The organism is Plantactinospora sp. B24E8, assembly GCF_039871735.1.
Classification (GTDB): domain Bacteria; phylum Actinomycetota; class Actinomycetes; order Mycobacteriales; family Micromonosporaceae; genus Plantactinospora.
In genome coordinates this window covers 1-51,546 of sequence record NZ_JBDPMH010000046.1, presented here as the reverse complement: position 1 = coordinate 51,546, position 51,546 = coordinate 1, and the positions used below count along the sequence as shown (strand labels likewise).

42 protein-coding genes, 1 tRNA gene, 1 rRNA gene and 2 pseudogenes are annotated in these 51,546 nt (G+C 70.9%); 8 read left to right on the top strand and 38 right to left on the bottom strand.

All coding sequences use genetic code 11. The features are described from left to right. Nucleotides 1-78: 78 nt before the first annotated feature. On the bottom strand, nt 79-738 hold the full coding sequence (locus tag ABGB21_RS34395; RefSeq protein ID WP_347658479.1) for a recombinase family protein: 660 nt from the start codon (nt 736-738) through the stop codon (nt 79-81). 147 nt (nt 739-885) lie between these two features. On the opposite strand from ABGB21_RS34395, the gene ABGB21_RS34390 reads away from it, so the two are divergent. Continuing rightward, entirely contained in the window at nt 886-2,895 is a 2,010-nt protein-coding gene (locus ABGB21_RS34390) for a hypothetical protein (protein WP_347658482.1), read from the top strand. A gap of 32 nt (nt 2,896-2,927) precedes the next feature. Beyond that, nucleotides 2,928-3,323 (top strand): hypothetical protein, encoded by a 396-nt coding sequence (locus ABGB21_RS34385; RefSeq protein ID WP_347681332.1) that lies wholly within the window; start codon nt 2,928-2,930, stop codon nt 3,321-3,323. A 332-nt stretch (nt 3,324-3,655) separates the two neighbouring features. Here the strand turns inward: ABGB21_RS34385 and ABGB21_RS34380 are convergent, their stop codons facing one another. The 11 genes from ABGB21_RS34380 to ABGB21_RS34330 all read right to left on the bottom strand — a co-directional run bounded on the left by ABGB21_RS34380 (nt 3,656) and on the right by ABGB21_RS34330 (nt 17,019). Further along, a complete protein-coding gene (locus tag ABGB21_RS34380) occupies nt 3,656-3,901 on the bottom strand; it encodes a hypothetical protein (protein WP_347658477.1) in 246 nt (81 codons plus the stop codon). Between the two features lie 286 nt (nt 3,902-4,187). Beyond that, a complete protein-coding gene (locus ABGB21_RS34375) occupies nt 4,188-4,904 on the bottom strand; it encodes a hypothetical protein (RefSeq protein WP_347658476.1) in 717 nt (238 codons plus the stop codon). Between the two features lie 387 nt (nt 4,905-5,291). Further along, complete coding sequence (locus ABGB21_RS34370) at nt 5,292-6,182, bottom strand: hypothetical protein (protein WP_347658475.1); 891 nt, start codon at nt 6,180-6,182, stop codon at nt 5,292-5,294. A gap of 22 nt (nt 6,183-6,204) precedes the next feature. Continuing rightward, nucleotides 6,205-7,431, bottom strand: coding sequence for a hypothetical protein (locus ABGB21_RS34365; RefSeq protein ID WP_347658473.1), 1,227 nt, complete (start codon nt 7,429-7,431; stop codon nt 6,205-6,207). Nucleotides 7,432-8,206: 775 nt separating this feature from the next. Further along, nucleotides 8,207-9,415, bottom strand: a complete 1,209-nt coding sequence (locus ABGB21_RS34360) for an iron-containing alcohol dehydrogenase (RefSeq protein ID WP_347658472.1) — start codon at nt 9,413-9,415, stop codon at nt 8,207-8,209. A 486-nt stretch (nt 9,416-9,901) separates the two neighbouring features. Beyond that, complete coding sequence (locus ABGB21_RS34355) at nt 9,902-11,362, bottom strand: NAD-dependent succinate-semialdehyde dehydrogenase (RefSeq protein ID WP_347681330.1); 1,461 nt, start codon at nt 11,360-11,362, stop codon at nt 9,902-9,904. A gap of 276 nt (nt 11,363-11,638) precedes the next feature. Next, nucleotides 11,639-12,715: an ABC transporter ATP-binding protein gene (locus tag ABGB21_RS34350; protein WP_347681328.1), complete on the bottom strand. Its 1,077-nt coding sequence runs from the start codon at nt 12,713-12,715 to the stop codon at nt 11,639-11,641. Next, entirely contained in the window at nt 12,715-13,782 is a 1,068-nt protein-coding gene (locus ABGB21_RS34345) for an ABC transporter ATP-binding protein (protein WP_347658469.1), read from the bottom strand. Before ABGB21_RS34345 ends, ABGB21_RS34350 begins: the two co-directional genes overlap by 1 nt. Next, on the bottom strand, nt 13,782-14,693 hold the full coding sequence (locus ABGB21_RS34340; RefSeq protein ID WP_347658468.1) for a carbohydrate ABC transporter permease: 912 nt from the start codon (nt 14,691-14,693) through the stop codon (nt 13,782-13,784). The genes ABGB21_RS34345 and ABGB21_RS34340 overlap by 1 nt, the downstream gene beginning before the upstream one ends. Continuing rightward, nucleotides 14,693-15,637 (bottom strand): sugar ABC transporter permease, encoded by a 945-nt coding sequence (locus ABGB21_RS34335; RefSeq protein WP_347658467.1) that lies wholly within the window; start codon nt 15,635-15,637, stop codon nt 14,693-14,695. The genes ABGB21_RS34340 and ABGB21_RS34335 overlap by 1 nt, the downstream gene beginning before the upstream one ends. Beyond that, nucleotides 15,634-17,019 carry an extracellular solute-binding protein gene (locus ABGB21_RS34330; protein WP_347658466.1) on the bottom strand — a complete coding sequence of 462 codons (1,386 nt, stop codon included), beginning with the start codon at nt 17,017-17,019 and terminating at the stop codon, nt 15,634-15,636. Before ABGB21_RS34330 ends, ABGB21_RS34335 begins: the two co-directional genes overlap by 4 nt. A 439-nt stretch (nt 17,020-17,458) precedes the next feature. On the opposite strand from ABGB21_RS34330, the gene ABGB21_RS34325 reads away from it, so the two are divergent. The 5 genes from ABGB21_RS34325 to ABGB21_RS34305 all read left to right on the top strand — a co-directional run bounded on the left by ABGB21_RS34325 (nt 17,459) and on the right by ABGB21_RS34305 (nt 22,235). After that, nucleotides 17,459-18,202, top strand: a complete 744-nt coding sequence (locus ABGB21_RS34325) for a GntR family transcriptional regulator (RefSeq protein WP_347658465.1) — start codon at nt 17,459-17,461, stop codon at nt 18,200-18,202. Between the two features lie 90 nt (nt 18,203-18,292). Then, nucleotides 18,293-18,862 (top strand): DJ-1/PfpI family protein, encoded by a 570-nt coding sequence (locus tag ABGB21_RS34320; protein ID WP_347658464.1) that lies wholly within the window; start codon nt 18,293-18,295, stop codon nt 18,860-18,862. Between the two features lie 97 nt (nt 18,863-18,959). Further along, nucleotides 18,960-19,703, top strand: a complete 744-nt coding sequence (locus ABGB21_RS34315) for an alpha/beta hydrolase (protein WP_347658481.1) — start codon at nt 18,960-18,962, stop codon at nt 19,701-19,703. Between the two features lie 1,043 nt (nt 19,704-20,746). Then, entirely contained in the window at nt 20,747-21,199 is a 453-nt protein-coding gene (locus ABGB21_RS34310) for a hypothetical protein (protein ID WP_347658284.1), read from the top strand. Nucleotides 21,200-21,257: 58 nt separating this feature from the next. After that, the gene (locus ABGB21_RS34305; protein WP_347658283.1) at nt 21,258-22,235 is read left to right on the top strand and encodes a site-specific integrase; all 978 of its coding nucleotides are present in this window, start codon (nt 21,258-21,260) and stop codon (nt 22,233-22,235) included. A gap of 75 nt (nt 22,236-22,310) precedes the next feature. Here ABGB21_RS34305 and ABGB21_RS34300 read toward each other — a convergent pair. The 22 genes and pseudogenes from ABGB21_RS34300 to ABGB21_RS34195 all read right to left on the bottom strand — a co-directional run bounded on the left by ABGB21_RS34300 (nt 22,311) and on the right by ABGB21_RS34195 (nt 47,440). Next, nucleotides 22,311-22,384, bottom strand: a tRNA-Pro gene (locus ABGB21_RS34300). A gap of 202 nt (nt 22,385-22,586) precedes the next feature. Next, the gene (gene der, locus ABGB21_RS34295; protein WP_347658282.1) at nt 22,587-23,990 is read right to left on the bottom strand and encodes a ribosome biogenesis GTPase Der; all 1,404 of its coding nucleotides are present in this window, start codon (nt 23,988-23,990) and stop codon (nt 22,587-22,589) included. Nucleotides 23,991-24,138: 148 nt separating this feature from the next. Then, nucleotides 24,139-24,822, bottom strand: a complete 684-nt coding sequence (cmk, locus tag ABGB21_RS34290; RefSeq protein WP_347658281.1) for a (d)CMP kinase — start codon at nt 24,820-24,822, stop codon at nt 24,139-24,141. A 204-nt stretch (nt 24,823-25,026) separates the two neighbouring features. Next, nucleotides 25,027-25,779 (bottom strand): pseudouridine synthase, encoded by a 753-nt coding sequence (locus ABGB21_RS34285; RefSeq protein ID WP_347658280.1) that lies wholly within the window; start codon nt 25,777-25,779, stop codon nt 25,027-25,029. Beyond that, nucleotides 25,766-26,890 (bottom strand): SMC-Scp complex subunit ScpB, encoded by a 1,125-nt coding sequence (gene scpB, locus ABGB21_RS34280; RefSeq protein ID WP_347658279.1) that lies wholly within the window; start codon nt 26,888-26,890, stop codon nt 25,766-25,768. Before scpB ends, ABGB21_RS34285 begins: the two co-directional genes overlap by 14 nt. Next, a complete protein-coding gene (locus ABGB21_RS34275; RefSeq protein WP_347658278.1) occupies nt 26,887-28,113 on the bottom strand; it encodes a ScpA family protein in 1,227 nt (408 codons plus the stop codon). Before ABGB21_RS34275 ends, scpB begins: the two co-directional genes overlap by 4 nt. A gap of 129 nt (nt 28,114-28,242) precedes the next feature. Beyond that, nucleotides 28,243-29,172: an AAA family ATPase gene (locus ABGB21_RS34270; protein ID WP_347658277.1), complete on the bottom strand. Its 930-nt coding sequence runs from the start codon at nt 29,170-29,172 to the stop codon at nt 28,243-28,245. A 238-nt stretch (nt 29,173-29,410) separates the two neighbouring features. Further along, nucleotides 29,411-30,496, bottom strand: coding sequence for a site-specific tyrosine recombinase XerD (locus ABGB21_RS34265; protein WP_347681325.1), 1,086 nt, complete (start codon nt 30,494-30,496; stop codon nt 29,411-29,413). Then, nucleotides 30,493-31,608, bottom strand: coding sequence for an alanine dehydrogenase (ald, locus tag ABGB21_RS34260; protein WP_347658275.1), 1,116 nt, complete (start codon nt 31,606-31,608; stop codon nt 30,493-30,495). The genes ABGB21_RS34265 and ald overlap by 4 nt, the downstream gene beginning before the upstream one ends. 188 nt (nt 31,609-31,796) lie before the next feature. Beyond that, nucleotides 31,797-32,339: an NUDIX hydrolase gene (locus ABGB21_RS34255; RefSeq protein WP_347658286.1), complete on the bottom strand. Its 543-nt coding sequence runs from the start codon at nt 32,337-32,339 to the stop codon at nt 31,797-31,799. A 287-nt stretch (nt 32,340-32,626) separates the two neighbouring features. Continuing rightward, nucleotides 32,627-34,303, bottom strand: a pseudogene (locus ABGB21_RS34250) (CTP synthase); the annotation flags it as partial. 295 nt (nt 34,304-34,598) lie between these two features. Further along, a pseudogene (locus ABGB21_RS34245) lies at nt 34,599-36,689 on the bottom strand (hypothetical protein); the annotation flags it as partial. A 221-nt stretch (nt 36,690-36,910) separates the two neighbouring features. Further along, complete coding sequence (locus ABGB21_RS34240) at nt 36,911-38,086, bottom strand: glycosyltransferase family 4 protein (protein ID WP_347658274.1); 1,176 nt, start codon at nt 38,084-38,086, stop codon at nt 36,911-36,913. Next, entirely contained in the window at nt 38,083-39,765 is a 1,683-nt protein-coding gene (locus tag ABGB21_RS34235; RefSeq protein WP_347658273.1) for a lipid II flippase MurJ, read from the bottom strand. Before ABGB21_RS34235 ends, ABGB21_RS34240 begins: the two co-directional genes overlap by 4 nt. A gap of 1 nt (nt 39,766) precedes the next feature. After that, entirely contained in the window at nt 39,767-40,648 is an 882-nt protein-coding gene (locus ABGB21_RS34230) for a hypothetical protein (protein ID WP_347658272.1), read from the bottom strand. Between the two features lie 41 nt (nt 40,649-40,689). Then, the gene (locus tag ABGB21_RS34225) at nt 40,690-41,625 is read right to left on the bottom strand and encodes a copper transporter (RefSeq protein ID WP_347658271.1); all 936 of its coding nucleotides are present in this window, start codon (nt 41,623-41,625) and stop codon (nt 40,690-40,692) included. 48 nt (nt 41,626-41,673) lie between these two features. Then, on the bottom strand, nt 41,674-42,852 hold the full coding sequence (gene steA, locus ABGB21_RS34220; protein WP_347658270.1) for a putative cytokinetic ring protein SteA: 1,179 nt from the start codon (nt 42,850-42,852) through the stop codon (nt 41,674-41,676). A gap of 161 nt (nt 42,853-43,013) precedes the next feature. Beyond that, entirely contained in the window at nt 43,014-44,771 is a 1,758-nt protein-coding gene (recN, locus tag ABGB21_RS34215; protein ID WP_347658285.1) for a DNA repair protein RecN, read from the bottom strand. 91 nt (nt 44,772-44,862) lie between these two features. Continuing rightward, a complete protein-coding gene (locus ABGB21_RS34210; protein WP_347658269.1) occupies nt 44,863-45,747 on the bottom strand; it encodes an NAD kinase in 885 nt (294 codons plus the stop codon). After that, a complete protein-coding gene (locus ABGB21_RS34205; RefSeq protein WP_347658268.1) occupies nt 45,744-46,589 on the bottom strand; it encodes a TlyA family RNA methyltransferase in 846 nt (281 codons plus the stop codon). The genes ABGB21_RS34210 and ABGB21_RS34205 overlap by 4 nt, the downstream gene beginning before the upstream one ends. A 27-nt stretch (nt 46,590-46,616) precedes the next feature. Then, a complete protein-coding gene (locus ABGB21_RS34200) occupies nt 46,617-46,865 on the bottom strand; it encodes a hypothetical protein (protein ID WP_347658267.1) in 249 nt (82 codons plus the stop codon). Beyond that, on the bottom strand, nt 46,862-47,440 hold the full coding sequence (locus tag ABGB21_RS34195; protein ID WP_347658266.1) for a hypothetical protein: 579 nt from the start codon (nt 47,438-47,440) through the stop codon (nt 46,862-46,864). Before ABGB21_RS34195 ends, ABGB21_RS34200 begins: the two co-directional genes overlap by 4 nt. Nucleotides 47,441-47,558: 118 nt before the next feature. Between ABGB21_RS34195 and ABGB21_RS34190 the strand changes: the two genes are divergently transcribed. After that, a complete protein-coding gene (locus ABGB21_RS34190) occupies nt 47,559-47,897 on the top strand; it encodes an alkyl sulfatase C-terminal domain-containing protein (RefSeq protein WP_347658265.1) in 339 nt (112 codons plus the stop codon). A 53-nt stretch (nt 47,898-47,950) separates the two neighbouring features. Here the strand turns inward: ABGB21_RS34190 and ABGB21_RS34185 are convergent, their stop codons facing one another. The 4 genes from ABGB21_RS34185 to rrf all read right to left on the bottom strand — a co-directional run bounded on the left by ABGB21_RS34185 (nt 47,951) and on the right by rrf (nt 51,538). Then, nucleotides 47,951-49,009: an HAD-IIA family hydrolase gene (locus ABGB21_RS34185; RefSeq protein ID WP_347658264.1), complete on the bottom strand. Its 1,059-nt coding sequence runs from the start codon at nt 49,007-49,009 to the stop codon at nt 47,951-47,953. Then, nucleotides 49,006-49,911 (bottom strand): Replicase polyprotein 1ab, encoded by a 906-nt coding sequence (locus ABGB21_RS34180; protein WP_347681323.1) that lies wholly within the window; start codon nt 49,909-49,911, stop codon nt 49,006-49,008. The genes ABGB21_RS34185 and ABGB21_RS34180 overlap by 4 nt, the downstream gene beginning before the upstream one ends. Continuing rightward, the gene (locus tag ABGB21_RS34175) at nt 49,878-51,254 is read right to left on the bottom strand and encodes a hypothetical protein (RefSeq protein ID WP_347681321.1); all 1,377 of its coding nucleotides are present in this window, start codon (nt 51,252-51,254) and stop codon (nt 49,878-49,880) included. Before ABGB21_RS34175 ends, ABGB21_RS34180 begins: the two co-directional genes overlap by 34 nt. Before the next feature lie 167 nt (nt 51,255-51,421). Continuing rightward, nucleotides 51,422-51,538: ribosomal RNA gene (rrf, locus tag ABGB21_RS34170) — 5S ribosomal RNA — on the bottom strand. Nucleotides 51,539-51,546: the final 8 nt, after the last annotated feature.

Sequence of the window (51,546 nt, the reverse complement as noted above, 5' to 3'; positions counted from 1 at the left end):
TCCGCGCCCGCCCCGCCACCACCGCGTCCACCCGCCGGTCACCGACCAGACTGGACAGTTCAGCCCGCTGCTGCTGCGTCAACCCCACGAGCCAGAGTCAATCACCACGAAGTAACACCAAGCCACGTAAAAGATCTCAATTACGCGACAGTAGTGGCGGCGCGCCTTTCGTTGCTGGGTACCGGTGCGGCCTCGGCCGCTGGCCGCCATGATCGTCTGAACAAGCTCAAAGTCGTTGACGGTGACGAGCGGTGGATGCGCGATCGTGTCGGACCACACCCAGGAGTCCTTGTCGTTCCAGCGCATCCGGGTCTCGTAGCCGAGGGCGACGTCATTGACGTCAAGGAGTACCTCGTCTTTACGCTGCTTGTTCCATACCTGCCGGCCGGTGTAGCGGGGGTTGGACAGGATGTTCTTGACGGCGCTCTTGGCCCAGCCTTCGCCGGTGCGGTGGGGGTTGCGGGCGGGGTCGGCGGCGGATGGTGAGGGGACGCTGTCGCGGGTGAGCGCCTCGGCGATGGCGAAGTAGCCGTTGTTGGCGAGGTACATGGCGAAGATGCGCCGGACGACGGGGGCGGTGGTCGGGTCGGGTTCCAGCTTGTGTAGCCGGCGGCCGTCGGCGGCTTTGCCCGGGTTCGGGTGCGGTCCGGCGTCGGCGAGGCGGTACCCGTAGGACGGGCGTCCGCCGAGGAGGCGGCCTTCGATTTTTGGGCTCTCCCGGCATGAGTGTGGGGTCATCCTGGCCGAATCGCGGCTCTCTCGTAGGGCAGGGTGAGGGTGATCGGTCCGCAGGGGGCCCGTCCGTGACCGTGCGGACAGCCGGAAATGCGTTTCTCCGATTGCAGGCACTTCGTAGGATCTCCGGTGATCAAGGAGGATGACACAGTGGGCGATTTCCAGCAGTTCGTGACGGATGTGACTATACGTCTGTCCGCGATGTCCAAAGGCGAGTTGTACGTCGTCGGCGACGGTCTCGACCGGGACTCACTCTGGCTCACCTTTCTCGATTCCTTCCCCGCCGGCACCAATCTCCGGTTCCGCGAGCGGTCCGAGTACGACTGCTCGACCTGCCGCGGGTTCATCAAGAACTTCGGTAACGTCGTCGAGATCCACAACGGACAGGTCCGCTCCATCTGGTCCGGGGTATCTGCATCCGACCCGGTCTTTTCCGTCGTCGCCGCCGCAATGGACGAGTTCGTCGGTACGCTGCCGTTGTCCACCATTTTCCGGTCCACCGAGGCGCAGTACGGGACAAGGACGACCCGGACGCTGCGCGACGGCCAGGTCGAGGTGTGGCACCACCTGCACGGCCGGGTGGAGAAGCGGCATCGCATCAAAGACGTCGGCGCGGCACGGGGCACCTTCGACGCCGCGGTGCAGGTGTTCCAGCGTGGCCTGGCCGAGCTGACCCAGCACGCTCTGGACACCGTCGTCGACCTCATCGACGACAACGCCCTCTACCGCGGCACGGAGCATCGTCGGGCGGTGACCGAGTTCCGGTCACTGCAGAACCGGTGGACGAAGGCGACCAACGGACGGGCCTTCATTTTCGCCAACGCCATGAACCCGGCGGCCCGCTTCCGCAACACGGTGATCGGCACCCTCGTCCAGGATCTCTCTGCGGGCGTCGACCTGGAGCAGGCGGTCCGGTCGTTCGAGACGAAGGTGGCACCGCAGAATTACCAGCGCCCCACGGCGTTGATCACCCCGGCCATGGTCAAGGCTGCCATGAAGACCATCGACGAGTTGGGCATCGAGGAGTCGTTGCAGCGACGGTTCGCCCGGCTGTCCGACGTGTCGGTCACCAACGTGCTATGGGTCGACAACGACACACAGTCGCGGATGAAGGACGGCATCGAGGGGCTGCTCATGCAGGCGGCCACCATGAGGTCGGCAGGTGCGCGCCTTCGTGACGCGAAGCCGGAGGAGATTTCCGTGGTCACCTTCATGAAAGACATCCTGCCCGGCGCCGCGACCATCGACCTGTGGGTCGCCAACAGCCACGAACCGCACTTCGTCAGTCTCACCACCGGCCGGCACCCGGCCGCCCCGCGGCTGTTCACCTGGGACAACGATTTCGGCTGGTCCTACAACGGCAACGTCACCGACTCGATCAAGGACAAGGTCAAGCGGGCCGGCGGCAACGTCACCGGCAAGCTGCGGGTGAGCCTGTCCTGGTTTAACCACGACGACCTCGACCTGCACGTGTTCGAACCCAACGGCGACCACATCTGGTACAAGGACAAGCGCAACAAGCTGGACGTCGACATGAACGCGGGCGGGACGTTCTCGCGCGAGCCGGTGGAGAACGTCACCTGGACCGACAACGTCCCCGACGGCGAGTACCGGATCGAGGTGAACCAGTTCAACAAGCGGGAAAGCACCGAGGTCGGCTTCGTCATCGAGACCGAGAGCAACGGAAAAATCGAGCATTACAGTCACGAGCGGGCGGTCGGCCACAAGGAAACCGTCGACGTGGGCCGGATGACGGTCGCCGACGAGGTAATCACCGCTTTCCGGCCGGGTAAGGACATGCAGCCGGGCAGCGCAGGCAAGGACCTCTGGGGAATCACCACCGAACAGTTCGTGCCGGTGTCCACCATCATGTACTCGCCGAACTACTTCGACGACGGCGAGGTCGGCAACCGCCACTACTTCTTCATCCTCAAAGGATGCGTGAACGACCAGCCGACCCGGGGAATCTACAACGAGTTCCTCCGCGGCGACCTGCAACCGCACCGCAAGGTGTTCGAGGTACTCGGCGATCGCACCAAGTGCGAGCCGTCCCCGGATCAGCTGTCCGGCCTCGGCTTCAGCTCCACGGTCCGCAGCTCTGTGGTCGCCAAGGTGACCATGACGGACGGACGGCGCCACCTCATCAGTATCCAGTTCTGATTTCCTACCCAGAAAATCGAAGAGAGGCCATCGTGACCATTTTTGAAGAGGCCACGCGGGAAAAATTCCGCTACCCGTCGACCAAGGGACTGCTGACCACGGAACAGCTGTGGGAGCTTCCGCTGACCGCCAAGTCCGGCTTCAGCCTCGATGACGTGGCCAAGGCGGTCAACGCCGAACTCAAGGCCATCGACACCGAGTCGTTCGTGGCCACCGAGACCAATCCGGCCAAGGCAACCTTGGAGACCAAGTTGGAGGTCGTCAAGCACGTCATCGCCATCCGCCTCGCGGAGGACCAGGCGGCGAAGGCAGCGGCAGCCAAGAAACTGGAGAAGGAAAAGCTGCTGGCAGTCCTGGGCCGCAAGCAGGACGCGGCCCTGGAGAACCTGACCGAGGCAGAGCTGCTGGCCCGAATCAACGACCTGTAGCCCGCCGACAATCAGCGTCTGCCAGCAGGCCCGCACATCGCCGAGAAGTAAGGTCGGCAGGCAAGACTTGCGCGACCAAGCCGGCGCTCAACGGCCACTTCTCGGCGAACTCGCATCGGTACGACAGCGGGCGCGACGCCCTCTCATCGGCTATGAGCGCGCACCACATCGGGTCGTGGAGGCGCGTCCGGCTGAGGAGGCTCGCACGCAGAGACGGGTCCCGAACACCTGGCTCGGGACCCGTCAAGTTCTGCTGATCTTCAGCCAAGTGAGATAGCGCCGACAAGGTGTCCCACATTGGGCATCGGTTCGTGTCAATCTTGGACACATAATTACCCCACGAAGCTCATTCGCAGTTGCTGCGGATGAGCTTCTTCGGTTTCCAGCGCCTGCTCGTCGGCAGGTTCGATGTTCCAGCTGATGCCGTTGGTCGCAATCACGAGCCGGTCGTGACGACGGCGCCGGGCAAGGTCTTCCGGAGTCGAACCCCCACGGCCGAGGGCGGCCTGCGGATCGGTGAGTTTGGCGAGGGCGTGGTCTTCCCGGACGTAGAGGTTCTTGGGTCGGGCGGCGTCCACGCTTCGGGCGCTGCTGCGGCCCGTGCCGGCAGCGGTAGCCCGGCCGGTCGTGCACCCAATGCGCGTCCATGCGGCGACGGCAGACGTCGCAACGCAGGAGTCCGGCGAACAGATAGGTGCGGGTACTGCCGTCCTCGACGGGGCGGGCGGCGCGGATCGCTTGCACGGCGACGAGGTCCTGTTCGCTGACGAGCGCCTCGTGCACGACGTGTTCGGAGATCACCCAGTCCTGGGCGGGGTTCCAACGCAGGATCGCGGCTACAGACTGGACAGTCCAGGCGTCGCCCTAGCGGTGCCGGTTGCGTTCTCGGTCGGCGCCGGACGGGCAGGGTACGTGGCTGTCGTTGAGCTGTCGGGCGATCCCGGCAAGGCTCCGCCCAGCCAGGCGCTGGGCGGACATCCACCGCACGTGTGGCGCGGTGTCCGGTTCGGGCTCGAGCTTGTGCAGGCGACGGCCCCATTCGGCGTGTACGCCGTTGGGATGGGGGCCGGCATCGACGAGCCGATACTCGTACGGCGGGCGGCCACCCAGGTACCGGCCTTGCTGACCGGCTTGTGCACGCATCGCCGCAAGCAGCCGAAACCGGGCCCGCAGCACCTCACGCTTCGACTGCGCCCCGAGCAGTCGTATTGCCGCCAGGTGGGCCGGATCGTCGAAGTCGACCGGCCCGTCGAGCTCGGGCAGCCACAGTCGCACCCGGTGCCGCTGGAAGACGGGCATCATCTGGGTCAGCTGATCGGCGAAGAAGGCGCGCTCGTACTCGCCGACCGGTGACGCGAGGGAGGCCGCAACGGAGTCGGCCATTCCGATGAATGGGATGGCGAACGTGTCGAGGTCCTTGAGGTCGAGTGAGGTGAACGGCGATGCCCTGTCCAGATCCTGGTGCTTGCCGCGCAACTCCTCGACCCTCTTGTCCAGCGACCGCGATTGCATTGCGGGCAGGAAGACGGATCTGAACAAGCCTTCAAGCGCCTTGATGATGGTCTCGTCACCAACCTCCATGGCCAACTCCGCGCCGGGAGCGTTTTGATGTGCTGGCCGGCTCGCTTGACGACTGCTGAGACCTTTCTGCTGTACGTGCTTTCACGCCCTTCTGGATGTCCTGGATGGCCTGGCCGGAGATGAACGGCATCCACCCTGCGAACCAGCCGGACAGGGCGAGGGTGCCGAGGACGATCGCGAGGTTGCGCCTCTTGGCACGAGCACGCCGCCGGGAACCGGAAACTCGGGCAGCAGGTGCCGGCCGATCATCGAGGTGTGCGCGAGTGAGGCAGCGCCGTTATGAGTTTGCACAGTCCCGACTCCAGCGACCAACGGTTTCACCACCCTCGACGCGCGAGAGACGCCGGACCGTCCTGGACGGGTGTACGTCTTCGTAGCGCAGCGGGGCTACCAGCGGGCGGATGTGACCGTGCCCGCGTACTCGCCGAGCAGATCGGCGTACATACCAACGTCCATGGTGTCGTAGTGGCAGCGTTCGACGATTCGGTTCAGCCGCTCGGCGATCTCGTCCGGGTCAAGGTCGAGGCGTTCGCACAGGTCACGGTGTACGCCCACGAGCGGCTCAGTGATCTCCTCCGGTTCGGTACGGGTGATGTGGTAGGCGTCGCGGAGGTGTCCGGATAGTTCGTCCCAGACGAGGATGGCCTCCTCGACCAGTTCAAGCGCAGTAGAGGTCGCGGGGCGGGCGCACAGGATCTCGACCTCGGCAGCCAAGCGGTGACCAGCGGCCTCCACATCAGAAATCTGCCACCTGTTACCGGTGGTCGTCTTCGACGCGTCCCGGACAGCAGCGCGGAAGTCGGCGAGACCGGACTCGTCGGCGCCGTTGAGCATGCCGGCCTCGCCCAGCAACAGGGTGGCGAACAGGCGGTCCCGAACCGCGTGCCCCGCCACCAGGTCCGCCAACTGGCGGGGCGAGAGGCGCTGCACCGCCTCAAGGTACTGGGCGCGTTCGGGCTCCGCGGGGACGGCGCCGGGTGGGGTTGCGGCGCCGGAGAAGGCGACGCCCGCGGTGAACGCGGTCAACGCTGTCGCGACCGCGTGTGCGCAAAGTTCATCCCCGATGATCCCGCAGTCGCAATCGCCGGTAAACACCCCGTCAACGATGCCCACCCACGGCTGGAAGGCGGCGCTGCGGTCGCGTATCACCGCCTGAAAACCGCCACCGGCCGGCTCCAACTCACCAACGCTGTCGTCGGTCAGCAGCCGTGCCGCAGCCTCACCCACGGCCGTCGGGATCGAATCACGAAACGCCTCAACATCGATGCGGACCGCCACGGGCGTTACCCTACCGGTCCGGTTATAGCCGAGCGGCGTCGAGCTTGGCTAGGAACGTCGGGCGACGCTTGTGTTCTGCGCGTAACGCTCGCAGGTAGGCGTCGAACTGGGCGGCCCCGCTGGTGGCCGTGTACGCCTCGCGTAGGCTGCGCAGCAGCGTGATCGCCTTGTCGTAGCGGCGTTTGTCGTACGAGTCCCGCAGTTGGGCGTCGATGAGCGCCCGATAGGGTTCCCGCACCTCGGCCGGGTGGGTCCGTCGCCGTAACTCCAGCAGCTCGACGCGTTGCCGGGCGGGCAACTCGTCCAGGCGCGTCAGCCCGGTGTGCCACGCCTCGTCGTCACGACCGGCCAGCACCAGCGCGTCGATCAGATCGGGCAGGTAACCCTCCTGCCGTGCGGCGCGGTCACGTACCACCGCCAACGCCCACTCGGTGTGCGCGGCATCCCGGTCGGTCTCGGCCACCGTCGCCAGCAGCGACCGGAAGTTGTCGATCGCCGGCCGGCCATCGAACGCCGCCCGGCGTTCGGCCACCGCCGCCCCAGGTTCACCAGTCTCGATCAGCAGCCGTACCAGCAGGTCGCGTAGCTTCACCGACTGGTAGCCGGACGGATACTCAACAAGCCCGCGTCGGGCCCAGTTGATCGCCTCGGCGAGCCGGTGCGCCTGCGCCAGTACCCGTACGATCCGCCCGTACTGGTCGGCGCTGACCAGGTGCTCCGCCAGTACCCGCACGTGGCGGTCCACGTCGCCGGAGACCTCGGCCAACTGCTCCCGCAGGTACCGCACCGCCCACTGCTGATGCCAGTTGTCGGGGTCGGCCGCGGCGGCACGCTCGTCGACCAACCGTGTCATCTCGGTCAGGCCCTTCGCCCCCAACGCCGGTGCCCACTCGCGCAGCACCACGTCCGGCCAGCCGGGGCCATCGCACACCAGCTTCACCAGCCACCGTGCCAGCCCAGCGGGCCGAGGCGGTGCGGCCTGGCACGCCCGGGCGTACACCTCCATCAGGTTCGCCAGGTCGTTGCCGAGCACCCCGGAGGAACTGTCCATGTACATCAGGGCGCTCGTCATCCGGTCGACCGCCTTGCGCAGCACGGGCACCGCGACCGCCGCCTCACCCGCGTCGATCAGTCTCTGGCAGCGGTCCGCGACCTCACGGGCGGCCCGGGAGTAGGCATCCCGGCCCGCGTACGGGTCACGGCGACGATCCCGTCGCAACCGGTCCACCAGCACTGCCAGCTCGTTCATATCCTTCGCCCTCACCGCTACATCACAGCAGAACACGCACGACAACTCGGGCAAGCCAAGCGGCATGACGCGGGGCCGCGCTGCCACCGCGACGCACGCTCACCAACCCCTCCGCCGGCACCCGGCGAAGCCGGCGCGGGTCCGCGACTCCCCCGCCGGCCGCTTCAGCGTCGCCCTAACCGCTCGTTCCCGCACCCGCCTGTCGCCGTGCATGCTCGCCACCGCGACAGCGACCGGTCCGGCCGGTCCCGAGGCGAGCCGGGCGGCCAACCGCGTGAAACCCGGTGAGCCTCCCAACCGCCCCCAGTCGCCTCGTCCACCACCACAAGGGCAGCCAGCCGAGATTCCGGATACCCCCGGTCGCCCGCAGCCCCGACGGTCTCGGTTGAGCCACGTCACCCACATGAGTGCCCCCGCCCTCGATCACAGCGCAGCGCCATCATCATGGCGACATGGCTCCCGCCTGGTAGTCGCTTGCCACGAGATCCTCATGGCAAGCGACACCTGGTCGCTCCGGCCCCGGCGGCGTTGCCAGGACCTCGTGTCACCTCTGCATGCGATGATGCGACCACAATGGCCGAGGTAGGCTGGCCATCAGCCCAGCGGGATAGCGCCGGAAAGCCGTGGGCCCCCCCTTGGGAATCGGTTCGTGCCGATCTCGGACACAAACCGGATCCAACGATGCGTGGCAGGATCTACATCCACCCGCGCCGTTTTTGCGTACGGGTCACAGGTCAGACGCAGCCCGAGGCTGCGGTACACCTCCATCTTGTGTTCAGGTCCGGTCCCCGGTCCAGGCCGCTTCGAGGATCGCGGTCAGGCTGGCGGTGTCGGTCGGGCCTGGATGGTTCTGGATCAAGCGGGTGACGCCACTGGCCATCTCCGCGAAGCGCGGGAGGTCGGCGCGTGCCACGCCGATGTCCGCCAAGGTGGGAGGGATGCCGATGTCGGCAAGGAGCCCGTCGAGCCAGGTGAGGAACGTATCTGCGGCCTCGGCATCCGAGGCGTCGGTCACGTCGAGCCCGCACACCCTGGCGAGGATGGCCAACCGGTCGCCGATGGCATCCCTGGCCGCGTCCAGCGCGTAGGGCAGTAGCAGCCCGACGCCCAGGCCGTGCGGCGTGTGCGTGGCCGCGCCGATGGGGTACTGGAGAGCGTGCGGGGCCGCGTTGCCCGCGTGGGAGAATGCGAGCCCGGCGAGCATGGAGCCGTAGGACATGTCCGCGCGCGCGTCCGTGTCGCCTCCGTCCCTGACAGCACGACGCAGGCTACGGGCGATCCGCTCCGCGGCGAGCAGCGCGTAGTGGTCGGTGATCGGGTTGCGGCCGAGGAAGACCTGCTCCACCGGGTCGCGCGGTCCGTGGGGCCGGGGTCGCGCGGTGTAGCTCTCCACCGCGTGACAGAACGCGTCGATGCCGGAGTGGGCCGTGACGGTCGCAGGGCAGGTGTAGGTGAGCTCGGGGTCGACGATGGCGAAGTCGGGCACGATGTGGACGCTGGAGACCCCCACCTTCAGCTCGCGGTCCGGGTCGGTCAACACCGAGACGGGTGTGAGCTCGGAGCCGGTGCCTGACGTCGTCGGGACCGCGACGAGAGGAATCGTCGGCCCCGGCACCTTCGACTCGCCGTAGAAGTCGCGCGGCGTCCCACCGTGGCGCCGGATGACGCCGACGATCTTGGCGAGGTCGATCACCGAGCCGCCCCCGATGGCGAGGATCACGTTGGCGTCCACCTCGGCGGCGACCGAGACGGCCAGGGCGACATCGGCGAGTGGCACGTCCGGAGTCGCGCCGGAAAACACCTCGACGACCTCGACCTTTTCCCGCACGGCGGCCACGATCTCGGCCACGCCCGGCTGCCTGAGAAGGACCTGGTCGGTCACGATGAGGACTCGCGAGCCACTCTCGGCCACCACTCGTGGGATGTTCTGCGCGACCCCTTCGCCCACTATCAGCTGGCGTGGTCCGCGGACGGTCTCAAGCATGTCAGTGCCCTTCCGGAACGTCGGCGGCGATGTGCTGGGGGGAAGTCCAGGTCAGCTGCGAGACCGGAACGGCGTCGGCAAGGTTGGCCGCCCGGGTGGCGCAGGCGCGCGCCGGGCGCCAGGACCCGATCGCGCCCGGGCGCCCTCGGCTCCATCGCGATGAAGACATCGCCCGTGGTGGACGGATGGGTCGGGTCGAGGGCCCCGTGGACATCGTCGCCAAGGGCGGTACGAGTCCGGGTCGCGACCAGCGCCTCGACCATGAGCCCGAGGGCGCAGCCGTGGGGACCGGCGAGGGGGCTGATCGCCCCAAGCACCGCCGCGGCCGCGGCGCTCGTGCACACACCGGCGGAGTCGCCGGCGTCCCGGGTGCCAGCGGTTTCGTACCGGCCATGGCCCGGCTCCCGTCCCCGCGCTGGAGGCCGGTCAGGTCATGCGTGCACAGGGCGCCGTGATCCTCGGCGGGTGCCCGGAGCAGCAGGCCGGTCATGGTAGGTCGATCGCGGCATAGGTGAGGTCGAGGTACTCAAGGATGCCCTCGTGCGACCCCTCCTTGCCGATCCCGGACTGCTTCACGCCGCCGAACGGAGCCGACGGGTCCGATATCAGACCGCGGTTGATGCCGATCATCCCCGTATCCAGCCCCTCGGTGAACCGGAGCGCCCGCTGGAGGTCACGGGTGAAGATGTATCCGACCAGGCCGTACTCGGTGTCGTTGGCCTTCGCCATCACCTCGTCGTCGGACGTGAACGAGAGGATCGGCGCCACCGGGCCGAAGATCTCCGCCTCCAGCATCCGCGCGTCTTCGGGCACGTCGACGAGGACCGTGGGCGGGTAGAAGTGGCCCGGCCCGTCCGGACGCTCGCCGCCCACCAAAACCCGGGCGCCGCGATCGACCGCGTCGGCGACGAGCTCGTCGAGCTTGGTGACCGAGGCCTCGTCGATCAACGCCCCGACGTCCACGCCCTCGTCGAGACCATGGCCCACGGAAAGCGCGCCCATCCGCGCGGCGAAGCGCGCCGTGAACTCCTCGCGCACCGACTCCTCGACGTAGATCCGGTTGGCCGCGATGCAGGACTCCCCGATGTTGCGCATCTTGGCCACCATGGCACCGTCGAGCGCGACGTCCAGGTCAGCGTCGGCACACACGATCAAGGCCGCGTTGCCGCCCAGTTCCATGGAGGTGCGCAGCACGTTGTCCGCGGCCTGTCGGAGCAGCACGCGCCCGACCTCGGTCGACCCGGTGAACGAAAGCTTGCGGGTCCGACTGTCGACCAGCAGTGCCGAGACCACCTCGCCGGCACGCTTCGTGGTCACCACGTTGACAACGCCCGGGGGAACGCCGACCTCCTCCATGATGCGGGCCAGGAACAGCATGGTGAGAGGCGTCTGGGCCGCTGGCTTGGTGATCGTCGTGCAGCCGGCAGCCAACGCAGGCGCGATCTTGCGGGCACCCATGGCCAACGGAAAGTTCCAGGGCGTCACGAAGACGCACGGTCCGACCGGCTTCGGCACGGTGAGGATGCGATATCCACCTGCGGGAGCGCTGCTGTAGCGCCCCTCGACGCGCACCGCCTCCTCGGCGAACCAACGGAAGAACTCGGCGCCGTAGGCCACCTCTCCCCGAGCCTCGGCGAGCGGCTTGCCCATCTCGAGCGTTATCAACCGGGCGACCTCCTCGGATCGCTCGGTCAGTGCCCGGTACGTCGCGGTCAACAACTCTGACCGTTTCCGCGGCGGGGTCGCCGCCCACCCCGCCATTGCCTTGCTCGCCACCTCCAGGGCGGCGAGCCCGTCAACGACGTCGGCGTCCGCCACCTCGGCGATGGTCTTGCCGGTGGCCGGGTCCTCGACAGCGAAGGTGGCTCCGCTTGCGGCATCGCGCCAGGCGTCGCCGATCCGGAGCCGCCGGTGCTCGGGAGCCAGGACGTTCATCGGGTCACTCATCGCGTCGCCTCCTGTGATCCTCTTGGTGATGTCGGCGCGCCGCAGCGATCGCGCTGTGCGCGGAGACGGACGGGTCACCCGCCCTCGCCGGGAGCGAGGTTGCCGAGCGGGTCGAATGTGGCCTTGCACCTGTCCGCAGGGCGACGCCCAGCGCCACCGATCGCCGTCTCGGGCCACGGCCGTCGCGGCGCACCGTCAGGCCGTGCTCACTGGTGACGGTCCACCGAGGCTCGATCGCCAGGTGCGGGCGCATGCTGCCGTCGCCGCCCGGCGCCGTTACCGCCCCGCCTCGGACAGCGACAGCCCGGTGCCCGCATCGAACAGGTGCGCACGGTCCAGGTCGACCGTGACAACCAGCCGCTCGCCCGGCGTACCGGTGACGGTGGGTCGTGCCTTGACCTTGAGGATCTCCGTCCCCACTCGGACGTCGACCACCGTTCGGTCACCGAGCGGCTCAAGCCCGTAGAGCTCCCCCGACAACGACGCGTCCCCACGCTGCTCGACGGACAGGTCCTCCGCGCGCAGGCCCAGCAGCAGCGCACGACCCTCCTCAGCCGTGGTCCAGCGGGGCCGCGGCAGCATCCAGCCTTCCGCACCGACCAGACGGTCTCCCTCGGCGTGGCAGGCGAGCAGGCTGATCGGCGGGCTCCCGACGAATCCTGCGACCCACTGGTTGGCGGGACGCTCGTACACCTCGGTCGGCGTCCCGACCTGTTGCACCTTCCCCTCCTTGAGGACCGCGATCTGGTCGGCCATGGACAGGGCCTCGACCTGGTCGTTGGTCACGTAGACGAAGGTCGCTCCGAGGCTGCGGTGGATGCGGGTGAGCTCGGTGCGCATCTCGACGCGGAGTTTGAGGTCGAGGTTCGTCAGCGGCTCGTCCATGAGGAACGCGCGCGGGCGGCGGACCAGCGCCCGGGCCAGGGCGACACGTTGCATCTCACCGCCCGACAACTGTGCGGGACGACGCCGCAGCAGGCGTTCGATGTGCAGCAGGCTCGACATCTGCTCGACGGCAGCGGCGATCTCGCTCGACGAACAGCGGCGTGCCCGCAGCGGCGAAGCGATGTTCTCGTACACCGTGTGGCGCGGGTAGAGGGCGTAGTTCTGGAAGACCATGGCCAGGTCCCGGGCGGCCGGGGCGTCACCGGTCGCGTCTCTCCCGTCCAGATGCACCGACCCGGCGTCAAGCTTCTCGAGGCCGGCGATCGCTCGCAGGGTCGTCGTCTTGCCTGCTCCGGAGGGCCCGAGCACGACGAAGAACGAGCCGTCCGGTACATCAAGTGTCACCCCGTCCAGGGCCTGGACTTTGCCGAAGGACTTGCACAGCCCGCGCACTGCCACGGTTCCCATCAGGCCACCAGCTCTTCCGTGCTCGCGTCGTAGACCACCGGGGTTCCGCCGGTGTGCCGCAGCCCGACCGGTGCGTCAGCGGCGAACCGGACTGTCGGTGGCATCCGAACCCGTACGTCGCGTTGGCCGCCGTGGTCAACCACGTAGATGATTTCGTCGCCCAGCCACTCCGCCGAGACCACGCGGGCCGGGACCGAACGTTCCGCCCCTGGTTCTGTGACATCCAGCGCCTCCGGCCGGACGCCTGCGACCAGGCGACGGTCGCGCGGCAGGCCTGGCGGTGGCGTGAGGACCAGTCCGCCCTGACTACGCAGCTTCCCGTCGGCCACCTCCACCTCGATCAGGTTCATCGGCGGGGAGCCGATGAACGCGGCGCAGAAAAGACTCGCCGGACGGTCGTAGACCTCCAGCGGCGTACCGATCTGCTCGACGCGGCCCTTGTTGAGGATGGCGATCCGGTGACCGAGCGACATCGCCTCGACCTGGTCGTGGGTGACGTAGACCATCGTCGTCCCCAGCTCCCCCTGCAGGTGCTTGATTTCCGTGCGCATGTCCGCCCTCAGCTCCGCGTCCAGATTGGTGAGAGGTTCGTCCATGAGGAATGCGCGCGGTCGTCGTACCAGGGCCCGGGCAAGCGCGACGCGCTGCTGCTCCCCGCCGGACAGCTGGCGCGGTCGCCGGTTCAGGAGCGGACCGAGCCGCATCAGCCGGGCGGCCTCGTCGACCCGCGCGTGCACCTCCCGCTTGGGCAGTCCCTCGGCCCGCAGTGGGAAGGCCAGGTTGTCGCGGGTTCTCAGATGCGGGTAGAGGGCGTAGAACTGGAACACCATGGCGATGTCGCGCTCGGCGGGCGGCAGGTTGTTGACCAGCGTGTCGCCGATGCGGATGTCGCCCGTCGTCTGCCTCTCCAGGCCGGCTATGGCCCGCAGCGTGGTCGTCTTGCCGCAACCCGAGGGACCGAGCATCACGAACAGCTCGCCGTCGCCGATGGACAGGTCCACGTGATCGACTGCGACCGTCCCGTCCGGGTAGCGCTTGTGCAGGGCAGCCACCTCGATGCCCGCCATCAGCGTCGCACCGCCCCGAGCGTCACACCGGCGACGAGGTGCTTGCGCACCAGATAGGCGAAGACGAGCACCGGGAGGGCGAACACCACGGAGGCGGCGGCCACGAGACCCCAGTCCACGGTGGTGCCGCCGATGAGGCCGGCGATGGCGGGCGGCGCCGTCCGCACGTCGTCGCTGGAGGTGAGGAAGATGGCGAACACGAACTCGTTCCACGAGAAGATGAGTGAGAAGACGGCGGTCGCGGCGATGCCGGGCACGAGCAGGGGAAGGGTGTATCGCCAGAACGCCTGCAGACGGGTGTACCCGTCGAGCATGGCGGCATCCTCGTACTCCGCGGGCACCTCGTCGACGAACCCCTTCATCATCCAGATCGTGAACGGGACGTTGAACGCGGTGTAGATGAGGATCAGGCCGAGCTTGCTGTCGATGAGTCCGACCTGGCGGTACATGAGGAAGATCGGGATCACCACCACCACGGGCGGCATGAAGCGGGTGGACAGGATGAAGAACAGCTGGTCCTTTTTGGCCTTCACCGAGAAGCGTGCGTAGGCCCAGGCCGCCGGGACTCCCAGCACGGTGGCCAGCAGCGTGGAGACCCCGGCGACCACCAGGGAGTTGAGAAACGAGACGGACAGGGTCGAGCGACCGCCGCCGGAGGAAACGAACACGTCCCTGAAATGGTCCATGGTGACGTCGAAGTCGAAAAACTTGGCCGGGATGGCGTAGACGTCCCGGTTCTCCTTGATGGATGTCTCGATCATCCACAGCGCCGGGAAGAGCATCACGACGGCCAGCACGGTCAGCAGCGCGATCTCCAGCACGGAGCGGCCCCGGCCGCCAAGGCGGCGCGCGGGAGGCGTGTGACCCCGGGCAGGACCCGGGGACACGGCCTCGTCGACGGAGACGGCCATCAGCCCTCCTTGAGCTTGTTCAGGTAGCGCAGGTAGAGCTGCGTGAGGATGATGACGACGAGGACCATGAGGATTCCGTACGCCGAGGCGGTTCCGGTGTTGAAGCCCAGGAACGCGACCTTGTAGACGTGGAACGACAACGTCTCGGTGGAGACACCCGGACCTCCGCTCGTGAGGATGTAGACGAGGTCGAACAGCCGGAAGGCCTCGATGGCCCTGAACAACACGGCAATGAGGAGCAGCGGCCACACCAGCGGGAGAGTGATGGTGCGGAACCGGAACCACTCGGACGCCCGGTCGATCGAGGCGGCCTCGTACAGGTACTTGGGAACCGCGGTAAGGCCCGCGAGTGCGATGAGCATGATGAACGGCGTCCATTGCCAGGTGTCGACCACGATCAGCGAAAACAACGCCGTCCGCTGCCGGGTGAGCCACTCCACCTGCCCCAGTCCGAGCGAGCCGAGCAAGCTGTTGATCACGCCGAACTGCGCGTCGAGCATGAATCGCCAGAACAGCCCGACCACGACCGGCGACAGCATCATCGGAATCAGGAACAGAGTGGTCAGCAGTCCTCGCCCGTGCGTGCGCCGTGAGATCAGGTAGGCGATGCCGAAACCGAGCACGGTCTGCAGGAGGACCGCGCCGACCACGTAGATCAACGTCGTCAAGGCCCTCAGGTGGACCTGTTCCGACGCCAGGATGGCGGTGTAGTTCCCGAACCCGACGAAATGGGCGGGGCCCCCGCGGGTGGCCGAGTAGTCGGTGAAAGACAGGTACAACGCCCACAGCAACGGGAACACCGACATCGCGAGCAACAGCAGCATCGCGGGGGAGATGAAGGCCACGGCGAGCCAGCGGTCGCCCAGCCGGCGGGACCGACCCGCCGCAGGTGGCGTCTGCGACGCCACCTGCCCGGGGTGGTCGGTCGTCAGGGGGTCACTCACAGTCCGCCGCCGCCCTTGCGGCTGCTGGAGTCGAGTACGCGCTGCTGCTCCCGGGCGATCTCGTCGAGCGCGTCCTTCGGATTCTTCGCGCCGTTGAGAGCCGCGTTCACGTTGGTGTTCTCGATGTCGACGAGGCGCGCGTACTCTGGCACGTTCCACATGTCCCGCATCCGCGGGACGGAGTCGGTGTAGACCTGGTTGAACGGCGCGGCGTTGAGGAACTCGGGCGAGGACAGGGCGTCCGTACGCGATGGCACGCCACCGGCCGCGGCCCACTTCTTCTGGACGTCAGCCCGCTCGAACCACTTCATGAAGTTCAGGGCCTCCGCCTGGTTGGCCATGGAGGAGTAGGCCGACACGTGCATTCCCATGCCGCCGAGCGGGACCAGGTTCGTCTTCTGGCTCGGCAGGGTGGCAAAACCGAGCTTGTCGAGAATCTGCTCCCGGGTGGTGCCGAGCGTCGACTGCTTCGGATCGAGCAGGCCGCCGCTCGCGGCGATCCAGTTGAACGCGATGCACGCCTTGCCCTGGGCGACCGCCGCGTTCACCTCGTCGATGAACCAGTTGCCGGAGCCCCTGGCGGTCAGCGGCTTCATCCTGTTGACCAGGACGTCCATCGCCTCCTGGCCCGCAGCGTCGTTGAGGACGCCCTCGATCTTGCGCGTCTTGGGGTCCCAGAGGTTGCCGCCGTAGACGCCGTTGACCGTGTTGTAGGTCACGGCCGCGGCGTCGGAGCCGTTGGCCTGGTGGAAAGCCAGCCCACTGACGCCAGGGTTGTCCGCCTGGCACTTCTCGGCGACCGAGATCATCTGGTCCCAGGTCTGCGGTGGCTGGTCGCCGATCAGGTCCTTGCGGTAGATCATCGTCCAGGTATCGCCGAGCAGCGGCAGTCCGTACAGGCTGGCGTTCTCGTCGCGCTTGCCGGTCTCCGCCTGCGGGAACTGGCCGTACGCCGCCAGAAGGTACGGGTTGTAGGCCGTGACGTCGATGTTGCTCTTGACGAAGTCGGTGATGTCGAGGATGTTGCCGTTCGTCACGGCCTCGCCGATGTGTTGCGAGTCCAGGATCGCGATGTCGAAGTCGGTCTTGCGCGCGGCGAACTGGGTGAACATCGCGTCGTGCCAGTTCGCGTTCGGTACGGTGTTGACCTTGATGGTCGCGTTCGGCCGTTCTTTCTTGTACTCCGTGTTCGCGAAGGCTTCCAGTGCGTGGGCGGGGGGCCAGTCGAACCAGATGAAGCTGAGGGTCAGCGGGTCCGTGGTGAGCTCCGGGATGATCGCCGGCGCCTTCGGGGCGCTCGCCGTCCCGCCGTCGTCCTGGCCATCGCCGCACGCCGCCAGGGTCGTGGCCAACACCAGCATGGCGGCCGTCGCCAGCCGCACCTTTCGACCGGGAACGGGCGATCGTCCTGTTCGCTTCGGGTACCGCATCTTCTGGCCTGCTTTCTGGTTGGGGACTTCTAGAGCCTCGCCATGTGCCTCGCCGAGCAGTTGCTGGGTTGTTCAGGCGTGGTGCCGTGCTGCCGCGGGGGTCGACCCGCGGACCGGCCTCACGAGTACGTCGCGATGTACCGGGTCTTCGTGCCGTCGAGGAGTCCTTCGGTCCAACTGCGGCCCGGTGACGAACCGAGCATCACGTCGCGCACGCTCAGGGGAGCTCCAGGTGATCGAAGTGGAACGATGGCGGGCGGTTCCGCGACGGTGCAGGATGGCGGGCATCCGACACTTTTCCTATACGATCCAGTTGGGGCGTCAGCATGTCGCAGCGTGGTGACGGATGTCAACAGGTTCCCGAAGACGCAAGGAAGGACCTCACGCCACGATGGACGACGAAGCGATGATCGCGCGGGGCCGCAGGGCCGTGACGGGCGGGACGCCGGCGGGACGATCCGGCGGCCGGCTTGCCGACGAGGTGTACGACACGCTGCTCGGACAGCTGATGTCGCTACGGATCGAGCCGGGCTCCCGCGTCACGATCGACGTCCTGGCGCGAGAGCTGGGGGTCTCGCAGACGCCGATCCGAGACGCCCTGAACCGCATGGAGGCCGAAGGCCTGGTCGTGCGCGTGCCCCATGCCGGCTACCGCATTCCCCCGCAGATCACCCGGAACCGATTCGAGGACATGCTCGAGGTCCGCCTGCTCCTCGAGCCGGCAGCGGCGCGCAGATCCGCCGAACGCGCATCCTCCGAGCAGGTGGCCGGGCTGCGACGAATGCTGGAGGAGATGGCGGAACTGGAGGGGGGCAACGGGCCCATGGCGTACGGCGGCTTCGGGCTGCGCGACGCCGCCTTCCACGATCTCGTCGCGCTGAGCGCGGAGAACCAGGTCATCCGGGAAGCGCTCGCCCGCCTGCACAGCCACGTGCACCTCTTCAGGCTGCATCACGACACCCAGGTCAGACACCTGGCAATGGCCGAACACGAGGACGTCGTGGCCGCGATCGCCGCCCGCGACCCCGACGCCGCCGCCTACGCGATGCGTCGGCACATCCTGCGGTCCGGCGAGCGTTTCCGACGATTGTTCGACGAGGCCAAGGACGCGGACGGCGTGGCGGTAGAGGCTTGACGGCCGGGCAGGGCCCGGGGAATGCTAACCCAACCGGATCGGATCGGATTGGATCTTTCTCACCCGCCCCCCAGATGCGAGGAGAAGCAGGTGCCCCGAGCACTGCTCCTGACCGGCGACGCCGCCGAGGAACTCGACACCATGTATCCCTACTATCGCGTGCAGGAGGGCGGCTGGGACGTTGACGTCTCGTCACGGACGTTGCGTGACGTACAACTGGTCATCCACGAGTTCGACCCCAACTCCGACGCCTACGTGGAGAAGAACGGCCGAAAGCTGCCGGTCGACGTGCCCTGGTCCGAGGTCGACGTCGAGCGCTACGACGCCCTCATCATCCCCGGGGGACGTGCTCCCGAATGGATCCGGGTCGACGCCGACGTCAGGCGTATCACCGAGCACTTCTTCGCGCGCAACCTCCCCATCGCGCTGGTGTGCCACGGCGCGCAGGTACCAGCGGTGTACGGGCTGCTGAAGGGTCGAAGGACGGCGTGCTTCCCGCCCATCACCGGTGACATGGAGAACGCGGGCGCGACGGTCGTCGACGCTCCCGACGTGGTGGACGGCAACCTCGTCTCCTGCCGGGGGTGGCCCGACATGCCGCAGTTCGGCAGGGCGATGATGGAGGTCTTCTCGAAGTCCGTCAACCCCGCCTCGGCATGAGCACACCTGGCCCGCCCCAGTGACAGCACTTCGGACCGTCACAGTAGACGGCTCCCCCGTCCACGTCCTGGAGAGCGGCACCGGGCCCACGGTGCTGATGCTGCACGGCTCCGGACCCGGCACGACCGGGTCCGGCGCCTGGGCAACGACGGCGCAGGCGCTGGGCACGTCCTGGCGCCTGGTGGCTCCTGACCAGGCAGGCTTCGGCCGTACACCGGTCCCTCCGGGCTTCCGGGGTGGGCTCCGGCTGTGGACGGAGCAGGCCGCGGGCCTGATGGATGCTCTCGGTATCGAGGACTACGCCGTGGTGGGTCACTCGATGGGCGGTGCCGTGGCGCTGGCGTTGGCGGCCGCGCGCCCCCAGCAGGTCACCCGGGTCGTGGCGGTCTCGACGATGGGCGCCCCCGGGGCGCCGCTGTCCGCCGACCTCGACGCGATCTGGGCCGCCCCCGCCGACCCGCTCGGGGCACGAGACATGCTGAGTCGCCTCGTCCTCGACCAAACGCTCGTGACCGACGCGGCCGTCGATGCCCGTGCGGCCGCGATGCGAGCCGGGGCGGCCGCATTCGCGTCGTTGTTCCCTCCACCCAGGGCACGATGGGTCGACGAGCTCACCCTCTCGCCGCACACGCTGGCGGCGGTCCGCGCGCCCGTGCTACTCGTCCACGGCGCCGAGGACCGGGTCACCCCGCTCGGGACGGCAGCCCAGCCCCTGCTCGAACACCTGGCCGATGTCCGTCTGCACGTGCTCGGCCGATGCGGACACGTGCCGGCGATCGAGCACCCGCACGAGTTCAGGCAACTGTTGTCGTGCTTCCTCCGCCGGGACCGAGGTCACTGATCGCCGCGGCAGGTCCGTTCCCCACACCGCTCGTGGCCGGCCTGGTCATGCTCGCGGCGTTCGTGGTCTCCGGGACGGTACTGCTGCGCATGCACCGTGCAAGACGGCACGCGGCCCGCACGCAGGTGGCCGTCACGGCTGGGATGGCCACGCGGCTGTCCCCGCCCCGGCTGGTCACAACGCCGGTGGCCCCTTCGGCCCACCTGGCCGGCCGGCTCCGTACGGCCACGTCAGCCGCCGGACCACGCCGCCGTGGGCGCTCTGGCTGGAGATCGTGAACGGGCCAGGGCGGGCGCTGGTATCAGCGGATCCTCTGGGACCGCCGCCTCGTCGAGATGATGGCGGCCGGACCGGAGATCGCGGTCGAGCTGCGTCGTTGCCTCGGCTTCCGGCGAATGTACCTGGTGGACGTCCCCGGCGTGGGTCGTCTCTGGCCCGACGGACGCCCGCCCGCACCTCCGCGTTCACCCCCTTCGAACCCACCGCCGTCCGGCCGGGAGGATCCGTCACGCGCCTCGCCCTCGGCGTCGTTACGCCGGCCGGCGTTGACAAGAGCCACATCTTGCGGAGCGGCATCTCCCGAGGTGGCTGCGGCTCATGCGGGCCATGATCCCCGCGTGTCGTGGCGCAGTTGGACGACGGCCAAGCCATGATGTGCAGGACCCGGTTCATGCGCCCGTTGCCGGCGCGAAAGAGCCGGTGGCCGGAGTTGGATCGGGTGTTCCGCCCCCGTCTTCGCGGCCATCGCCGACGCCATCGCCGACCCGCCGGGCTACCCGGCCCGCCCCGTCCGAGGCGTGACCCGGGCAGTGCACCAACCCGGCGCGGTGAGCATCCGGCGAGTCCTGCGTTTGCACTGGCAACTGGTTGGTCGCAAAACGCCACACGGCGCTGCGGAGCCGTGAGTGCGGACACCACCGTCGACGATCCGGATCGGCGTCGTACATCTACGTACGTACTCGAACACCGAAAACCCTTCAGCAGCCGGCCCAGCCTCTGGTTCTCTGGCGCCTGCCACATCGCGTCCATTGAAGGAAACGGGAATGCTGCGGAAATTGCTGTTGGTGATCGCCGTCGCGACGGCCGCCGTAATCCTGCCCGCACAGGCGGCCAGCGCACGCACCATCTGCTACGACGACGTCGAATATGTCCAGAACTCCAGCGGAGTCAACGGGGCCTCCTCCCGAGCCAACTTCTGCTACGACGACGTGTCGGGGTATTTCGAGACCACAACCGGTCTGAACTGGGTCAAGGACCTGGTCAACGGCGACGGCGTCGCGGCCCGGGCCTGGCTGCGCTACCGCTGGGTCGGTGACCCGACGACGTACGAGGTCATCAAGGCGACCGACACGGTCAGCACCTCGGGCGCCACGGGCTGGAGTTGGTCCGGCTACTTCGACTACGTCGGCGTGTACGTCTGCCTCGGCACCACCCCACCGTCGGCTTGGGCCGGCAACTGCAACCTCATCTACGACACCTCCGGTTTCAGCGGGTGACGTCGGCCCGGACCTGATCGCACGATGTACCGGAAGCGGGCCACCCACCATCGCGTGGGTGGCCCGCTGGGACTGTAAAAACAACTTGACAGACCCGGCCCGGCTCGGCGAGCGGATACTTCAGCAGGTCACCGAAGCCGATGTCGAAGCCCTGGTCGACTGGATGTTGACCGAGGGCCGCCGCCGTGGCGGCAAACCCGGCACCGGGCTCGGTGTCCGGTCGGTGCGATTGACGCTGGGCCGGCTACGGACCGCACTGGATGTGGCGGCCCGCCGGCAGCTGGTGGTTCGCAACGTGGCGACGTATGTGACGATCCCCCGGGCGGCGGCCAAGGCGGCCGCCGAGGCCCGCGCTCAACGCAAACCGTGGACACAGGACGAGGTCAGAACGTTCCTCGCCGCCATCACGGGCGAGCGACTGTATCCGATGTGTCTGCTGTCGTTGATGGGTTTGCGTCCGGCCGAGGTGTGCGGGTTGCGGTGGTCTGACGTGGACTTCAAAGCCGGCACGATCGCCGCCGGGGACAACACCCGCACGGTGGTGGACGGGCAGGTGGAGGAGAAGGAAGCCAAGACGGTGGCTGGCAGGCGTGGCCTACCGATGCCGACAGCGGTGTCCCAGGCGTTGAAGACGCTACGCACACGGCAGAAGAAGGAACGCCTGGAAGCGGGCGAGGCGTACACCAACAGCGGCTATGTGCTGGTGGACGAACTTGGCCGGCCGCAGCGTACGGACTGGCTTCGACGTCGGGTGTATGAGTTGATGGCGAAGGCCGGTGTGCGCAAGGTTCGACCGTACGATGCCCGCCATGCCTGCCTGACTCATCTTGCCGCCGCGGGTGTGCCGGATGTGGTGTTGGCGGCGTGGGCCGGTCACGCTGACGGCGGCACGTTGGCGAAGCGGGTCTACGTTCATCCGGATCTGAGTCATCTGAGGTGGCTGCCGCCCAGCTTGATGCGGGCTTGTTCAGCTAACCCTTGCCCTGACTGGGAGACACCTCTCGACTACCGAGAGAAACAGTATGGACGTTCGTGAGAGAATGTGAGACGGCCAGCAAAAAAGGCCCCGTCTCACCGAAGTGATCCAGGGCCCTGACCTGCCGATTTACTGTCGGGACGGCCGGATTCGAACCGACGACCCCTTGACCCCCAGTCAAGTGCGCTACCAAACTGCGCCACGTCCCGTTGCTGGCTTCAGGTCCCCCTGCGACAGCCGGTACAGCTTAGCGCAGGATCATCCGGTCCGCGCACACGCCCTCCCCTGCCTCACTGGTCCCACCGGCGGCGTGCGAGCCGCCACAACCCCTAACGCATCCTAGGAAGATGGGGTACTTCCTGGGGCGGGCCTGAAACAGGGTTGCCGGCACCAGGAAGTACCCCGCTCCGGTCAGCCGTGGGCCTTGCCCCGGCCGCCGGCACCGACCTTCTTGCGCGGGCGTACCGAGACTTCCACCGGGCTGCCCTCGAAGCCGAACTCCTCGCGGAGCTTGCGCTCGACGAACCGCTGGTACCCGGCGTCCAGTGGCGCGGTGGTGAAGAGCACGAACCGGGGCGGCGAGACGCCCGCCTGGGTGGCGAAGAGAATCTTCGGTGCCCGACCCCCACGCACCGGGTGCGGCGTCGCCTGGACCAGGGCGGTGAGCCACTGGTTGAGCTGCCCGGTCGGTACCCGGGTCTCCCAACTGGCCAGCGCGGTACGCAATGCCGGGGCGAGCTTGTCGACCGCCCGCCCGGTCTTCGCCGAGACGTTCACCCGGATCGCCCACGGGATGCGGCGCAGCTCCCGCTCGATCTCCTTGTCCAGGTAGTACCGTCGGTCCGCGTCGACCAGGTCCCACTTGTTGAAGGCGATGACCAGCGCCCGGCCGGACTCGGTCACCATGGTCAGGATCCGCTGGTCCTGCTCGCTGATCGGCTCACTGGCGTCGAGCAGCACGACCGCCACCTCCGCCGCCTCGATCGCGCCGGCGGTACGCAGGCTGGCGTAGTACTCGGTACCGCTGGCCTTGCCGACCCGCTTGCGCAGGCCGGCGGTGTCCACCAGCTGCCAGACCTCGCCGCCGATCTCGACCAGGCTGTCCACCGGGTCGACGGTGGTGCCGGCGACGGCGTCGACCACCGCCCGCTCCTCCCTCGCGAGGCGGTTGAGCAGGCTGGACTTGCCGACGTTGGGACGGCCGACGAGCGCCACCCGGCGCGGGCCGCGTGGGCCGACCTCCCGGATCGGCGGCGCCTCCGGCAACGCCTCGAGGATCGCGTCGAGCAGGTCGCCGGAGCCCCGTCCGTGCAGGGCGGAGACCGGACGCGGTTCGCCGAGCCCGAGCGACCACAACGAGGTCGCCTCCAGCTCGATCGCGGTGTTGTCGGCCTTGTTGGCGACCAGCAGCACCGGCTTGGCACTGCGTCGGAGCATCCGTACCGCGGCCTCGTCGACGTCGGTGGACCCGACCGTGGCGTCGACGACGAACAGCACCACGTCGGCGGTCGCCACGGCGTTCTCGGCCTGGGCCGCGATCGCGGCCGCCCGGTCCCGGGCGTCCGGCTCCCAACCGCCGGTGTCGACGACGGTGAACTGCCGGCCGGACCACTGCGCGTCGTAGGGGACGCGGTCCCGGGTCACTCCGGGAGTGTCTTCGACCACCGCCTGGCGTCGCCCGATGATCCGGTTGACGAGCGTGGACTTGCCGACGTTGGGACGCCCGACGACCGCCACCACCGGCACCGGACCGGTCGGCTCCTCCTGGTCGATGTCCGGTTCCCGCAGCTCGACCCAACCGTCACCGGTACTCACGACGCCTCCTCGCCCCGCCGGACAACCGTCCGACCCTCACCCGACCGGACAACCGTCCGACCTTCGCCGCGCCGGACACCGGTCCGACGCCCATCCGGGCCGGGACAACCCCGACCCGGTACCTCAACCGTCCGCCCCGTACGTCGTCTCACTGACCCGGCCGCCGTCCGGTCAACAGGTCGCGCAGCCGGGCGACCACCTCGTCGATGCCCAGTTCGGTGGTGTCCAGCACCACCGCGTCCGGCGCCTGCCGCAGCGGATCCGCGGCGCGGGTCGAGTCGAGCCGGTCGCGCCGAGCCAGATCGGCCGCGGTCACGGCGAGGTCGGCGGCGTTCTCCGTACTGCGCCGTTGCGCCCGCGCCTCGGCCGACGCGGTCAGGTAGACCTTGAGGTCGGCGTCCGGCGCCACCACCGAGCCGATGTCCCGACCCTCCACCACAATTCTGCCGGCCGCCTCGATGATCTGCCGTTGCAGGGCGACCAGGATCTCCCGTACGGCGGGAACCGCCGACACCGCGGAGACCGCGGCCGTCACCTCGGGGCCCCGGATGTCCCGGTCGACGGCAATCCCGTCGGCGGTCACGCTCGGCGCCTCCGGGTCGACGCCGATCTTCAGATCGACCTCGCCGGCCACCTTTGTCACCGACTCGGCGTTCTCGAGGTCGACACCGGAGCGCAGCACCGCCCAGGTCACCGCCCGGTACATCGCACCGGTGTCGAGATAGCGGGCGCCCAGTGCACTGGCCAGCCTGCGGGAAACGGTGGACTTCCCCGAACCGGACGGGCCGTCCACGGCAACCACACATCGCCCGGTCCGTGCCTCTTCCGCCACCGTTCCTCCTTCTGCCAGTTGATCTGCGTCTGCCCCGGTCCGTGGGCTCGCGTCCCGGTAACCGCAGGTATGCCCCGGGCCACATCGGCACGCCACACAGTCGGCGCGCACCCTGGGAACCCCGGGTGTCGCTGTCCATCATGCCCCGCGCCCCGAACCGGCCCGCGCCCGACGCCGGGGCGTGCTGGGCCGTACGGGTCGGGATCAGTCGTCGACCGCCTTGAACAGCGCGGCGATCTCCGCGTTGGTCAGCACCCGGTGCCGACCGGGACGCAGATCACCGAGCCGGATCGGGCCGATCGCGGTACGCACCAGCCGGGAGACCGGGTGCCCGACCTCCTCCATCAGCCGCCGGACGATGTGCTTGCGCCCCTCGTGCAGGGTGATCTCCACCTGGGCGGTTCGCCCCAGGGTGTCCACCAACCGGAACTCGTCGACCCGGGCCGGGCCGTCCTCGAGTTCGACTCCGGCCAGCAGCCGGCGCCCGGCGTTGCGGCGCAGTGGTCCCGCCACCTCGCAGAGGTACGTCTTCGGCACCCCGTACGACGGATGCATCAGCCGGTGGGCGAGCGTTCCGTCGTTGGTGAGCAGCAGCAGTCCCTCGCTGTCGGCGTCGAGCCGGCCGACGTGGTAGACCCGTTCCTCGACCCGACCGAGGAAGTCCGCGAGTGCGGTACGCCCCTTCTCGTCGGCCATCGTCGAGACGACGCCGCGCGGCTTGTTCATCGCGAGGTAGACCAGTCGGGCGTCGGTCACCACCCGTTCGCCGTCGACGTAGATGACCGCGGTCGACGGGTCGACCTTGTCGCCGAGTTGCGCGATCCGGCCGTCCACGGTGACCCGGCGCCGGAAGATCAGGTCCTCGCAGGCACGTCGGGAGCCCACGCCGGCGGCGGCGAGCACCTTCTGCAGGCGCTCGACGCCGTTGACGGGGGCGAGCTTGTCATCGTGGGGCATCGGCGATCTCTTCCACATCGTCGGGCAGGAACGGGGCGAGCGGCGGCAACTGGTCGACCCTGTCCAGCCCGAGTTTCTCCAGGAACAACGTTGTCGTCCGGTAGAGGAACGCACCGCTGTCCGGCTCGGTGCCACATTCCTCGACCAGGCCGCGCGAGACCAGGGTACGGATCACCCCGTCGCAGTTGACACCGCGGATGGCGGAGATCCGCGACCGGGTCACCGGCTGCTTGTAGGCGACCACGGCGAGGGTCTCCAACGCCGCCTGGGTGAGTCGGACAGACTGGCCGTCCAAGACGAAACGTTCGACGTAGGCGGCGTATTCCGGCCGGGTGTAGAGACGCCAACCACCCGCCGCCCGGCGCAGTTCGAAACCGTGTCCGGCCGTCGTGTAGTCCCGGGCGAGCCGGTCCAGCATGACGGCGACCCGTTCGGTCGGCTGTTCCAGTACCTGGGCGAGGACGATCTCGGCGACCGGTTCGTCGACGACCAGCAGGATCGCCTCCAGCGCGCCGCGCAACTCGGCGTCGTCGATCAGCGCCAGCGGCGCGGCCCGCCTGGCCGTCGCGCCGGCGGGGCCCGCCGGGGCACCGGCACCATGGTCCACGGGTCCGTCCACCGCCTGTGCCCCGGACGCACGCTCCGCCCCGCGCAGGCTCTCCGCCCCGGACAGGCTCTCCGGACCGGGTACGTCGGCGGCCTCGGCGGCGAACACACCCTCCGCCCCGGACGGGCGCTGCGCGCCGGGCAGCGCCCGCGCCCCGGCCTCGGTGCTCGACGCTCCGGACAGCCCTCGCGCCCCCGCCTCGGTGCTCGACGCTCCGGCCGACACCGGTCCGGCCGCGGTCTGCGCCGCGGGAGCCGGCAGCGTACCGTCCAGTGCCCCACCGTCCGTCGCCGAAGGCACCGCCGTCCCCGACACGTCCGCCGGCGCCGCGTCCTCCGTGACCGGAACGTCGGTCACCGGCCCCTCGCCGTCGGAGTCGTCGACCGACGGCGCATCGGGCGTCTCCTGCCCGGTCGACTGTCGCGGGGCGGGTGACCGCTCCCAGGGCGGCACCCAGGCCGCGGCCTGCTCGGCCAGGGACTCCGGCCGATTGTCGCTGGTCACCGTGCCTCCTCCTGAATCTCTCCGGCGCCGGCCGGGTCGGTGCCGGTCGCCACGCCGGGCCGGTCGACGTCCGAGTCGGCAGCCCCGGCCACGCCGACCTCGGCGGTCTCGGCGCGGTCCCCGGCGGCCGCCGGCTCCTTGACCGGCGTTCCCGCGTACTCGTCGATGGTCAGGTCGGCGCCGCCGTCGGCGGGACCGGTCCACCGTACGGTCAGTTCACCGAGCGCCTCCACCTGGCTGAACCCGACCAGGCCCTCCCGGTACAGCTCGAGTAGCGCCAGGAACCGGGCCACCACCTCGAGCGTCGACTCACAGTCCGCGCAGAGGATCCGGAACGTCGCGGTGCCGGCCCGGCGTAGCCGGTCCCGGAGCAGTGCGGCGTGCTCCCGGACACTCACCAGTACCATGTGCACGTGATCGATGGAGACGACCGGAGCAGCCTTCGGGGTCATCGCCTTGATCGCCAGTTTGAGCAGCCGCTCCGGTCCGATCCCCAGGACCAGTTCGGGTAGCGCCTCGGCGTACCGCGGCTCCAGGGTGACCGCCCGGGGGTAGCGGCGGGAACCGACCGCCTCCAGTTCCGCGATGTGCGCGGCGGCCTCCTTGTACGCCTTGTACTGCAGCAGCCGGGCGAAGAGCAGGTCCCGGGCCTCCAGCAGGGCGAGATCCTCCTCGTCCTCCACCTGGGCGGCGGGCAGCAGCCGGGCCGCCTTCAGGTCGAGCAGGGTGGCGGCGATCACCAGGAACTCGCTCGCCTCGTCGAGGTCCCAGGCGTCACCCATCGCCCGGATGTAGGCGATGAACTCGTCGGTCACCTGGTGCAGGGCGACCTCGGTGACGTCGAGCTTGTGCTTGCCGATCAGTTGCAGCAGCAGGTCGAACGGGCCGGTGAAGTTCGCCAGCCGTACGGTGAAGCCGGCGCCTGCCTCGGTCTCGTCGGCGGTGGGAGTGTCCCCGTCGGCCGTCGCGGCGACGTCCGGACGACCGTCGTCCGGGTCGGACGACGGCGATCTCTGACTCTGGGCGGGCACCACAGCGGTGGCGGCCGGCGCCGACGGCCCCGGATCGCCGGATACCAACCCCGAGGCCGACGGATCCGACACCGACGGACCCGGCGGTTTCGGGTCCGGGGCGGCGGAGACGGCGGGGGAATTCACCCGACGACCGTAGTCCACCGGCTCCGCGGCGTCCGTCGGCAGCCCCACGCCGGTACCGTCACTCACCCGATGATCCTCTCGGGGTGGCCGTGCCGCCGCTCCCCCACCACCCGGCCGGCTCCGGAACGGAGAACGGAAACGGAAACGGAACGGGACAGCGGCCGGCAGCCGCCGGCCGGGAACCTCCGCACAGGGCTACCGCTCGGCCTGCGCGGCGATCACCTCTCGGGCCAGCTGGCGGTAGTTGCGGGCACCGGAGGACGCCGGGTCCAGGGTGGTGATCGGCGCGCCGGCGACCGTGGACTCCGGGAACTTGACCGTCTTGGTGATCACCGTCTGGTAGACCTTGTCGCCGAACGCCTCGACCACCCGCTGCAGCACCTGCCGGCAGTGGGTGGTGCGGCTGTCGTACATGGTGGCCAGGATGCCTTCGAGCTCCAGGTCGAAGTTGAGCCGTTCCCGCACCTTGTCGATGGTGTCCAGCAGCAGCGCCACCCCGCGCAGGCTGAAGAACTCGCACTCCAGCGGGATGAGTACGCCGTCCGCCACGGTCAACGCGTTGATCGCGAGCAGGCCCAGCGACGGCTGGCAGTCGATCAGGACGAAGTCGTACTCCTTGCGGATCGAGCGCAGCACCCGGGCCAGGGCCATCTCCCGGGCTACCTCGTTGACCAGCTGGATCTCGGCCGCCGAGAGGTCGATGTTGGCGGGCAGCAGGTGCAGGCCGGCCACGTCGGTCTTGATCAGCACGTCCTCGGCGGTGACGTCGTCCTGCATCAGCAGGTTGTAGACCGACAGGTCCAGGTTGTGCGGGTTGACGCCGAGCCCGACCGAGAGCGCGCCCTGCGGGTCGAAGTCGACAAGCAGAACCTTGCGGCCGTACTCGGCCAGCGCGGCGCCCAGGTTGATGGTCGTGGTGGTCTTGCCGACCCCGCCCTTCTGGTTGGCCATCGCGATGATCCGCGCCGGGCCGTGCTGGTCGGTCGGCATCGGCTCCGGGATCGGCTTGCGCATCGTGTACGCGGCCGGGTCGGCCGGGCCGAGTTCGGCGCCGAGGTCCAGGGCGGACTGCTGTTCGCGCAGGGTCGAGGTCCACGCCTCGGCACGGTCACCGTTGTCAGCCATGTCCTCGTACGCCCCCTCCCGACGACTGCCCGGCGTCGGAGCCGAACGGTGTCCTGTGCGGCGCCGCCGCGAACCTCGATTGCCGCCTCACGAGGCCGCGCCGATGCCGACTGTACGCCACGTCGCAGCACCGTAGTGGGCACCGTCTCGGCGTGTCGACTCGGCGGGGACAACGGTGTACCACGGCCGGAGCGTCCACGCGTCGCAGGCGCCGCGCGCCGAGATTACCCGGAGCGGATCAGTCGAGGGCCCGGGGATGCGCGGTGACGTACACCTCGCGGAGCCGGTCCACGGTCACCAGGGTGTAGACCTGGGTCGTGGTCACCGAGGCGTGGCCGAGCAGTTCCTGCACGACCCGCACGTCAGCGCCACCGTCGAGCAGGTGGGTGGCGTACGAGTGACGGAGTGTGTGCGGCGAGACCGCCCCCGGCCCGTCGACCGGAAGTCCGGCGCGCCGGGCGGCCCGGCGCAGGATGGTCCAGGCGCTCTGCCGGGAGAGTGGCCCGCCGCGGGCGTTGAGAAAGATCACCGGAGTGCCGTGGCCGGCGGCGGCGAGGGCCGGCCGGGCCCGGACGAGGTAGGCCCGCAGCGCCTCGGCCGCGTACCCGCCGACCGGCACCAGCCGACTCCGCCCACCCTTGCCCCGGAGCAACACCACCCCGTCGGTCAGGTCGAGGTCGTCGATCGCGGCGCCGACCGCCTCGGAGATCCGGGCGCCGGTGCCGTACAGGAACTCCAGCAGCGCCCGGTCGCGTAGTGGCAGCGTCGCCTCCGGTCCGGTCGCCCCGGCCGGGCCGGTGGTCTCCAGCAGTCGGAGCACGTCGGTGACGTCCAACGCCCGGGGCAGCCGCCGGGGCGGCACCGGCGGCCGGACGTCGCGGCTCGCGTCCTGGCCGGCCAGCCCTTCCCGGACCGCGAACCGGTGCAGGCCACGGACGGCGGAGGCGGCCCGGGCGGCGGAGGCGGCCGACAGCGGCGGGTGGTCGGCATCCCCGGCCCGCAGCCGGGCCACGTGCCCGGCGATCTGGGCCGGTCCGACCGTGGCCAGGTCCCGGACCCCGTCGGTGGCGAGCGTCGCCAGATACCGTTCCAGGTCCCGGCGGTACGACGAGAGCGTGTTCGTCGACAGTCCCCGCTCGACGGTCAGGTGGTCGAGGTAGCCGCGCACCGCGCGGCGCAGCGCCGGTGACGGCTCGGCCGGGGGTGGATCCGGCGGCGAGTCGCCCGGAGCCGGGTCGGCCGGAGCCCCGTCGGCCAGCGACGGGTCGGCCGGAGCCGGGGCCGGCACGTCGGTGCCCGACCCCGCCCCCGGTACCCCGCTCATCCGAGGACGTCCGCCAGCGGCAGCGTGGACATCCCGTGCGCCTCGGCGACCGGCCCGTAGGTGACCTGGCCGGCGTGCGTGTTGAGGCCCAGGGCGAGCGCCGGGTCGCGGCGCAGCGCCTCACGCCAGCCGTGGTTGGCCAGCTCCAGGGCGTACGGGAGGGTGACGTTGGTCAGCGCGTACGTGCTGGTGTGCGGCACCGCGCCGGGCATGTTCGCCACGCAGTAGAACAGCGAGTTGTGCACCGGGTAGACCGGGTCGTCGTGGGTGGTCGGCCGGGAGTCCTCGAAGCAGCCGCCCTGGTCGATCGAGATGTCGACGAGCACACTGCCCGGCTTCATCCGGGAGACCAACTCGTTGGAGATCAGCGTCGGGGCCTTCGCCCCGGGCACCAGCACCGCGCCGATCACCAGGTCAGCGTCGAGCACGGCCCGCTCGATCTCGTAGGTGTTCGACGCCACGGTCTGCAGGTGCCCCCGGTAGATCGCGTCGGCCTGGCGCAGTTGGCTCACCGCCCGGTCCAGCAGCAGCACCTCGGCCTGCAGGCCGAGCGCGATCGCCGCCGCGTTCCGGCCGGAGACCCCGGCGCCGATCACCACGGTCTTGGCCGCGTACACGCCGGAGACGCCACCCATCAGCACCCCGCGCCCTCCCCCGCTGCGCATCAGGTGGTACGCCCCGACCTGCGGCGCCAGCCGGCCCGCGACCTCGGACATCGGGGCGAGCAGCGGCAGCGAGCGGTCCGGCAGCTCGACCGTCTCGTACGCGATACCGGTGACCTTCCGGTCCAGCAACGCGTCGGTGCACGACTTGGAGGCGGCGAGGTGCAGGTACGTGAAGAGCAGCTGCCCCTCCCGCATCCGGTGGTACTCCTCGGCGACCGGCTCCTTGACCTTCAGGACCAGCTCGGCGGTACCCCACACGTCGTCGGCGTCGCCGAGGATGGTGGCACCGGCGGCGGCGAACTCGTCGTCGCTGATCGACGACCCGGCCCCGGCGCCGGCCTCCACGTACACCTGGTGGCCGGCACGGACGAACTCGTGCACACCCGCCGGGGTGATCGCCACCCGGTACTCGCGGTTCTTGACCTCGCGCGGAATTCCGACCTTCACGATGCAGACACCCTCTCTGCCGGGGTCGCCGGCTCCGGTGGTACGGCGCGCGCCGGCTCCGGTGCCGCCGCGGTCCGCCGTCCCGCCTGCGGAAGTCTAGGACCGCGCCCCGGACCGGGCAGCCAGCATTGTGACAGCGGGTAACCGCCAGGGTTGACGGTATGTCAGCCGGCCGCCCGGTGCACGGGTCAGGGCAGCGGCGCGTCGACCGGCCGCAGCGGCGCCCAGCCCTGGTCACGGGCCCGGGCTGCGGCGAGCACCCCGGCCACGCAGGCGACGTTGGTGATCTCCCCGGCCAGGACCATCGTCACCGCCTCGTCCAGGTCGACCCGGACGACCTCCAGTTCGGCCTCCTCGTCGTGGCGCTCGTGCCGGTCACCGGGCGGGACCTCCGACAGCTCCCGGGCCAGGAAGATCCGGATCATCTCGTCGGAGTAGCCGGGTGAGGTGTGCACGTCGACCAGCAGGTCGAGCCGGGCCGCGTGCAGGTCCGCCTCCTCGGCGAGTTCCCGGAGCGCGCCGGCCGGCAACTCCTCGCCGGCCACGTCGGCCAGGCCGGCCGGCAGTTCCCAGATCGCCCGGCGGAGCGGGTGGCGGTACTGCCGTACCAGCACCACCCGCCCCTGCTCGTCCAACGCGACCACACCGACCGCGCCGACGTGCCGTACGTAGTCCCGGGCCGAGACCCGGCCGCCCGGCATCTCGACCTGGTCCGTGACGACGGAGAAGATCCGCCCCCGGAACCGCTCCTGGCTGGACCGGACCGCGTAGTGGTGCCCGGACCCGGCCGGCGTGCCGCCGCCGAACCCGGCCGGCCCGGAACCGTCAGCGGTCCGGCCGGCCGCGGTCGGCGTGGGGCCGGTCACGACGGGGAGCTCGCGCGGGCCGCCCGGACCTGGCCGTTGCGTCCGCCCCGTCCACCCCGCGCCGGGGAGGTCCCCGACTCCACGTCGGCGGCACCGTCGCCCCCCGGCGCCGAATCGGCGACCGGGGCACCGGCGACGGTCCCCGCCGGAGCGTCCAGGTCCACCGGCAGCTGGTCGGCCGACGAGTAGGCGACCACCGCACCGACGAACGCCGCGAAGAGCGGATGCGGCCGGGTCGGCCGGCTCTTCAGCTCCGGATGTGCCTGGGTCGCCACGAAGAACGGGTGCAGGTCCCGGTCCAGCTCGACGAACTCGACCAGTCGACCGTCCGGCGAGGTGCCGGAGATCTGCAACCCGGCCTTGGTGAGCACGTCCCGGTAGGCGTTGTTCACCTCGTACCGGTGGCGGTGCCGCTCACTGACCTCGGTGGCGCCGTACGCCTCGGCGACCAGCGAACCGTCGGTCAACCGGGCCGGGTACGCGCCGAGCCGCATCGTCCCGCCCAGGTCACCCTTGCCCGCGACGATGTCCTGCTGGTCGGCCATGGTGGCGATCACCGGGTGGCTGGCCTGCTCGTCGAACTCGAGCGAGTTGGCGCCGTCCAGCCCGGCGAGATGGCGGGCGACCTCGATGGTCATGCACTGCAGACCGAGGCAGAGTCCCAGGATCGGGATCCGGTTCTCCCGGGCGTACCGGACCGCACCGATCTTGCCCTCGATGCCGCGTACGCCGAAGCCGCCGGGGATGACGATCCCGTCGACGCCGGCCAGCGCGGCAGCCGCACCGGCGGCGGTCACGCAGTCGTCACTCGGCACCCAGACCAGTTCCACCCGGGCCCGGTGGCCGAACCCGGCGGCCCGGATCGCCTCGCTCACCGACAGGTACGCGTCGGGCAGGTCGACGTACTTGCCGACCAGGGCGACCCGGACGGTGTGCCGGGGGTGGTGCACCCGGTCGAGCAGGTCGTCCCAGCGGTCCCAGGCGACGTCCCGGAAGGAGAGCCCGAGCCGACGTACCACGTAGGCGTCCAGGCCCTCCTGGTGCAGCACCTTCGGGATGTCGTAGATGCTCGGCGCGTCCGGTGCGGCGATCACCGCCTCGCGGTCGACGTCGCAGTAGAGCGAGAGCTTGTGCTTGAGCTTGTCCGGGATCTCCCGGTCCGACCGGCAGACGATGGCGTCCGGCTGGATACCGATGTTGCGCAGCTGGGCGACCGAGTGCTGGGTCGGCTTGGTCTTCAGCTCCCCGGACGGTGCCAGGTACGGCACCAGCGACACGTGCAGGTAGAAGCAGTTGTCCCGACCGAGGTCGTGGCGGACCTGCCGGATCGCCTCGAGGAACGGCAGCGACTCGATGTCCCCGACCGTGCCACCCACCTCGGTGATCACCACGTCCGGGGTCCGGCCGTCCTCGTCGGGGTCGGCCATGGCCAGGATCCGGGACTTGATCTCGTTGGTGATGTGCGGGATCACCTGCACGGTGTCCCCGAGGTACTCCCCGCGCCGCTCCTTGGCGATCACCTCCGAGTAGATCTGGCCGGTGGTGACGTTCGCCTTGCCGGACAGCGCCCGGTCGAGGAACCGCTCGTAGTGCCCGACGTCGAGATCGGTCTCGGCGCCGTCGTCGGTGACGAAGACCTCACCGTGCTGGAACGGGTTCATCGTTCCCGGGTCGACGTTGAGGTAGGGGTCGAGTTTCTGCATCACGACGCGCAGACCCCGCGCGGTGAGCAGATTTCCAAGGCTGGAGGCGGTCAGGCCCTTGCCGAGTGAGGAGGCGACGCCCCCGGTGACGAAAATGTGCCTGGTCGTCCGTACTGAAGGGGCCAAGGCCTGCTCCCGTGGTCGTCTGTTGCGATCGTGCAGACCGGGTCCGATCAGCGAAGTGATCGAGGCGATCCACGGGATTCCACGGTAACACCATCCGTGGCCGGGGTGCCGGCCGCACCCGTTTCCGTGCCGTCGACCCGGTGGCCGTACCTGATCAACCTGCCGGCAACCCGGCACCCGGATCGGGTTTGCGGCTCAACCTGATCGATCCGTCGGTGATCCTGACCACCGGACCGGTGGTTCAGCCGGTCGGGGCGCCGGCCGCGTCGTCCGCCCATCCGACGGCGGGCGGCATGGTGCGGTCGGTGGCGTGGTCGAGCACCCGCAGCGCCGCCAGGGCGGCCATCGGCACCGCCAGGGCGGCCGCCGCGCCGGCGACGTTGAGGGCGGCGCCGCCGAGGACCCCGCCGAGCAGGGCGGCGACCGCGATACCGGCCATTCCGGCCCGGACCGCCGGGTAGATCCCGAACAGACGTTTGAGACCGCCCCAGGGACGCAGCAGGGCGAACCACACCAGCACCGCGCCGGCCAGGGCCAGCACGGTCAGCGGACTGCCGAACAACGCCGTCAGGTTCGCCGCCCCGGAGCGGTGCACGGTGAGCCCGCTGGTGCCGTCGCCGAAGGCGGCGAGGAAGCGGCCGAGGCTGCCCCGCTGGTCCAGCGGCTGGCGCAGGTCGAGCAGGGCGAACCCGATCGTCACGGCCAGACCCGCCATGGTGGCCCAGGCCAGCCGGGCAGGGGTCAACCAGCCGCCGGTGCTGATCGCGGCCGCGATGCTCACTCCGGCGGTCAGCGCGACCGCGCCCACCGGATCACCACCCAGGTACGGACTGCCGACGACGATCACGCCGAGCACACCGACGAGCACCACCACCGCCGGACGCCAACTGCGGCGGACCCGTTGGGCGAGCCATCCGGCGGTCAGCAGGCTGCCGGCCACGAACACGCCAAGGCCGACCACGCCGAGGCCGGAGTAGCGGCCGCCCTCCAGCGCCGAGTAGCCGATCACCCCGTTGAGCTGGAGCCGGGCTCCGGTGATCACGTCGGCCGCGACGACCAGGGCCGCCAACGCGGCGACGCTGCCCAACGGCCAGAGGGTGCGCCCGTACGCCCGGGCCAGCCGGACCCCGGCGGTGGCCACACCGAGCAGCCCGACGGTGACCAGGGCGAAGTAGACGCCGGCGTGCTCGCCGCGCCACCACGGGACCACGTCGGCGACCAGGGCGGCGGGTATCGCGAGGGCGGCCGCGATCAGCAGCACCTCGACCGTCGCGACGATCCGCCGGGGCACCGGGGTGGGTCCCGACGGTCCGGCGTGCCGGCGGGCCCGCCGCAACAGCGGCACCACCGCGATCGCGAGCAGCACCTGCAGGCCGGCCAGCAGGGCGAAGAACCAGCGGGCCACCCGTTGCTGGGCCCGCGCCTCGCGGTCGGCGTCCGCCGGTGCGGCGATGGCGTCGGGCAGGGCGGCGGGGCGGCCGGCGACCCTGGTCGCCGGCTGACCGACGAAGACTCGCTGGGGCGCGGGCCGGCCGAGCGCGGCCAGCGCGGTCGGCGCCAGGTCGACAAGTTGCAGGTAGCCGTCCCGGCCCGTGCTACGCGAGGTGAGCCAGCCCCGTTCCCAGCCGGGGCCGTCGGCCACCGCCACGTGCAGGCGGGACGTCTGGTCGGTGTCGGCGATCCCGGCGACCAGCACCAGGGACCGTTCGGGGCGGGCCGCCAGCACCCGGGCCAGCGCGGTGTCGGCGCGGCGGGCGGCATCGGCCCGGCCGGCCGGGTCCTCGCCGGCGACGGTGCCGAGGTCGATGATGCTCAGTACGCAGTCGTCGAGCATGGTGGAGAGCTCGGCCGGCAGCTTCTCGGCGTACCGGTCCACCCGTCCGAAGGGCCGGGCGGCGGCGACGGCCGCACCGGAGCCGACCGCGTTGGTGCACCGGACCGATTCGGCCAGCGTCCCCGGTACCGTGCCCCAGCGAAGTTTGTCCTGGTTGAAGCTGACCGTGGCCCGCTGGTCGGGCAGGTTGGCGCTGATCCGGTCCGGCCGCTCGACGGTGACGTCCAACGGCGGACACTCACCCGGTACGACGGTGCCGTCCCAGGCCGCGAAGTTGCCGGCGCCGAGAGTTTGCCAGCCGTCGACCGGGCAGGTCGGCTGGCGCGCCGAGCGGACCGACAGCGAGCCGATGGAGCCTCGTTCGGCCATCTGCCACAGCGTCGGGGTCTGCTGCGGGTCGACGTCGTCCCAGCGCAGGCCCGGGATGCCGACCAGCACCACGTAGTCGGCGGTCTTCTCCGGTGCGCCGGCGGCCGGCCGGACGACCAGCGCCGCGACGCCCAGGGCCACCACCGCGGCGGTCAACAGGACCGGCACCAGCCGACGCAGCACCGGCAGCACCGCGAACCGGCGTACCAGGTCCGGCACGGCCGGCGCCGGCCGTGCAGGGTCCGGGGTGGACCCTGTCGGATCCGGCGCTACCTCGAGCTGCCGCCCCGGATCCGGGAGCGCCGGGTCGTCCGGTGCCGGTGCGGTCCGGTCCGGGTGGGCCGACCGCAGCCGCCGGGGCAGCGCCGCCAGCCGGCCACGCCACCCGGGTCCTGGGCGCGGCATCAGACCTGCCCCGCCGCCGAACCGGCGGAACCGGTGGCGGAGTCGTCGGGCCGGCCGGCGGAGACCGCGGCCGGGGCGAGTTCGGCGTAGAGCGTGGTGACGGCGGCCACTGTCTCGACCTCGGTCGGCCACCCGGCGGCCCGGTCGAGGCCCGCCCGGGCCAGCGCCGCCCGCCGGTCGGGGTCGGCGAGCAGGGCCCGGACCGCCTCGTCGACGGCCTCGACGTCGCCCGGCGGGACCAGTACGACCGCGTCGCCGACCAGCTCCGGCAGCCCGCCGACGGCGGTGGCGACCAGCGGTACGCCGGCCCGCAGCGTTTCCTGGGCGAAGAGTTGCCGGGCCTCCCAGTCGCTGGTGACCACCGCCAGGTCCGCCCCGCCGAGCAGGTCGGCCACGTCGGTGCGGTGGCCGAGCAGGGTGACCGGGGCCCGGGTGGCCGAGATCCGGGCGGCCAGCTGCAGATAGCTGGGACCGCTGCCGGCGATCACCACCACCGGCGCCGGGTCGAGGTCCCGCCACCGGGCGGCGGCGTCCACCAGCAGGTCGTAGCGCTTCTGCGGGTGCAGGCGGCCGACCGACAGGATCAGCGGCTGGTCCGGCGCCACGCCGAACTCGGCCCGGACCGCGGCCCGGCTCCGGCGCGGCGGCGGCAGGCTCGGGGCGGCGACCGGGGCCAGCCGGGCGTCCGGTGCGCCGAGGGCCCGGGCCCGGTCGACCAGGTCGGCGGAGGCACCGAGGGTGACCCGGGCCCGACGGGCGACGACCCGTTCGACGAGCCGGGACAGCTGTCCGCGTACGCCGGTGGCGAGCACCGCGTTGTGCCAGGTGACCACGACCGGCGCCGCCGGGCGGGCGAGGACCGCGACCAGGCCGGCCCGGAGTCCGTGCGCGTGCACCACGTCGACCGGTTCGGTCAGTACCCGGCGCAGTGCGGCGACCGCCCGGGCGTCGGCCGGGGTCGGGCTCGCCGGGATCTCGACCGGTACGAAGCGGGCGCCACCGGCGGTGAAGGTGAACTGCTGCTCGGTGGCGGCGGGCCCGCAGACGGTGACCGTGACGCCGTTGCTGACCAGGCCCCGGACCAGCGAGGCGACGTGCTGGCCGACGCCCCCGGTGCTGGAGGCGAGGAGGAGGACAACCGAGCCGGCCCAGTCGCCGACTGTCCCGGTACTCACCGCGTCTCCCGTTCCCTCTCCTCGTCCGTCTCCGGGCCGCCGACGTGGCGTCGACCCGCCCGGGCCGTCAGGCCACCCAGCCGGTTGCGGGTCGCCACCAGCAGCGGGCGTACGTCGTGCCGGTCCAGCGGGTACGCGATCGCGACGAACACCGCGCCGACGACGACACCGGACAGCATGCCCTGTAGCAGGGCGGCGCCGCGCGCCGGGGTGCCGTCGGCGCCGCCGCCCAGCCAGTGCGCCAGTGCCGCGCCGGCCGCCGCCGCGACCACCCCGGCGAGCAGTCCGACCAGCGCCGAGCGGGGAAAGCCGGTCAATGCCCGACGGCCGGCCTCCCGGATCACCGTCCCGACCAGCAGCACACCCAGTACCAGCATGCCGAGCGAGTTCGCCAGCCCGACCGCGAACACCCGGTGGTCGACCGGGAAAACGGCGGAGAGCCCGATCGCGGCGACCGGCACCAGGAGCCAGCCGACCACGGTGGCGACGGTGGCCGGGGCGGCGGCGTTGCGGGCGTACAGGGCCCGGGTGAGAACCGCGAGCAGGCCGTAGCCGAGCAGTCCGGGGGCGAACCCGGCGATGGCGGCGGCGGAGGCGGTGCCGCTGCCCGGCCAGAAGAACCGGGCGACCGGTTCGGCGGTGCCGACCAGCGCCGCCGCGCCGAGGCAGCTGAACAGCAGCACCCGGCGGGCGGTCGGGGCGAGGGTGTCCCGGTAGCCGGCGGTGTCGCCGGTGGCGTGGGCGGCGGCGAGGGTCGGGTACGCGGCGACGGCCAGCGGGACCGCGAGCACCGCCCAGGGCAGCAGGTAGACGGTCTGGGCCAGGTTGAAGACCACCGCGGCGCCGGTCGGCCCGCCGGTCACCTGGTGCAGGCTGACCACCAGGGCGATCTGCTGGGCGGCCACGGTGGCCGCGCCGGCCAGGGCGAGGCCGCCGACCCTGGCCCGGGCGTCGGCCGGGAACCGGTAGCCGGGTCGGATCGGCAGCCGGAGCCGGCGCAGCGGCACGAGCAGCGACAGGGAGAGCACCACCACGCCGAGGGTGGTGCCGGCGGAGAGGATCAACTCGCCACCCCGGCCCACCCCGGCGATGCTCGGGTGCACGCCCTCGGCGGCGGCGAACGCCAGGTAGACCCCGATCACCGTGACGCTGGAGAGCAGCGGGGCGATCACCGGCCAGGCGAACCGCCGGTACGACTGCAGCACGCCGGTGAGCACGATGCCGATCCCGTACAGCGGCAGTTGCGGGGCGAAGACCCGCAGCATCCGGGCTCCGGCCTCGACCTCGGCCGGGCTCGGCCGGTCGGCGATCAGCCCGATCACCGGTTCGGCGAAGACCGCGACCACGACCGCGAGCGGGACCAGCAGGGTCAGCGTCCAGCTGAGCAGGGCGCCGGTGGTCCGGGCCACCGCGGCCCGGTCACCGGCCGCGACCGCGCCGGCCAGCAGCGGTACGACCAGACTGGCCAGCGCCCCACCGGCGACGATCTCGAAGATGATGTTCGGCACGGTGTTCGCGACCACGTACATGCCGCCGAGGTCGCTGTTGTCGCCCATCACCCAGGTGAAGACGGCGGTACGCCCGAACCCGGCCAGTCGACTGGCCACGGTCAGTACGGCGATCAGCGCCGCGGCACCGGCGACCCGACCGGCGCCGACGAGGGGTGCCGGCGTCTTCACGTCAGGAGTGTCGCCGACCCAGCGCGTCGAGTTCGCGCAATCCCCGGGTGTTCTGGATCACCTGGGTGAAGCTGACCTTCTCGCTGGCGGCGGTGAGCGCGGCGATCCCGGTCAGCAGGGCGGCCCGCCCCACCGGCCCGGTACGCGCGGCCAGCGCCACCCCGAGCAGCGCGCCGAGCGCGTTGGCGCCGCTGTCACCGAGCATGACCCGCTCGTCGAGGTCGGCGGGGAGCAGCGCGGCGGCGGCGCCGACCGGGCCGGCGGCGAGTCCGCCGGTCGGGCCGGGCAGCAGCGGGGTGCCGAGCAGCACACCGGCCTTCAGCGCCCGGCCCGGTCGCAGGTCGAGCAGGTTGACCAGGTTGGCGGTGCCGGCGACCACTCCGGCACCGAGCAGCACGTCGACCAGGCCGGCGGTACGGCCGGCCCGGCGACGGTGTGGGTGTGACCGGACGGTGGGGTCGGCGGCGAGCAGGGCGGCGGCGGCGAGCCCGGCGGCCCCCACCCCGGCGATCTTGACGAGGCCGCTGGTGACCCGGCCCTGCCGCAGCGCGCCGAGGTGTCCGGCGAAGCCCTTGGCCGTCTTCTGGTCGGGGCGGGCCCCGACCACGTCGTCGTAGAGGCCGACGGCGCCGGAGGAGAGGCCGGCGACCAGGGCGGCGGTGGCGGCGGGGCGGCTCGGTGCGCCGGCCGCTCCGCCCACGGCCGCGGCGGCGGCGAGCGCCGGGCCGGCGGCGAGGGTGACGGTGCGGCCCCGGAAGTTGGTGCGTTTCAACGCGGGGGCCCAGGGACCGGCGGCGACGGCGCGCAGTACCGCACCGGCCAGCCCGGCGGCGACACCGAAGGCGATCCGGCGCCGACCGGCGACACCGCGTCCCGCGGTCATGCGGCCACCCGTGGCGTGCCGGGTGGCCTGTTCCGGGGCGGTCACTCGGGCAACGCCGGCAGCAGGGACTGGGCGCCCTCGCCGACCCCGTACGCGCCGGCCTGCTTGGTGCCGAACTGCTGGACCAGTGCCAGCGCGGTGACCAGCTGCCCCTGCACGGTGTTCGCGTTGTCGACGGTGGAGATCGTCTTGGACAGCGCCGGGTCCCGACGCACCTCCGCCACCAGGTTGCCGCCGCCGCTGCCGTTGCCGGCGACCACGGCCAGGGACGCCTTGTCGAACTGGTCGGTCAACCGGACCACCGAGGCGTCCTTCTTCGCCGCGTCCCGGTCGACGTACGGCTGCCCGCTGACCACCACGAACGCCTCGGCGGGGGCGGTGATCTTCTCCGGCACGGTCAGGTAGCCCGCCTCGCTGTAGTCCTCCAGCACCGCCCGCCGGTCCGCGTCGGTGACCGGCGAGCCGCCCTCCGGGCGGTCGAGCACGGCGCTGGCCAGCAGCGCGGCGGACTTCTCCACGCCGTCGCTGCCGGGCAGTTCCGCGTCGGGGATGGTCGGACGGGCCGCCCGGGCCGCCATGCCGAGCAGGTCGACGTTGCTGGCCGGTTCGATGAACTTCTCCTGTACGTCGATCCGGCCGGTAATGGTGGCACCGGTCTGCCGGATCATTTCGGTGACGTCCTCGACGTGGTCCTGCCCGCTCGGCAGCGTGAGCACCAGCACCCGGCGGTTGGTGAGCGCCCCGCGCAGCAGGTGCGGCGCGGCCTCGGTGACGAAGTCCTCCTCGCGCTGGAGTTCGGCCTGCATGCTGTCGACCTGGTCTCGGAGCTGGTCGTTGCTTTTACGCAGCGCGTTGACGGTGTCGTTGAGGGAGTCGGCGAGCGGCCCGTTGAGGGCCGCGGTGCCGACCACCAGGCCGATGGCCAGGGCCAGGAAGACCGCGGTGAGCGACACCACGTGGTACCGAAAGTTGATCACGACCAGCGCCTCTTGATCGATCGGGGCCCGACCTCCATGGGCCGGGGCCTAGAAGAGCTGTCCAAGTTGGAACACCGTATTGTTCCACCACTCGGAGGCCACCCCGAGGTAGGCCTTGCCGACGGTGGAGACCGCGACCGCCGACGCCATCGCGGCCAGCGCCGAGAGCACCAGCAGCAGCAGCGACGAGCCGGAGATGCTCTGCCGGTAGAGCCGGCTCACCCCCTTGGCGTCGACCAGTTTGCCACCGACCTTCAACCGGGTGAGGAAGGTGGAGGCCATGCCGCCCCGGCCTTTGTCCAGGAACTCGACGAGTGTCGCGTGGGTGCCGACCGCCACGATCAGCGAGGCGCCCTTGCCGTCGGCGAGCAGCATCGCCAGGTCCTCGCTGGTGGCCGCGGCCGGGAAGGTCTGGGCGGTGACCCCGAGCCCGTTCACCCGGGCCAGTCCGGGGGCCCGCCCGTCCGGGTACGCGTGCACGATCACCTCGGCGCCGCAGCGCAGCACGTCGTCGGTGACCGAGTCCATGTCGCCGATGATCAGGTCGGGGGTGTATCCCGCCTCGACCAGGGCGTCCGCCCCGCCGTCGACCCCGATCAGCACCGGCTTGAACTCCCGGATGTACGGGCGCAGCACGTCGAGGTCGGCCTTGTAGTCGTACCCCCGGACCACGATCAGGCAGTGTCGACCCCGGATCGTGGTCTCGATGTCCGGCACCCCGACGCCGTCGAGCAGCAGGTCACGTTCCTGCTTGAGGTACTCCATGGTGTTGGCGGCGAATGCCTCCAACTGCACCGACAGGCCCTCCCGGGCGTCGGCCATCGCCTTGGCCACCGACTCGGCGTCCTGTCGGCTGCCGTGCCCGACCGGCTCGTCACCGAGCAGCACGGTGTTGCCGTCGATCCGGACCGTGTCCCCCTCGCGGATCTGCTGGAAGATGCTCTCGCCGAGGTCGTCGAGGAGGGGGATCCCCGCCTTGATCAGCACTTCCGGTCCGAGGTTGGGGTATCGGCCGGAGACCGACGGTTTGGCGTTGAGCACCGCGCCGACGCCGACCGCCACCAGGGAGTCGGCCGCGACCCGGTCCAGGTCGACATGGTCGATCACCGCGATGTCACCAGGACGTAGTCGACCGACCAGGCGCTTCGTCCGGCGGTCGAGGCGCGCGGTGCCGACAATCTTGCCCGGTTCGGCGCTCCGGGCCCGGCGCAACGTGGGTAAACGCATCCTGACCATCCTGGCATGTGGGGCAGAGCTTTCTGTCGCGACATGCCTGAGCAGGGCCGCCACCCCCAAGGGAACCACATCGACGCCCGGCCGGGTGTGGCCCGGGTCACACCTTCTGTTTCCCGCGCCCCCGCCCGCACCGGTCCGGGGGCCGTCCGCCGTCAGGGCCGGCGTTCCCGGGCCGCCACCGCGAGCAGTTCCTCCGCATGCGCGATACCCAGGTCGGAGTCGGGCAAACCAGCGAGCATCCGGGCGAGTTCCCGGGCCCGCTCGGTGTCCTCGACCACCCGTACCCCACTGGTGGTCACCGCGCCCCCGGTGTCCTTGGCCACCACCAGGTGCCGGTCGGCGAACGCGGCGACCTGCGGCAGGTGGGTCACCACCAGGACCTGGTGGGTACGGGCCAACCGGGCCAGCCGGCGGCCGATCTCCACCGCCGCCTGCCCGCCGACCCCGGCGTCGACCTCGTCGAAAACGAGCGTGGGCGGCCCACCGGAGCCGGCGAAGACCACCTCGATGGCGAGCATGACCCGGGACAGTTCGCCGCCGGAGGCGCCCCGCTGCAGCGGCAGCGACGGTGCGCCCGGGTGGGCGAGCAGTCGCAGTTCGACCTCGTCCGCGCCGTCCGACCCGACCCCGACCTCGACACCGTCGACGGTCAGCGTCGGCTCGCCCCGACCCGCCGCCCGGGGCAGCACCGCCACCTCGATCCGGGCGTGCGGCATCGCCAGGCCGGCGAGTTCGACCGTCACCTGCTCGGCGAACCGGCCGGCGGCCTCCCGCCGGGCCGCGGAGAGCCGGCCGGCCAACTCGGCGACCTCACCGGCCAACCGGTCCCGCTCCCGTTCCAGTTCGTCGAGGAGTTCGTCGGAGCTGTCCAGCTCGGACAGCCGGGTCCGGGCCCGCTCCGCCCAGGCGATCACCCCGTCGACGTCGTCGGCGTACTTGCGGGTCAGCCCGCGCAGCGCCGCCCGGCGCTCGTAGATGGTCTGCAGCCGGGCCGGGTCGGCGTCGAGGGCCGCCAGATAGCCGGAGAGTTCCGCCGCGATGTCGCCGACCAGGGTGGCGACCTCCTCGAGCCGCCCCGCCAGGTCGCCGAGGGTCCGGTCCACGGCGGCCTGGGCCTCCAGGATCCGTCGGGCGTGCCCGAGCAGTGTCGTCACGTCGGCCATCTCGTCGGTCGGCTCGGCCGCGCCCGCCACGCAGTGCTGCGCGGTCTGGGCCGCGGTCCGCAGACCCTCCGCGTGCTCCAGCCGTTGCGCCTCCGCCTTGAGCTCGTCGTCCTCCCCCGGCTGCGGGTCCACCCGGGTGATCTCGTCCAGGCCGAGGCGCAGCAGGTCCGCCTCCTGGTGGCGTTCGCGGGCGTTGCGCCGCCGGTCGGCCAGGTCGTCCGATACCCGGCGCCACCGGGTGTACGACTCGCGCAGGTTCTCCAGCAGCTTCTCGTGCTCCGGTCCACCGAACCGGTCCAGCGCGGCCCGCTGTTCGGCGGGGCGGAGCAGCCGCAGCTGGTCCGACTGGCCGTGCACGGCCAGCACCTGCTCCCCGATCTCGCTCAGCATCGACACCGGCATGCTCCGGCCCGCGACGTGGGCCCGGGACCGCCCCTCCACCGTTACCGTACGGCTCAGCAGCACCGAACCGTCGTCGTCCGGCTCGCCACCCGCGTCGGCGATCCGGGTGTGTACGGCGGTGGCGACTCCAGCAGCCAACCGCAGTCGGCCCTCGACCACCGCCCGACCGGGATCGGCCCGCACCCGACCGGCGTCGGCGCGCCCGCCGAAGAGCAGCCCGAGACCGGTGACGACCATGGTCTTGCCCGCGCCGGTCTCGCCTGTGATGACGTTCATGCCACCGGTCAACGGCAGCGTGGTGTCCTCGATGACGCCCAACCCGGTGATGCGCAGCTCTTCCAGCACAGCCACCGACAGTAGTAGCGGCCCCCGACACTTGACCACCCGGCGCCCGCCTCCGATTGTCGGCGGCCGCCACGGCCGGCGGTTCGGGGTACTAACTGCGGCGGTCCCGCCACCCCTCGACCGGCAGCCCGAACTTGGCGACCAGCCGGTCGGTGAAGTGCCGGGCCCGCAGCCGGACGACCCGGACCGGCAGCGCGCCCCGGTGCACCGTGACCCGGGCCCCCGGCGGCAGGTCGTAGACCCGGCGGCCGTCGCAGCTGAGCACCGCGAGGGTGGTGAACGGGTTCACCGTGACGGTGAAGGTGGACGTCGGCGCGGTGACGATCGGGCGGCTGAACAGCGCGTGGGCGCTGATCGGCACCAGCAGCAGGGCCTCCACCTCCGGCCAGACGATCGGCCCGCCGGCGGAGAAGGCGTACGCGGTGGAGCCGGTGGGGGTGGCGCAGACGACACCGTCGCAGCCGTACCGGGACAGCGGCCGCCCGTCGACGTCGACCAGGAGTTCGAGCATCTGGGCGCGTTCGCCCTTCTCCACGGTCACCTCGTTGAGCGCCCAGGACTCGATCACCGGGCCGCCCTCGAACTCGGCCCGGACGTCCAGGGTGAGCCGCTCGTCCACTGTGTAGTCGCGCTGGACCACGTCCCGGACCGCCTGGTCGAGGTCGTCGATCTCCGCCTCCGCGAGGAAGCCGACCCGGCCGAGGTTGATGCCGAGCAGCGGCGCCTTCGCCGGGCGGGCCAGGTCCGCGGCGCGCAGGAACGTGCCGTCGCCGCCGAGCGCGATGACGATCTCCGCGCCCTCGGCGGCACCGAGCAGGCTGACCGGTCGCACGCCGGGCAGGTGCAGGTCCTCCGCCTCCTCGGCCACCACCCGTACCTCGAAACCCGCCGCGATCAGGTCCGCCGCGACGGTACGGGCGTGCGCGGTGCTCGCCGGCCGGCCGGTGTGCGTCACCAGAAGTGCGGTCCGGGTCATCGGGCTCCCTCCCGTGCCACGCCCGAGCCGGTCGGCCCGGCCGGTCCGGCCGCCACCGCCGCCCGGACCCGCGTCTCGTCCGGGGCCGGCGCGCCCTGTCGCAGCCAGACGAAGAATTCCACATTGCCGCTCGGACCGGGCAGCGGGCTGGCCACCACGCCGGCCAGTCCGAGGTCGAGGTCGGCGGCGGTGCCGGCGACCGCGAGGACGGCCTCGGTCCGCAGTTCGGGATCGCGGACCACCCCGCCGCTGCCGACCCGCTCCTTGCCGACCTCGAACTGCGGCTTGACCATGAGCACCAGGTCCCCCTCCGGGTCGGTGCAGGCCCGCAACGCCGGAAGCACCAGGCGGAGCGAGATGAACGAGAGATCGGCGACGGTGAGCGCGGCCGTGCCACCGATGACGTCGGGGGTGAGGGTCCGGACGTTGGTGCGTTCGAAGACCCGCACCCGGGGATCCTCCCTGAGTGCCCAGGCGAGCTGGCCGTAGCCGACGTCGACGGCGACCACCTCGGCCGCCCCCGCGCGGAGCAGCACGTCGGTGAAACCGCCGGTCGACGCTCCGGCGTCGAGGCAGCGTCGACCGGTCACCCGCAGGCCGTCCGGGGTGAACGCGGCCAGCGCGCCGGCGAGCTTGTGCCCGCCACGGGAGACGTACTCGGTGCCGGGGTCCTCACCGAGCACCCGGACCGGGTCCGCGGGGTCGACCATGGCCGCCACCTTGCGGGCCGCGACACCACGGACCTGGACCCGCCCGGCCTCCACCAGCGCGGCGGCCTGCTCCCGCGACCGGGCCAGACCGCGGCGGACGAGTTCGGCGTCGAGTCGGGTACGACGTGCCATCGATGTTTCTCCGGTGGGTGGCTGGGCTCACGCCTGGTCGATGGTGGCGAGGGTCTCCCGCAGCGTCTGGTGCGCGGCCTCGTACTGGGCGATCTGGTCGGCCGGTGGCAGGTTCGCCGCGTTGGCCATGGCCTGGAGTACGGCGTCCACGGCGGGATGGCCGGTGCCGGTGTCACCGGCGTCGGCGGCGGCGTGGCTGGAGGTCGACGCCCCGGGTCGCCCGGTTCCGGGCGGGCCACCGGGCCGGAACGGACCGGGTACGGGACTGGGGTTCACGCCGCATCACCGCCGGAGGCCGCGGAGGGTGGGGTCTTCTTCACCACTGCCTTCTTCGCTGCCTTCTTCACGGTCGCCTTCTTCGCCACAGCCTGCTTGGCGAGGGCCTGCCGGGCGACCGGCTCCTGCGCCTCCGCCTTCCTGGCAACGGCTTTCTTCGCGACCGCCTTCTTCGCGACCGCCTTCTTCGCGACCGCCTTGGGCACCAGTGCCTTTCCGGCCGACGCCGTCGAACCGGCCCCCGAGCCGGCCGCCGGCGCGGGCTCCGCACCCGCCCGGACGTTCGCCAGGTCCCGTTCCAACTGCTGTACCCGTCGGGTCAGGGCGGCGACCTCGTCGTTGGTGGCAAGTCCGAGCGCGCCGAGAGCCCGGTCGACCTCCACCCGGACGATCCGCGTCAGCGCCTCCCGGTTGGCCATGCCGGTGGAGATCAGCTCCTCCGCCATGGTCTGCAGCTGGGCGGCCGTGGCACCGCTGGAGCCGACCAGTTTCCTGGCGACCGCCTGGGCCCGCTTCCTCGACGCCTCGCTCAACCCGAGGGCCAACTCGAGATAGGCCCGCCACGCATCCTGCATACCCCGGTCCTTTCGCGGGTGCCGACTGTACAGGTTGTCACGCTACCGGGCGCCGGGCGCCGGCCAGTGCGGTACGGTGCCCGGGGAGCGGGCGTGGCGCGAGACGAGGGGGCGGGCGATGGCCAGTGTTGAGGAATGTCGGCAGGCGCTGCACGATCTGGCGGCCCGGTTGGACGTCAACGCCGCCACGGGACGCAAACAGATCGATCTGGACCGTACGCTGGCCTGCCGGATCACCGACCTCGGCACCGCGTTCCACGGTCGGCTGACCGGTGGACGCCTGGTCGACCTCGCCGACGGTGACGACCCGAAGGCGAAGATCGCGTTGAGCACGACCAGCGACAACCTGATCCGGCTGGTCCAGGGCGAACTGGATATCCCCAAGGCGCTCGCCGCGCGGCAGATGACGGTCAACGCCAACCCGTTCGACCTGCTGAAGCTCCGCAAGCTCCTCTGACCGCCCGGTACCGCCGAGCCGTGCCGGTGACCGACGCGGGTGGCCCGATCGGTTCAGGCCGGGGCTGACGTCCTCAGCAGACCGAGTGCCTCGAGCGCCTGTCGGGCCTCCTGACCCGCCGGACGGACAGCCTCGAGCGGTCCCTCGGCTGACCACGACTCGGCACACAACGCCCGCAACGCCTCCAGCCGCGAACCCGACCCGGCGAGCAGTCCGGTCGTCTGTTCCCGGGTCACCTGCCACCCGGTCGCCCCGGCCGGGTACGGCGGCGACGTCGGCCCGGGCAGCCGAGCCACCCCGGCCGGATCGAACAGCCCCTCGAGGGTCTCGGCGACGTAGGTCGGCCGGGCGTGCGCCGGGGCGTGCAGCAGGTCGGTGGGAGTACTCACTCCGGTGAGCACGAGCAGACTGTCCATGCCCGCCCGCACCGCCCCCTCGATGTCGGTGTCGAGCCGATCGCCGACCGTCAGCGGGCGGGTGGCACCGGTACGCCGGGCCGCCGTGCTGAACAGTGCCGGTCCGGGCTTGCCGACGACCAGGTCGGGTTCCCGCTGCAGGGCGGTACGCAGCACCGCCACCAGCGAGCCGTTGCCCGGCACCGGTCCCCGTGGGGTGGGCAGGGTGCGGTCGGTGTTCGTGGCGATCCACTCCGCACCGGCCCGTACCGCCAGGGCAGCCTCGGCAAGATCGGCCCAGCCGACCTGCGGACCGTAGCCCTGCACTACCGCGACCGGTGCGTCCTCGAACCGGCTGACCGGCCGCAGCCCGACGGTCCGAACCTCCGCCCGCAACGCCTCCGCCCCGACCACGAGTACGGCCGAATCCGCCGGAAAGCGCTCGGCCAGGACCTCCGCCGCGGCCCGGGCCGAGGTGAGTACCTCGTCAGGACGGGCGGAGAGCCCCATGCCGGTCAGCAACGTGGCGACCTCGGCGGCTCGCCGGGACGCGTTGTTCGTCGCGTACGTCAGCGGCCTACCCTCGGCGTACAGCCGGCTGACCGCCGCGACGGCCGTCTCGATCGGCCGGTCGACCAGGTAGATCACACCGTCCAGATCAAAAACCACCAGATCGTACGCGTCGACCAGCCGACCGTCCGTCGAGGAGCCCGTCACGCGCGAGCCGTTCCCGGCGAGTCGTCGGTGGCGGCCTCGGCACCCTTCACAACCTCTGCCGTCGACGTCGCCTCGGCGGCCGGGGTCACGTTCCCGTCGTCGTCGGCATCCTCGCCAACCAGATCCTCGTCGTCGTCCTCGTCGTCGTCCTCGTCATCAACGTCGTCATCAACGTCGTCCTCGAGGTCGTCCTCGAGGTCGTCCTCGAGGTCGTCCTCGGGTTCGGCCGCCGCCTCAGCGGCGTCGTCGAATTCTGCCTCGCCGCCGTCGGGATCAGCCTCGGCTCCAGGCTTCTCAGGGTCGGTCTCGTCGTCGAGTTCGTCCCCCTCGAGGACCACACCGTCGAGTTCCAGCAGCCGTTCCGCCGCGTCGGTCTCGCCGTACTCGTCGACCTCCGCAGCGCGGGCGAACCACTCCCGGGCCTCCTCACGGCGGCTGACCGCCAGGAGGGAGTCGGCGTACGCGTACCGGAGCCGGGCGGTCCACGGCTCGGTCGATGCCGAGGTCAGTTCGCGTACCTGAAGCATGGCCACGGCCGCGTCGCCCTGACCCATGTCGCCTCGGGCACCGGCGGCCACGATCAGCAGTTCGATCGCGTCCGCCTTGTCCAGCGACTCCCGGTCGGCGCCCCGGAACAGGTCGATCGCCCGCTCCGGCCGGCCGAGTGCCCGCTCGCAGTCCGCAAGTACGGCCAGGTGCGTCTGCTTGCCCGTCATCCGGTGATAGGTACGCAGCTCGGCGAGGGCGGTCTGCCACTCACCCGCCCGGTACGCGGCCAGTCCGACAGCCTCGCGCACCGGGGCGATCCTGGCCGCGAGCCGCCTGGCCGCCAGCGCGTGCTCCAGCGCCAGTTCCGGATCCTCGTCGATCAGTTGTCCCGTCGCGACGAGGTGCCTCGCCACCCGCTCCGCGACCGGCTTCGCCAGAGAGAGCAGTTCTGCCCGGACCGAACTGTCGAGATCCGTCGCCACGATCTCGTCGGGCAGGACCGGGTCGGCCGACTCCCGGGAGTCGCCCGTCCTGCCCTGGCCATCGCCACGACCGGCGCGCTGGTCGCCGCCGTACCGACCCTCCTCACGCGGTCGCCGGTCGGCACCGTCCCGGCGCCCGTCGGCACCCCGACCGGAGACACCCGCCTCAGGCCGCGTACCTTCCGCACGTCCGCCCTCAGCCGGCCGTACGGTGCCCCGATCGTCGCCGCCCCGCGTGCCGTACCGGGGTCGTTCGCCCCGGAAGTCGTCGCGCCGTCCACCGGTGTCACGGGCGCCGGGCCGGTCGCCGGCCGGGCGACCACGGTCCGGGCCGGCACCCCGCTGACGGTCCTCGAAGCCCGGGCGGCCGTCGCGCTCGCGGAAACCGCGCCCGCCCTCGCCCGGTGCGCCGCTCCGGTACCCACCGCCCTGGCCCGGAGCTCGGTAACCGCCCTCACGGCGGTCACCACCACGGAAACCACCATCGCGGCCAGAGCCTTCACGACGGTCACCACCACGGAAACCGCCCTCACGGCGGTCACCACCATCGCGCCCGAAGCCCTCACGGCGGTCACCACCACGGAAACCCCCCTCACGACGCTCGCCGCTCCGGAAGCCCCCCTCACGACGCTCGCCACCACGGAACCCGCCGTCCCGGCCGGAATCATCCCGCCGGTCACCACCACGAAAGCCGCTGTCGCTCCGGAATCCGCCGTCCCGCCGGAAACCACCCTCACGACGGTCACCACCGTCCCGGCCGAAGCCCTCACGGCGGTCACCACCACGGAAACCACCGTCACGACGCTCACCGCTCCGGAAGCCTCCCTCACGACGGTCACCACCGTCCCGGCCGTAGCCTGCGCCGCGGTCGGCACCGCCGCGAGCGGCGTCGTCCCGCCGGTCGCCGCCCCGGTAACCGCTATCCCGCCGGTAGCCAGCTCCTCGGTCGTCATCACCCCGGCCGCGGAAGTCACCCCGGTCCCGGAATCCGCCGCCGCGTGGCGCGCCGGAGCGGTAGCCGCCACCGTCACCGCTACGGCCGCCGGCACCGCCACGGTCGGTCCGCTGGTCTCGGTCCCCCCGGAAGTCGCCGCCTCGTTCGGCACGCGGTCCCCCCCGGTCGTCCCGACGGTCGCCGTCACCCCGGCCCGCGGCTCGGAAGCCGCCGTCCCGGCCACCGGGCCGGTATCCGCCGCCACTCGGGGAACCTCCTCGATCGCGGGAGGTGCCGTACGAATCGCGGTCTCCGCGATGGGACGGTCGCCCGTCTCCACGCACGGAGGCGTCGCGACCGCCCCGTCGGTCTGGACGATCGTCCTGACGGCGTGGCCGGTCTCCGCCGTGCGCTCGTGAACTCACGGGTACATCCTTCCTCAGGGCGCTCTGGCCGAAACATACAACGAAGGGCCACCCAGACATGGGTGGCCCTTCATTAGAAGATGTCCGGCGGTGTCCTACTCTCCCACACCCTCACGAGTGCAGTACCATCGGCGCTGGAAGGCTTAGCTACCGGGTTCGGAATGTAACCGGGCGTTTCCCTTCCGCCATAACCGCCGTAACCCTATC

Excerpts from the sequence above, each read along its gene's own strand:
- ABGB21_RS34355 (WP_347681330.1), bottom strand. The coding sequence starts at position 11,362 with ATGAGTGACCCGATGAACGTCCTGGCTCCCGAGCACCGGCGGCTCCGG.
- ABGB21_RS34315 (WP_347658481.1), top strand. The coding sequence starts at position 18,960 with ATGCTGCACGGCTCCGGACCCGGCACGACCGGGTCCGGCGCCTGGGCA.
- steA (WP_347658270.1), bottom strand. The coding sequence starts at position 42,852 with ATGCGTTTACCCACGTTGCGCCGGGCCCGGAGCGCCGAACCGGGCAAG.
- ABGB21_RS34325 (WP_347658465.1), top strand. The coding sequence starts at position 17,459 with ATGGACGACGAAGCGATGATCGCGCGGGGCCGCAGGGCCGTGACGGGC.
- ABGB21_RS34360 (WP_347658472.1), bottom strand. The coding sequence starts at position 9,415 with ATGCTTGAGACCGTCCGCGGACCACGCCAGCTGATAGTGGGCGAAGGG.
- ABGB21_RS34230 (WP_347658272.1), bottom strand. The coding sequence starts at position 40,648 with ATGACCGCGGGACGCGGTGTCGCCGGTCGGCGCCGGATCGCCTTCGGT.
- ABGB21_RS34195 (WP_347658266.1), bottom strand. The coding sequence starts at position 47,440 with ATGCAGGATGCGTGGCGGGCCTATCTCGAGTTGGCCCTCGGGTTGAGC.
- ABGB21_RS34285 (WP_347658280.1), bottom strand. The coding sequence starts at position 25,779 with ATGCCCCACGATGACAAGCTCGCCCCCGTCAACGGCGTCGAGCGCCTG.
- ABGB21_RS34395 (WP_347658479.1), bottom strand. The coding sequence starts at position 738 with ATGACCCCACACTCATGCCGGGAGAGCCCAAAAATCGAAGGCCGCCTC.
- ABGB21_RS34340 (WP_347658468.1), bottom strand. The coding sequence starts at position 14,693 with ATGGCCGTCTCCGTCGACGAGGCCGTGTCCCCGGGTCCTGCCCGGGGT.
- ABGB21_RS34310 (WP_347658284.1), top strand. The coding sequence starts at position 20,747 with ATGCTGCGGAAATTGCTGTTGGTGATCGCCGTCGCGACGGCCGCCGTA.
- ABGB21_RS34375 (WP_347658476.1), bottom strand. The coding sequence starts at position 4,904 with ATGGAGGTTGGTGACGAGACCATCATCAAGGCGCTTGAAGGCTTGTTC.
- ABGB21_RS34205 (WP_347658268.1), bottom strand. The coding sequence starts at position 46,589 with ATGGCACGTCGTACCCGACTCGACGCCGAACTCGTCCGCCGCGGTCTG.
- ABGB21_RS34190 (WP_347658265.1), top strand. The coding sequence starts at position 47,559 with ATGGCCAGTGTTGAGGAATGTCGGCAGGCGCTGCACGATCTGGCGGCC.
- ABGB21_RS34265 (WP_347681325.1), bottom strand. The coding sequence starts at position 30,496 with ATGAGCGGGGTACCGGGGGCGGGGTCGGGCACCGACGTGCCGGCCCCG.
- ABGB21_RS34210 (WP_347658269.1), bottom strand. The coding sequence starts at position 45,747 with ATGACCCGGACCGCACTTCTGGTGACGCACACCGGCCGGCCGGCGAGC.
- ABGB21_RS34350 (WP_347681328.1), bottom strand. The coding sequence starts at position 12,715 with ATGGGAACCGTGGCAGTGCGCGGGCTGTGCAAGTCCTTCGGCAAAGTC.
- ABGB21_RS34270 (WP_347658277.1), bottom strand. The coding sequence starts at position 29,172 with ATGGCTGACAACGGTGACCGTGCCGAGGCGTGGACCTCGACCCTGCGC.
- ABGB21_RS34365 (WP_347658473.1), bottom strand. The coding sequence starts at position 7,431 with ATGAACGAGCTGGCAGTGCTGGTGGACCGGTTGCGACGGGATCGTCGC.
- ABGB21_RS34345 (WP_347658469.1), bottom strand. The coding sequence starts at position 13,782 with ATGGCGGGCATCGAGGTGGCTGCCCTGCACAAGCGCTACCCGGACGGG.